55 protein-coding genes are annotated in these 57,671 nt (G+C 54.7%); 14 read left to right on the top strand and 41 right to left on the bottom strand.

Features of this window, described 5'->3' with window-relative positions; all coding sequences use genetic code 11:
- Positions 1-80: 80 nt before the first annotated feature.
- The 8 genes from Q0796_RS15295 to Q0796_RS15260 all read right to left on the bottom strand — a co-directional run bounded on the left by Q0796_RS15295 (position 81) and on the right by Q0796_RS15260 (position 9,092).
- A complete protein-coding gene (locus tag Q0796_RS15295; RefSeq protein WP_298444721.1) occupies positions 81-1,133 on the bottom strand; it encodes a hypothetical protein in 1,053 nt (350 codons plus the stop codon).
- A 155-nt stretch (positions 1,134-1,288) separates the two neighbouring features.
- Positions 1,289-1,807 (bottom strand): AAA family ATPase, encoded by a 519-nt coding sequence (locus Q0796_RS15290; RefSeq protein WP_298444720.1) that lies wholly within the window; start codon positions 1,805-1,807, stop codon positions 1,289-1,291.
- A 435-nt stretch (positions 1,808-2,242) separates the two neighbouring features.
- Positions 2,243-3,922 carry a GIY-YIG nuclease family protein gene (locus Q0796_RS15285; protein ID WP_298444719.1) on the bottom strand — a complete coding sequence of 560 codons (1,680 nt, stop codon included), beginning with the start codon at positions 3,920-3,922 and terminating at the stop codon, positions 2,243-2,245.
- Positions 3,923-4,212: 290 nt separating this feature from the next.
- Positions 4,213-4,347, bottom strand: coding sequence for a hypothetical protein (locus tag Q0796_RS15280; RefSeq protein WP_298444717.1), 135 nt, complete (start codon positions 4,345-4,347; stop codon positions 4,213-4,215).
- 125 nt (positions 4,348-4,472) lie between these two features.
- Complete coding sequence (gene ahpF, locus Q0796_RS15275) at positions 4,473-6,062, bottom strand: alkyl hydroperoxide reductase subunit F (RefSeq protein ID WP_298444715.1); 1,590 nt, start codon at positions 6,060-6,062, stop codon at positions 4,473-4,475.
- Between the two features lie 187 nt (positions 6,063-6,249).
- Positions 6,250-6,807 carry an alkyl hydroperoxide reductase subunit C gene (gene ahpC, locus Q0796_RS15270; protein WP_298444713.1) on the bottom strand — a complete coding sequence of 186 codons (558 nt, stop codon included), beginning with the start codon at positions 6,805-6,807 and terminating at the stop codon, positions 6,250-6,252.
- 300 nt (positions 6,808-7,107) lie between these two features.
- Entirely contained in the window at positions 7,108-7,464 is a 357-nt protein-coding gene (locus Q0796_RS15265; RefSeq protein ID WP_298444712.1) for a VOC family protein, read from the bottom strand.
- Between the two features lie 11 nt (positions 7,465-7,475).
- Positions 7,476-9,092, bottom strand: coding sequence for an amidohydrolase (locus Q0796_RS15260; protein WP_298444711.1), 1,617 nt, complete (start codon positions 9,090-9,092; stop codon positions 7,476-7,478).
- Between the two features lie 360 nt (positions 9,093-9,452).
- Here Q0796_RS15260 and Q0796_RS15255 point away from each other — a divergent pair, with 360 nt between their 5' ends.
- The gene (locus tag Q0796_RS15255) at positions 9,453-9,740 is read left to right on the top strand and encodes a hypothetical protein (protein WP_298444709.1); all 288 of its coding nucleotides are present in this window, start codon (positions 9,453-9,455) and stop codon (positions 9,738-9,740) included.
- A 170-nt stretch (positions 9,741-9,910) separates the two neighbouring features.
- Here Q0796_RS15255 and dinB read toward each other — a convergent pair whose 3' ends face one another.
- The 21 genes from dinB to Q0796_RS15150 form a co-directional block, all read right to left on the bottom strand.
- Positions 9,911-10,945 carry a DNA polymerase IV gene (gene dinB / locus Q0796_RS15250; RefSeq protein ID WP_298444707.1) on the bottom strand — a complete coding sequence of 345 codons (1,035 nt, stop codon included), beginning with the start codon at positions 10,943-10,945 and terminating at the stop codon, positions 9,911-9,913.
- Between the two features lie 152 nt (positions 10,946-11,097).
- Complete coding sequence (locus Q0796_RS15245; protein WP_298444705.1) at positions 11,098-12,222, bottom strand: HD domain-containing phosphohydrolase; 1,125 nt, start codon at positions 12,220-12,222, stop codon at positions 11,098-11,100.
- Between the two features lie 340 nt (positions 12,223-12,562).
- Positions 12,563-14,557 (bottom strand): methyl-accepting chemotaxis protein, encoded by a 1,995-nt coding sequence (locus Q0796_RS15240; RefSeq protein ID WP_298444703.1) that lies wholly within the window; start codon positions 14,555-14,557, stop codon positions 12,563-12,565.
- A 139-nt stretch (positions 14,558-14,696) separates the two neighbouring features.
- The gene (gene nqrM, locus Q0796_RS15235; protein WP_298444701.1) at positions 14,697-14,918 is read right to left on the bottom strand and encodes a (Na+)-NQR maturation NqrM; all 222 of its coding nucleotides are present in this window, start codon (positions 14,916-14,918) and stop codon (positions 14,697-14,699) included.
- A 6-nt stretch (positions 14,919-14,924) separates the two neighbouring features.
- Positions 14,925-15,965, bottom strand: a complete 1,041-nt coding sequence (locus tag Q0796_RS15230) for an FAD:protein FMN transferase (RefSeq protein ID WP_298444700.1) — start codon at positions 15,963-15,965, stop codon at positions 14,925-14,927.
- 23 nt (positions 15,966-15,988) lie between these two features.
- Positions 15,989-17,212: an NADH:ubiquinone reductase (Na(+)-transporting) subunit F gene (gene nqrF, locus Q0796_RS15225; RefSeq protein WP_298444698.1), complete on the bottom strand. Its 1,224-nt coding sequence runs from the start codon at positions 17,210-17,212 to the stop codon at positions 15,989-15,991.
- A gap of 35 nt (positions 17,213-17,247) precedes the next feature.
- A complete protein-coding gene (nqrE, locus tag Q0796_RS15220) occupies positions 17,248-17,856 on the bottom strand; it encodes an NADH:ubiquinone reductase (Na(+)-transporting) subunit E (protein ID WP_298444696.1) in 609 nt (202 codons plus the stop codon).
- Positions 17,857-17,861: 5 nt separating this feature from the next.
- Positions 17,862-18,494, bottom strand: a complete 633-nt coding sequence (locus tag Q0796_RS15215) for an NADH:ubiquinone reductase (Na(+)-transporting) subunit D (RefSeq protein ID WP_298444695.1) — start codon at positions 18,492-18,494, stop codon at positions 17,862-17,864.
- Positions 18,487-19,263, bottom strand: a complete 777-nt coding sequence (locus Q0796_RS15210) for a Na(+)-translocating NADH-quinone reductase subunit C (protein WP_298444693.1) — start codon at positions 19,261-19,263, stop codon at positions 18,487-18,489. Before Q0796_RS15210 ends, Q0796_RS15215 begins: the two co-directional genes overlap by 8 nt.
- Positions 19,256-20,482: an NADH:ubiquinone reductase (Na(+)-transporting) subunit B gene (locus Q0796_RS15205; RefSeq protein ID WP_298444691.1), complete on the bottom strand. Its 1,227-nt coding sequence runs from the start codon at positions 20,480-20,482 to the stop codon at positions 19,256-19,258. Before Q0796_RS15205 ends, Q0796_RS15210 begins: the two co-directional genes overlap by 8 nt.
- The gene (locus Q0796_RS15200) at positions 20,482-21,822 is read right to left on the bottom strand and encodes a Na(+)-translocating NADH-quinone reductase subunit A (protein ID WP_298444690.1); all 1,341 of its coding nucleotides are present in this window, start codon (positions 21,820-21,822) and stop codon (positions 20,482-20,484) included. Before Q0796_RS15200 ends, Q0796_RS15205 begins: the two co-directional genes overlap by 1 nt.
- A gap of 479 nt (positions 21,823-22,301) precedes the next feature.
- Positions 22,302-23,270, bottom strand: a complete 969-nt coding sequence (locus tag Q0796_RS15195; RefSeq protein ID WP_298444688.1) for a sterol desaturase family protein — start codon at positions 23,268-23,270, stop codon at positions 22,302-22,304.
- A 7-nt stretch (positions 23,271-23,277) separates the two neighbouring features.
- The gene (locus Q0796_RS15190) at positions 23,278-25,479 is read right to left on the bottom strand and encodes a TonB-dependent receptor (RefSeq protein WP_298444686.1); all 2,202 of its coding nucleotides are present in this window, start codon (positions 25,477-25,479) and stop codon (positions 23,278-23,280) included.
- Complete coding sequence (locus Q0796_RS15185) at positions 25,479-26,690, bottom strand: imelysin family protein (RefSeq protein WP_298444685.1); 1,212 nt, start codon at positions 26,688-26,690, stop codon at positions 25,479-25,481. Before Q0796_RS15185 ends, Q0796_RS15190 begins: the two co-directional genes overlap by 1 nt.
- Before the next feature lie 67 nt (positions 26,691-26,757).
- A complete protein-coding gene (locus tag Q0796_RS15180) occupies positions 26,758-28,470 on the bottom strand; it encodes a DUF4856 domain-containing protein (protein WP_298444683.1) in 1,713 nt (570 codons plus the stop codon).
- A 218-nt stretch (positions 28,471-28,688) separates the two neighbouring features.
- Positions 28,689-29,198: an S-ribosylhomocysteine lyase gene (gene luxS / locus Q0796_RS15175; protein ID WP_298444681.1), complete on the bottom strand. Its 510-nt coding sequence runs from the start codon at positions 29,196-29,198 to the stop codon at positions 28,689-28,691.
- A 105-nt stretch (positions 29,199-29,303) separates the two neighbouring features.
- Entirely contained in the window at positions 29,304-30,395 is a 1,092-nt protein-coding gene (locus tag Q0796_RS15170) for a TRAP transporter substrate-binding protein (protein ID WP_298444679.1), read from the bottom strand.
- 21 nt (positions 30,396-30,416) lie between these two features.
- Positions 30,417-31,778: a TRAP transporter large permease subunit gene (locus Q0796_RS15165; protein ID WP_298444678.1), complete on the bottom strand. Its 1,362-nt coding sequence runs from the start codon at positions 31,776-31,778 to the stop codon at positions 30,417-30,419.
- Positions 31,778-32,290, bottom strand: coding sequence for a TRAP transporter small permease subunit (locus tag Q0796_RS15160; protein WP_298444676.1), 513 nt, complete (start codon positions 32,288-32,290; stop codon positions 31,778-31,780). Before Q0796_RS15160 ends, Q0796_RS15165 begins: the two co-directional genes overlap by 1 nt.
- A 178-nt stretch (positions 32,291-32,468) precedes the next feature.
- On the bottom strand, positions 32,469-32,765 hold the full coding sequence (locus Q0796_RS15155) for a BolA/IbaG family iron-sulfur metabolism protein (protein WP_298444675.1): 297 nt from the start codon (positions 32,763-32,765) through the stop codon (positions 32,469-32,471).
- Positions 32,766-32,855: 90 nt separating this feature from the next.
- A complete protein-coding gene (locus Q0796_RS15150) occupies positions 32,856-33,452 on the bottom strand; it encodes an alpha-ketoglutarate-dependent dioxygenase AlkB (RefSeq protein WP_298444674.1) in 597 nt (198 codons plus the stop codon).
- A 48-nt stretch (positions 33,453-33,500) separates the two neighbouring features.
- Here Q0796_RS15150 and Q0796_RS15145 point away from each other — a divergent pair, with 48 nt between their 5' ends.
- The 5 genes from Q0796_RS15145 (at position 33,501) to Q0796_RS15125 (ending at position 37,810) form a co-directional block, all read left to right on the top strand.
- Complete coding sequence (locus Q0796_RS15145; RefSeq protein WP_298444671.1) at positions 33,501-34,631, top strand: methyltransferase; 1,131 nt, start codon at positions 33,501-33,503, stop codon at positions 34,629-34,631.
- A 61-nt stretch (positions 34,632-34,692) separates the two neighbouring features.
- Positions 34,693-35,265: a YajG family lipoprotein gene (locus Q0796_RS15140; RefSeq protein ID WP_298444669.1), complete on the top strand. Its 573-nt coding sequence runs from the start codon at positions 34,693-34,695 to the stop codon at positions 35,263-35,265.
- Entirely contained in the window at positions 35,265-35,846 is a 582-nt protein-coding gene (locus Q0796_RS15135) for a peptidylprolyl isomerase (protein ID WP_298444667.1), read from the top strand. The genes Q0796_RS15140 and Q0796_RS15135 overlap by 1 nt, the downstream gene beginning before the upstream one ends.
- Positions 35,847-35,938: 92 nt before the next feature.
- The gene (locus Q0796_RS15130; RefSeq protein WP_298444665.1) at positions 35,939-37,309 is read left to right on the top strand and encodes an MFS transporter; all 1,371 of its coding nucleotides are present in this window, start codon (positions 35,939-35,941) and stop codon (positions 37,307-37,309) included.
- 51 nt (positions 37,310-37,360) lie between these two features.
- Positions 37,361-37,810: a DUF4399 domain-containing protein gene (locus tag Q0796_RS15125; protein WP_298444663.1), complete on the top strand. Its 450-nt coding sequence runs from the start codon at positions 37,361-37,363 to the stop codon at positions 37,808-37,810.
- 141 nt (positions 37,811-37,951) lie between these two features.
- On the opposite strand, the gene Q0796_RS15120 is transcribed toward Q0796_RS15125, so the two are convergent.
- Positions 37,952-38,713: a hypothetical protein gene (locus tag Q0796_RS15120; RefSeq protein WP_298444661.1), complete on the bottom strand. Its 762-nt coding sequence runs from the start codon at positions 38,711-38,713 to the stop codon at positions 37,952-37,954.
- A 448-nt stretch (positions 38,714-39,161) separates the two neighbouring features.
- Positions 39,162-39,647: a YajQ family cyclic di-GMP-binding protein gene (locus Q0796_RS15115; protein WP_298444659.1), complete on the bottom strand. Its 486-nt coding sequence runs from the start codon at positions 39,645-39,647 to the stop codon at positions 39,162-39,164.
- A gap of 104 nt (positions 39,648-39,751) precedes the next feature.
- Between Q0796_RS15115 and Q0796_RS15110 the strand changes: the two genes are divergently transcribed.
- Both Q0796_RS15110 and Q0796_RS15105 read left to right on the top strand, forming a co-directional pair.
- Positions 39,752-40,165, top strand: coding sequence for a VanZ family protein (locus Q0796_RS15110; protein ID WP_298444657.1), 414 nt, complete (start codon positions 39,752-39,754; stop codon positions 40,163-40,165).
- On the top strand, positions 40,144-41,058 hold the full coding sequence (locus tag Q0796_RS15105; RefSeq protein ID WP_298444656.1) for a 2-dehydropantoate 2-reductase: 915 nt from the start codon (positions 40,144-40,146) through the stop codon (positions 41,056-41,058). The genes Q0796_RS15110 and Q0796_RS15105 overlap by 22 nt, the downstream gene beginning before the upstream one ends.
- On the opposite strand, the gene aroG is transcribed toward Q0796_RS15105, so the two are convergent.
- A complete protein-coding gene (gene aroG, locus Q0796_RS15100; RefSeq protein WP_298444654.1) occupies positions 41,055-42,119 on the bottom strand; it encodes a 3-deoxy-7-phosphoheptulonate synthase AroG in 1,065 nt (354 codons plus the stop codon). The two genes, Q0796_RS15105 and aroG, sit on opposite strands and share 4 nt — an antisense overlap.
- Positions 42,120-42,287: 168 nt before the next feature.
- Between aroG and Q0796_RS15095 the strand changes: the two genes are divergently transcribed.
- Positions 42,288-42,833 carry a GNAT family N-acetyltransferase gene (locus Q0796_RS15095; RefSeq protein WP_298444653.1) on the top strand — a complete coding sequence of 182 codons (546 nt, stop codon included), beginning with the start codon at positions 42,288-42,290 and terminating at the stop codon, positions 42,831-42,833.
- A gap of 117 nt (positions 42,834-42,950) precedes the next feature.
- On the opposite strand, the gene thiI is transcribed toward Q0796_RS15095, so the two are convergent.
- The 3 genes from thiI to pomA form a co-directional block, all read right to left on the bottom strand.
- Positions 42,951-44,405 carry a tRNA uracil 4-sulfurtransferase ThiI gene (gene thiI, locus Q0796_RS15090; protein WP_298444651.1) on the bottom strand — a complete coding sequence of 485 codons (1,455 nt, stop codon included), beginning with the start codon at positions 44,403-44,405 and terminating at the stop codon, positions 42,951-42,953.
- Positions 44,406-44,585: 180 nt separating this feature from the next.
- Positions 44,586-45,524, bottom strand: a complete 939-nt coding sequence (locus tag Q0796_RS15085) for a flagellar motor protein MotB (RefSeq protein ID WP_298444649.1) — start codon at positions 45,522-45,524, stop codon at positions 44,586-44,588.
- A gap of 5 nt (positions 45,525-45,529) precedes the next feature.
- Entirely contained in the window at positions 45,530-46,294 is a 765-nt protein-coding gene (gene pomA, locus Q0796_RS15080; RefSeq protein ID WP_298444647.1) for a flagellar motor protein PomA, read from the bottom strand.
- Between the two features lie 200 nt (positions 46,295-46,494).
- On the opposite strand from pomA, the gene xseB reads away from it, so the two are divergent.
- Genes xseB through dxs form a run of 3 tightly spaced genes read left to right on the top strand, consistent with a single transcriptional unit; the run spans position 46,495 to position 49,526 of the window.
- Complete coding sequence (gene xseB, locus Q0796_RS15075; protein WP_298444645.1) at positions 46,495-46,731, top strand: exodeoxyribonuclease VII small subunit; 237 nt, start codon at positions 46,495-46,497, stop codon at positions 46,729-46,731.
- 2 nt (positions 46,732-46,733) lie between these two features.
- The gene (ispA, locus tag Q0796_RS15070; protein WP_298444643.1) at positions 46,734-47,621 is read left to right on the top strand and encodes a (2E,6E)-farnesyl diphosphate synthase; all 888 of its coding nucleotides are present in this window, start codon (positions 46,734-46,736) and stop codon (positions 47,619-47,621) included.
- Between the two features lie 27 nt (positions 47,622-47,648).
- Complete coding sequence (gene dxs, locus Q0796_RS15065; RefSeq protein ID WP_298444641.1) at positions 47,649-49,526, top strand: 1-deoxy-D-xylulose-5-phosphate synthase; 1,878 nt, start codon at positions 47,649-47,651, stop codon at positions 49,524-49,526.
- A gap of 152 nt (positions 49,527-49,678) precedes the next feature.
- Here dxs and Q0796_RS15060 read toward each other — a convergent pair whose 3' ends face one another.
- Positions 49,679-50,296 carry a hypothetical protein gene (locus Q0796_RS15060; RefSeq protein WP_298444640.1) on the bottom strand — a complete coding sequence of 206 codons (618 nt, stop codon included), beginning with the start codon at positions 50,294-50,296 and terminating at the stop codon, positions 49,679-49,681.
- A 351-nt stretch (positions 50,297-50,647) separates the two neighbouring features.
- On the opposite strand from Q0796_RS15060, the gene Q0796_RS15055 reads away from it, so the two are divergent.
- A complete protein-coding gene (locus Q0796_RS15055) occupies positions 50,648-51,265 on the top strand; it encodes a LysE family translocator (RefSeq protein WP_298444638.1) in 618 nt (205 codons plus the stop codon).
- Positions 51,266-51,403: 138 nt separating this feature from the next.
- On the opposite strand, the gene gshA is transcribed toward Q0796_RS15055, so the two are convergent.
- The 5 genes from gshA to Q0796_RS15030 form a co-directional block, all read right to left on the bottom strand.
- Positions 51,404-52,960 (bottom strand): glutamate--cysteine ligase, encoded by a 1,557-nt coding sequence (gene gshA / locus Q0796_RS15050; RefSeq protein ID WP_298444637.1) that lies wholly within the window; start codon positions 52,958-52,960, stop codon positions 51,404-51,406.
- A 72-nt stretch (positions 52,961-53,032) separates the two neighbouring features.
- Positions 53,033-55,864 (bottom strand): pitrilysin family protein, encoded by a 2,832-nt coding sequence (locus Q0796_RS15045; RefSeq protein WP_298444726.1) that lies wholly within the window; start codon positions 55,862-55,864, stop codon positions 53,033-53,035.
- A 31-nt stretch (positions 55,865-55,895) separates the two neighbouring features.
- The gene (locus Q0796_RS15040; protein ID WP_298444635.1) at positions 55,896-56,333 is read right to left on the bottom strand and encodes a YqaA family protein; all 438 of its coding nucleotides are present in this window, start codon (positions 56,331-56,333) and stop codon (positions 55,896-55,898) included.
- Between the two features lie 9 nt (positions 56,334-56,342).
- Positions 56,343-56,774 carry a nitric oxide-sensing transcriptional repressor NsrR gene (gene nsrR / locus Q0796_RS15035; RefSeq protein WP_298444634.1) on the bottom strand — a complete coding sequence of 144 codons (432 nt, stop codon included), beginning with the start codon at positions 56,772-56,774 and terminating at the stop codon, positions 56,343-56,345.
- 49 nt (positions 56,775-56,823) lie between these two features.
- Positions 56,824-57,222 (bottom strand): hypothetical protein, encoded by a 399-nt coding sequence (locus Q0796_RS15030; RefSeq protein WP_298444633.1) that lies wholly within the window; start codon positions 57,220-57,222, stop codon positions 56,824-56,826.
- 140 nt (positions 57,223-57,362) lie between these two features.
- Here Q0796_RS15030 and Q0796_RS15025 point away from each other — a divergent pair, with 140 nt between their 5' ends.
- Entirely contained in the window at positions 57,363-57,530 is a 168-nt protein-coding gene (locus Q0796_RS15025) for a hypothetical protein (RefSeq protein WP_298444631.1), read from the top strand.
- The last annotated feature ends 141 nt before the right edge of the window (positions 57,531-57,671 follow it).

The raw sequence follows: 57,671 nt of genomic DNA, 5'->3' as shown, positions 1-57,671 counted from the left end.
CACACTCTACATCTTGATTTCAATGCGCTGATTTTAGATAAAACTAAGCGACCTGTTATGTTTCTCACTTTAGTGAAGTGCTATCGATAAACTTCTGCTAGCGTTTGATTAATTTCATTTTTTAAGTACTCGCTGGGGTTTCCTTCATCGGTAAGATAATCACTCGTTTGACAGTTAGGTCGATAGCTTAAACTTTGCTTAAATTTAGGGTGAGCGTAACCAATTAATCCCCAAACTGCGTTATCCTTTAAGCTATCAAATTCCTTTTGCAACTCATTAATCAACTCATCATCAATCACTGAAACTTCATAATCAGCACTTGTATCCAACAAGATATTATTTTTGAAATCAAACGTATCAAAGCCATATGAATGAACGCCAATACCTTTTGATAATGGAACAATCTTATGCAAATTAGCCACTGCTTTTATTTTTCCATCTTTTTTATTTATTGATGTAATAATATGCCAAGCGCTACCTTGTCGACTTTCATTACATCCATTTTGGTAGATGAAATGAAAAACACCACCAACTCCTTTTGACTCAAGATCGTACTTATACTCTCCGAGAGATAGTTCATTCAGCCAATGACAAAAAATATAAGGAGAAAAAGTTATAATTTCCTCAGGTGTTCGACCTAGTTTTACAGATGCATATTCAAAAAAACCTTCCAATTTTCTCTTTATGTTTGTCTGGAACTCATGCTGAACAATATCCTTCCCGCCACCAAAAGGAGCTGCAGATATTTCTTCACAAGAAGAATCAAAATGCAATTTACTTGTGGAGGATTCTAAATAGACAAACCGTGGCTTGCCAGTAGAGCGTTCTGATAAAACTAAATCAAATCTAGAATTGGGGTCTGTATCAAACTCATAGCTCAAAACGAATTGCTCAAAAAGAGACCACATCTTAAGTACACTGGCGCCTTTATTTGCATGAACAAATTCTTTTAATGCCCTAATAAAACGTCTGCTTGGCTCTGCGGCACCCGTAATACCGTAAATACAACCAGGAAAAAGAATGCCCGTTTTCAAAGCACTATTTCTCCCTTCTCCGAGATGATTATACGTTACTCTCATATCAGAAATTATACAATTCAGTCCGGGTTGCTTAAACGCAACTAATAATGTCATATCCTACTCTCCCAAAAATCACCTAACTCAAAAACCTAACGCCGCATTAAGTGGTGAACAACGCAGACAACCACACTTAAAGCATTGTGCCGTAAACACTTTACTTGAAGCAAACCGAAAATGCCGAGCGTTGTGAATCCGTCTTAAATGCTTTGTTATATGCTTTTTTGCACACTTAACTTTTCTATTAATTCAGAAAACGATGCTTCAACAGTTTGACCTGTCGTATCAATTTTAACCACATCACTTTCCCACGATTCATAATGACGACTTTTGACTTGTTGCCATGTTGGAAGCTTCAAATTAGCCACTTCGCATTCGCGATTATTAACTCGACTTTCATGCTCAATAACATCCGAGCAAGAAACCTCAATATTCACAAACTTAGCTCCTGCATATTCTGCAACTTCTTGCCATTCACTCCGAGTAAGTTTTATAGGATTACAACTATCAGAGATGCAGCTATGACCAAGTTCCAAATTATCGCGAACGATCCGATAACTTAACCGATAACCTTCACCTTCTACATTAAAGTTACAGAGGTCTCGAAGCCCCTGCTCTACAGTATCGACGCGTATGTACATTGCGCCTGTTTGTTTAGCGAGTAGCTTAGCTAAGGTAGATTTCCCTGAAGCAGGGAGCCCCGAAAAAATGTATAAAACAGGTATATTCAAATTAAATCAACCTCTTGCATATAACAGCTTATTACGATGCCAACGTCTCTCGTATTACATCAACGACGGGCATCTTTATTACAATGTGATTGTTTGGCGACAATTTAATTCGTCAACATAATCAGTAGATTAACTCCGAATATCACTCAATCCAAGCGCTGCTGTGGGGGTAAAAGAAGACAGGGATCGTATTACTGAAGAACAGCAGCCGAACTGGTTATAAAATCAGCTACTGGCTGCATTGGCAATGACATAGAAATAGACATCACAGCGGTAATGGCAGCCCACTTGCCGAGAGCACTCAGAGGCGCACGCCGCTGCCAAAAGAGGCTGACGCCAAGGCCAAGCTTAAGCGCCAAACCTAAGCGCCAAGCCCAAACCTAAGCCCCAAACCTAAGCGCCAAACTCAACCGAGGCCATGCCCAAGCCTTAGGCTTAGACTTCGTTAATCAGCTCTATCACCGTATTTACCGCAGCGTCATCGAGATCGAAGATCTCGGTGTAGCCATCCAGCATGGTGCTGTCGATGCTTTTGTCGTTCTCAGATTCCAGCATCTGGTGCAGCTGCTGCTCCATCAGGTAACAGGCCATCAAGGTATCGGCACGCACGGCCAACTGTTGGAAATTGGGGGATTCGCCAGACAGGCGCTCTCGCACGGTTTTGGTGGTGATGCCGATCTTATATTTCAGTTCGCCGTTGAGGGGGAGCGACACGAAATAGAGCAGCGCTGGGGTGTTGGCTAGCGCGGGATCCCGCTTCAAGATGGTTTCGTTGTAGCGGCCTGGGCCGACGATCCGTTCGTTGCCTAACGCCACTGCTTGGTCGATAGACAAGCCGCTGCGTAAGCGGTTGCTCAAGCGATGCACCGATATGCCGGTCACTTCACTTAACGCCGCAAGCGAACTGTAACTTTGCCCTTGATACATATGAACATGGGGCGCGGGCACTAGGCCAAAGGTTTGCTCGATGCTCCAATCGTTATTCATGCGGGCGCGCACCACTGCCACATCTAAACCGTGGTGCGCGGCGGCGTCTTTGATGGTGCTAAACAGGGTTCCGCCAACCGTGATCGAGCGTGAACGCCCCTCTTCGGTTACCGCTTGTTCTGGCGTCCAGCCGTGGGTGCTGATCCGCTGCTGCACCACGTAATAGGGCAGCTGGTACGCTTCGGCTAGGTCTTTAATGCTGGAGTAAGTCACGCCATCAACGGTGACGCTGCGGCGCTTGATGGCGGTTTTCGCCCGCTGCCGTTCGCCCAAAACGCCGCGTCCAAATCGCTGATTAGAGAGCGCTTGTTCAAGCGTGGCACCACGGCACAGGCGATCTCGCAACGTGGAAGCAGACATCCCTGTTAGCTCGGCAATTTCCTGCACCGAACGACTTGCACCTTGGAAGTCGTAGCGTTGTACCCCAGCGGCGCTGCGGCGACCATCGGCAACTTCAGCTTGCCCAAGCGCTTGCGCCACCGTTAGGCCACGTTTAAGCCGGGCGCGATAGGTTGACCGATTAACCTTAAAGGCATTGCACAAGTCGTTTTCAGAGGCGTATTCCACCCCGTCCACCACCATAAAAGGTGCCGCTTTTGCTGTTGATTCCGCAGGCGCAGAGGCCGCTGCCTCAGCCGCTTTATCTTCCGCTTTTAAGATCACCAAATCATCGCCGCGGCGGCCGCGACGGTAGCGGCCAATCATGGTGTTGTATTTCACCCCATAGGCAACGGCAACGTCTTTAAGGCAGTCGTACTGCTTGCCTTCCACAATCAACGGATCGTGTTCCGTGGCGATGGAGGAGGTGCCGGTTTTCTTCTTGGGTGCCACCATCGCTTCGTCGATGCTCATGCCCGCTTCGACCCGTTCGGTAAACAGCGGCAACGACACCTTGGCATGGGCTTTATTGGCTTTGTAGAGGCCACTGATGCTGGGGTAATCGACCCCATTAAAGTGATAGACCGGTTTGCCCGGCATAAACCCTTTGGGGGTGGATAACGACTTCTCGATCGACCAGCCGCCATCAAGCCGCGCCTTAAACGACGGCGCGCTAACGGCGCATTGATCCTTATAGGCGGAATACAGGGCGTTTAGGGATTTGTAGGATTTACCTTGGTACTGGAACATTGGCGGCCTCACTGCGATGCGGCGGCCATGGTACTGCAGAGCGGCAGAACAGATCTTGCTGCTTTGAATAAAGTTTGAGCCAGCGCGCAACTTAAACAGCAGCGCCAGTGGTTAGCCAGAATCGCCAGCAGGGTAACGATGAATGACCGCGTTCCCGCCCCAACCTGCCTAAGTTGCGCCGCGTACCTCAATATCAAAACACCGGCAAACCCGTATCTTTCACCACCAACAACGCCGCCTTGAGGATCAAGGCGGCGTTTGGGTTTGCCGTTGTGGGGTTAAGCCGCTGTTTAGGCTATGGCGGTTTGCGCTTCTGGCACGGGATTACCAATTAAGTAATCAAAGGCACCTAAGCTGGCTTTGGCCCCTTCGCCCATGGCGATGATGTCGATGTTGGCATTGGCGCGGGCTTTGTCGATAAGCACCTGCTCGGTAGCTAAAAAGTGCCAGTTAAGATGGGTGTCTGGTTAAGTGCTTCTGGTTAAGTGCTGGTTTCCACCAAAAAGCCCACGCGCTGGCGTGGGCTTTGGGGGTAACGCGGGGCTAGGGCTTAGGCCGCTTCGGCTTGGGACTGTGGCACGGGATTACGAATTAAGTAATCAAAGGCACCTAAGCTGGCTTTGGCCCCTTCGCCCATGGCGATGATGATCTGCTTGTAAGGCACGGTGGTTACGTCACCGGCGGCAAATACGCCGGGCAAGCTGGTGGCGCCGTGGGCGTTGATCTCAATCTCGCCCCGTGGCGATAACGCCACCTTGCTGTCCTTTAACCATTCGCTGTTGGGCACCAAACCGATTTGAACGAAGATCCCAGACAGAGACAGCTGCTTCAGTTCGCCGCTGCTGCGATCTTTGTATTCCAATCCGGTGACGCGGTCGCCATCGCCCAGCACTTGGGTGGTTTGCGCTAGGGTGATGATGTCGATGTTGCCGGTGGCGCGGACTTTGTCGATCAGCACCTGATCGGCGCGCAGGGTATCGGCAAATTCCAATACGGTAACGTGTTCAACGATACCGGCCAGATCAATCGCCGCTTCAATGCCGGAGTTGCCGCCGCCAATCACTGCGGTGCGCTTGCCTTTGAACAGGGGCCCATCGCAATGCGGGCAGTAGGCCACGCCTTTGTTGCGGTAGGCTTGTTCGCCGGGCACGTTCATTTCGCGCCAGCGGGCACCGGTGCTGGTAATGACGCTGCGGGCTTTCAATACCGCGCCGCTTTCCAGTTCAACGTGGATGTAGCCGTCGTCGCTGTCTGCAGCGCCAATGATGTTGGCGGCGCGTTGTTCGGTCATCACTTCCACGCCGTACTCTTTTACGTGCTCTTCCAAGCTGGCCACCAGTTTCGGGCCGGTGGTGGCTTTCACTGAGATGAAGTTTTCAATCGCCATGGTGTCTTGCACTTGGCCGCCAAAACGATCCGCCACGACGCCGGTGCGAATGCCTTTACGGGCGGCGTAAATTGCAGCGGAAGAACCGGCTGGGCCGCCGCCTACTACCAACACATCAAACGGCGCTTGTTGGTTAAGTTTGTCCGCTTGTTTGGCGGCCGCACCGCTATCAACCTTGTTTAAGATCTCCGCCAGCGACATCCGCCCTTGGCCAAACAGCTCGCCGTTCACAAACACGCTTGGCACCGCCATGATGTCGCGCTGCTTCACTTCCTGTTGGAACGCCGCGCCGTCGATCATGGTGACGTTAATCAGCGGGTTAATCGCGGCCATCATGTTGAACGCTTGCACCACTTCGGGGCAATTTTGGCACGACAGCGAGATAAAGATCTCCACCTCTAACGGCGTTTCCAAGGCGGCGATCTGCTCGATCACTTCGGGCTCGAGCTTAATCGGGTGGCCGCCGCTGTGCAGCAGTGCCAGCACCAAGGAGGTAAATTCATGGCCCATCGGCAAGCCAGCAAAGCCGATTTTGGTGCCCTTGGCTTCGCTTTCTACCTGCATCAGCGGCTGGCGCTTGGCCGAGTTGTCTTGCACCACGCTGACTTTATCGCTGAGTGAGGCGATGTCGTTGGCCAGTGCGTGCAGCTTGGTGGCGGTGTCGCTGCCATCCAGACTTAAGCGCAGCAGTACCTTGCTGCGCAGGTTGGACAGGTAGGATTGCAGTTGCTGTTTCATTGCTTGATCTAACATGGGTCGCGCCTTTTCTAATTTGGGGATCGTCACACCGATTGCAGCAACGCTTTTGGGGAAAAACCCTGCTGCAATCGGTCTATTAAGTTGTTGGGGGAAATGCGCCCCCCGCCACATGAGCGAGGACGGGGAGCGACTACGGAATCGTTAAGTGGGCTTAGATTTTGCCGACTTAGATCTTGCCAACTTAGATTTTGCCAACTAGGTCCAGAGATGGCGCCAGCGTCTCTTCGCCCTCTTTCCACTTAGCTGGGCACACTTCGCCTGGGTTGTTGGCCACGTATTGGGCGGCTTTGACTTTGCGCATCAGATCTTCGGCGTCGCGGCCGATGCCTTCGGCGGTGATCTCCATCGCTTGGATGGTGCCTTGTGGGTCAACCAAGAAGGTGGCGCGGTCTGCCAAGCCTTGGCCTTCACGCATTACGTTGAAGTTGTTGGTGATGTTGCCGGTTTGGTCGCCCACCATGAAGTAGTTGATCTTGCCGATGGTGTCGGAGCTGTCGTGCCACGCTTTGTGAGTGAAATGGGTGTCGGTAGATACCGAGTACACCTCGACGCCACGGCGCTGCAGCTCTTCGTAGTGGTCGGCCAAGTCACCCAGTTCGGTTGGGCAAACAAAGGTGAAATCCGCTGGGTAGAAGCAGAATACCGCCCACTTACCCAGTACGTCCTGCTCGGTGATCTCTACGAATTCACCATGTTTGAATGCGGTGGCGTTGAATGGCTTAATTTGAGTGTTGATCATGACTTAGCTCGCTTATTTAAAATGGTTTTCAATGACGCTGTGCTGCGTTGTTGAAGCCATAATGCCGCCGACCAAGCTTTTGTTAAAACGATTGAAATCTATCACCACAAACGACAAAACAGATTAAAGTCGATTGTGGTAGGCGCTGTTAAGCGAAAAAATCGATGTTAGAGGCGATCGCAGCTGCCGTGCCGCCAAAAAAAGCGCCAACAACGGTTGGCGCTTTGGGCTTGAATAACGGCTTAGCGCGGTTTCACTCGCGGCTTAGATCGCGGGGTTAACGGCGGTTTTAGTCGGTGCTTAACGGGATTCCGACCAAACCGCGAACTCGTTGCCGCTGGGCTCGGTAAAGTGGAAGCGACAGCCGCCGGGAAAATCAAACAACGGCTTAACGATGCAACCACCGCCCTGCTCTACCTTGGCTAAGGTGGCGTGAATGTCGTTGCTGTAAAACACCAGCAGCGCGGCACCGGTCGCGGTGGTGCTGCATTGATCGGATAGGAAAAAACCACCACTGAGCCCTTCTTCGCCAAAGGCGCTGTACTCGGGGCCATAATCTTCAAACTGCCAGCCAAACACCTGGCTGAAAAACGCCTTAGTGGCCACTAAGTCGCGGCTTGGAAACTCCACGTAATTTAGCTTTTCGTGCTGTGGCATGGGTTGCTCCTTCACGGTTGATGCACCAGTTCACCGGCCACGTAGGTTGCCAGCACTTGGGTTTGCCAGATCGCACTGGTGGCAACGGTAAAGTAATCACGGTCAATCAAGATGAAATCCGCCTGCTTGCCGGGCTCTAAGCTGCCGAGGGTATCCTCTTGGAAACTGGCGTAGGCTGCGCCCAAGGTAAAGCCATGCAGCGCTTCTTCGCGGCTCATCGCTTGATTGGGATACCAGCCACCGGCGGGGTTACCGTGGTGATCTTGGCGCGCCACGGCAGAGTACAGCCCCCAGAATGGGTTGGGGGATTCAATCGGGAAATCCGATCCCGCCGCCAGCGGTATGCCTTTATCCAGAATAGTCCGCCACGCGTAGGCGCCGTGGATGCGCTCGTGCCCTAAACGATCCTCAGCCATGTTCATGTCTGAGGTGGCGTGGGTTGGCTGGATTGAGGCGATGATCCCCGCTTGTTTTATCGCATCAAAATCCGACGGTTCTACCACCTGCAAGTGCTCGATACGGTGGCGTTGCCCCGCTTCGCCGTGGCTGGCCAGCGCCTTTAGCACTTCGCGATTGCCGCGATCGCCAATGGCGTGCACGTTGGCTTGGAAACCCGCATCAATCACCGCTTCTACCCGGCGGTTCAGTTCAACCACGGGGTGGATCAGCAAGCCGAGGTGGCCTTTGCGATCGCTGTACTCCTCAATCAGCGCCGCACCGCGACTGCCCAAGGCGCCATCGGCATACAGCTTAACCGAGCGGGCAGTAAGCCGTTCGCCGTAATGGGGCTGTGTTACCTGTTCTAAGGTTTCCACGTCCGCCAGCATGGCGTACAAGCGCAGCGGCAACTGGCCGTTGGCTTCTAACTGCTTATACAGCTGCAAGGTGCTGGCGCCCACGCCTGCGTCGTGGATACCGGTTAAGCCTAAGCTGGCCAGCTGCTTTAACGCCGCTTGCGCGGCCTGTTGCCGTTCGTCGGCACTGCGCTTGGGCAGGTGTTGTTCCACCAAGCTCATGGCGTTGTCGATAAGTATGCCAGTGGCGCGGCCTTGGTCGTCGCGCATGATCTGACCGCCAGCGGGATCCGGGGTGTTGGCGTTGATCCCTGCCAGTGCTAACGCCTTGCTGTTGGCCCAACCAGCGTGGCCGTCCACTCGGCGCAACCACACCGGTTTGTCAGCAACGATGGCGTCAAGATCTGCCGCCGCAGGAAAGGCTCCGCTTGGCCACAGCTCTTGGTTCCAGCCGCGGCCACGCAGCCAAGGGGCATCCTTGTTGGCGCCCGCGTAGACGTTGATCTGCTGTAACGCATCGGCTTTGCTGCTACTGCCAGAGAGGTTGAGATCGGTATTGAGGTAGCCCAACCCCAACAGGTGGCCGTGGGCATCGGTTAAGCCCGGCAGCATTGTTTTGCCATCGCCATCAATGCGGCGATCGGCGGCGAGCTTAGCAAAGGCGCCGCGGTTGCCGGTGGCCACCACTTTGCCGTCTTGCACATGCAGGGCAGCAAATTGGCTGAGGCCCGCATCGGTCAGGGTGTAGCCATTAACGTTGTCGATAATCAGCGTATCGGCCTGTGCCGCGCTGGCGCACAGGCCAAGCGCAACAACTAAGGGTTTGAAAAACATCACAGATCCTTGTGGTGAATAATAGCGCTACGCTAACAATTGCCCCCGCAGACAGCAACTCCAACTCGCGGGTTTACTCTGGCTTGCGCCACCGTATCGCGGCGATTGGCCCCACTGAAGATCAATCCTGTGCTGCTGCATTCATCATGGTTAGGCGAATCCTTTATTTAACAGGACAGCCGCGCTCGCTTTTTAAATAAAAAATCAAGAAGAATCATTATTGATGCAGCGATTAATCACAAACCAGTTCATTAACCGTTATGGCTGACTGGTCTTTATTCCGGCTAATATTTGCCTAACGGATTGGCGTGTTCTAATTTTAATCCTTAAAAAATAAAATAACTGCCTTATGGAGAGCCTATGCTTCAGCTCGCGACCGCCCTGCTTGTCTCCCTGCTTAGCTTTGCTGCTTTAGCCAATATTTCAACCGTCGCCCAGCACCCTGATGGCACCTCGTATGAAATTATCGGCATTCCTGATCGCATGACCAAACCCGATCCAGCCAATTGTGGCTACAACGATGCCGGCGTGGCGATTCTGGGGGTTTACGATCGTGAACAGCGGCAATACAGCACTTGGGAAAACAACCGCATTGTCAGTTCTTGGGCTGAAGTAAAAGAGATTTTTGTCACGTGCCATACGGCGTAATAACAACAGTTAGAATCTAGTGGTTTGATATAAATAACCCTTTGTTGAATAAAGACAATCACCTGCTAACGTTGTGATGAACGTTAGCAGGTGCAATGCCTCATTCGCCAATTCCCTTGGGGCTGAAAAGCCGCCGCGTTCCCCCCAGCGAAAGGCAACCGCCTTTCGGGTTACAGCAGTGACAGTTGCTCCACCTTGGAGTCATCCAGATTGACGCTGATCCCCACCAGCCGTACCCCACGGCCATGACCACGTTGATAGCCGGTTTGCAGCAACGCCCGTAAGGTGGACTCGTCCAACTGCTGCGCTTGGGTGGATACCGTGGTTTGCTGAAAATCGCTGAATTTCAGCTTTATATTGATGCCTTTAAAACGCTTGGTGCCAAGCCGCTGGCTCAGTTTCGGCAGCAGCTTACGCAGTTGGTGCAGGCATTCGGTTTCGCTGCCCAGATCCTCCGACAAGGTGGTTTCCACCCCCACCGATTTGCGCTCGCGATGGCTTATAACTTCACGCGGATCGATGCCCTGCGCCCGTTGATGCAGCACTGGGCCAAACTTACCCAACCACTGCGCCAGCTGTTCTGGGCTGTGCTTAAGTACATCGGCACCAATGTTTAAGCCACGGGCACTCAACCGTTCGGCGGTTTTGGGCCCCACCCCAGGAATTTTACGCAGTGGCAGCGCGGCGGAAAACGACGCCACGTGCTGGGGCAACACCACGCATTGGCCGTTGGGTTTGTTTTCGTCGGAGGCGATTTTGGCGATGAACTTGCAGTTGGCCACCCCTGCTGACGCCGTTAAGCCGGTGGTAGCAAAAATCTCAGCGCGGATCTGTTCGGCAATCAATGTGGCGCTGCCACGGCACGCTTGGCAATCGCTGACATCCAAGAAGGCTTCATCGAGAGACAGGGGTTCGATCTTGTCGGTGTAGCGTTCGAAGATGGCGCGGATCTGTTGCGATACTTGCTGATACACCGCCATGCGGCCGGGCACGATGATGAGGTTAGGGCAACGGCGCAGGGCTTCGCCGCTGGGCATGGCACTGCGGACGCCAAATTCGCGGGCTTGATAGTTGCAGGTAGACAGCACGCCACGGCCGCCAGCGGGGCCGCCCACCGCAACCGGCTGATTGGCCAATTGCGGATTGTCGCGTACCTCGACCGCTGCATAGAAGCAGTCCATGTCTACATGGATGATTTTTCGCATTGCCCGCCATCACTGCTTGGGGCGCAGCGCCTGTTGGCGCCACGCAACACTGTATAAAAACACAGTTAGTGTAGCACTGGCGCTGGGCTGCTGTCAGCCCAACTTATTGCGCTGGGTGAGCGGCCACAATGGCGGGTGTTCGGCCGCTGAATTTAATCGCAGCGATCAACAAAGCGGGTGCGGATCTTGGCTACTTTATCCAGCTGCGCCAACAGTGCGTCAACGCAATCGGGATCAAACATGGTGCCGCTGTGCTCCCGCATAAATTGGCAGGCGTCGGCCAGGGGCCACGCGGGCTTGTATTTGCGTTCGCTCAGCAGCGCATCAAACACATCGGCCACGGTAATGATGCGCGCTTCGATTGGAATGTCGTTCGCGGCAAGGCCATAAGGGTAGCCTTTGCCATCATAGCGTTCGTGGTGGTGCAGAATGATGTTTTTAAGCCGCTTCAACAGTTTGGGGTTATCCACTCCCATCTGTTGTTCCACATTGCTGATGATGTCGCAGCCAAACTGGCAGTGTTGATTCATCACTTGCCGCTGCTCTGGGGTGAAGCGTTCGCTACTGAACAAGATGTCGTCTTGGATCCGGTATTTGCCGATGTCGTGGTAGCGGGCGTAGCGGCGCACGGTGATCACATCGGAGTTGGTCACTTTATGATCCTCAGCCAAATACTGAGCGATCAGCACGCTGTAGGCGGTCATGCGCTCTAGGTGCTCTTGGGTTTCCGGATCGCGATCGTGGCCCATGTTCAGAGTGAGGCTTAACGCGGTATCGAGGGTGTTTACTCGCCAATTAAAATAAAGCTTAACCTGCGCCAGCAACTGCGCGATCTGGATAAATTCATCCTGAATCGCTGGGCTATCGAAGTAACCCACTTCGCTGCTGTTGAAGAACATGAAGCCCAACAGTTTTTCGTCGGTTTTAATCGCAAAGGTAAAGCTACTGCGGTGACCGCGAGCCCGCATGGTACTGATGCGTTCGTTGCCGCTGTCGATGCGGTGCAGATCCGACAGGTGGGCAAACCCTTGCGCTTTGCTGATCTGCGCCAGCGTTGGCGATAACGCCATCTGGCTCTGATAGACGTCTTCACTGTGGCGGCCTTGGAAGCGATCGCGCACAAAGAAGTTATACACTTCGTCCTTCTCAACCGAGGCAACGCAAAAACGGCTTAGCAACGGATATTGTTGATGTAACCACTGATAAGCGGCGGTCAGTGTTTGTTCTGCGCCCCCTTCGGAGGCGATCAGCTGATACAAGGGCATCAGTTTTTTCATCGGTGAGTCTCGATCTAGTGCTTAGCCCCATCATACGGTGCCCTACCGTTTAACCCTACCGAAGGGATGTGAACCAGTTCAAAGCTGTGACAATTGCCCCACCAGCAAATCCCATTCGTGAAGCCGATCACGCGCACGGGGCTGCCGCCATCGCAATACGCTGACGAAATGACCGATTTTTTTTGGATAGCGGTTGCCGTGGCCACGGGCTTGAGGCTGCATCAACGGCAAGGGCAGCCTAGTCGCCGAGCCCACAGCTAAGCGACTAAGCGACTAAGCGACTAAGCGACTAAGCGACTAAGCGACTAAGCGACTAAGCGACTAAGCGACTAAGCGACTATCACACCTTAAACTGCTGCATCTGCGCCGCAATTTGATCCGCCGAATGGCTCATCTCCTGCACGGCGCTGTCTAAACTGGCGGAGGCTTCGCCGCTGCTTTCGGCCAGTAATCGTACCGTCGCCACCTTTTCATCAATCTCTACCGCAACCGAGGCTTGCTGGCTAATGGCCGCGCCAATCTCTTGGATCTGCGATTGAATGCCATCCACCGCTTGATTGGTCTGGTTGAGTGCCTGTTGCAGCTGTTGGCTGATCGCTTCTGAGGCTTGGGCTTCATCGCAACTTTGCTGCATCGCTTGCTGGGCTGCAAAACTGGACTGCTGCAGCTGCTCAATGATGGTTTGAATGTTGGCGGTGGAATCTTGGGTGCGCGACGCTAAGGTACGCACTTCGTCGGCCACCACCGCAAAGCCGCGGCCTTGCTCGCCAGCTCGGGCGGCCTCAATGGCAGCATTGAGCGCCAGCAAGTTGGTTTGCTCGGCGATGTTGCGGATCACTTCCAGCACCTCGCCAATGCGGTTGGAGTTCTCCTGCAGGTGGGTAACCACGCTGGTGGCCTGCTGCACCTGTGAATTCAAGCGCCCCAAGCTTTGCTCGGCGTTGTCCACCACTGCCACTGCTTGGCGCATCTCCCCTTGGGCGCGCTCGGCGTGCTCGGCCACCCGCGCGGCACTGCTGGCCATCTCGTGGCTGGTTTGCGCCATTTCGGTGGTGGCGGTGCTGACCGAATCGATTTGCAGCTGTTGTTCCACTAACGCCCCGGCTGTGGATTGGCTGACCTGCTTGGCGTTGTCAGAGGCGTCCAACACCGATTGGGTCATGCCGTTGGACTGCTTCACCAGTTGGTGCACTCGCTCGGCAAAGCGGTTAAAGGCACGGGCCAACTGCCCCAGTTCATCAATGCGATTGTTGTCGATCCGCAAGCGCAGATCCGCTTCGCCGTCGCCGATCTCTTCCATCGCCGTTAACAGGCGACGCAATTGCTTACGCAGTGGCAGCAGTAACGCCCACACCGCCAACGACAGCAACAGGGTAATAAACAGGCCGCTCATGGCGCTGGTTAAGCGCACCTCGCTGATCTGCTGATCCAGATACGCTTTGGGCAGCATCAACCCAAGGCGCCAGTTCAGGTAAGGGTAATCACTGGATACCGGCACCCAGTGCACCTCCATCTCGACCCCATCGTAATTTACCTGTGCCTGCCCTTGTTGCTGGTTTTTCAGCGCCGTTTGCAACTCGCTAAAGCCTGGGTGGGCATCGGCTAATGTGGCCAAGCCATCACCGGGCTTAAAGTTATTATCAAACCCGGGAAAGTAAACCGCATTGCCCTGCTCGGTCACCAAAAAAGCCATGCCTTCATCTTGGTATTGCACTTGCGACAGCAGCTGCTGGCCGATGGTGGTAACCAGAATATCCATGCCGCCGATCCCTAAAAAGCGGCCATCGTTATCAAAGATCGCTTGTTTAATAGTGGCAGACACCGAGCCATCGTTGGCATCCACGGCGGGATCCGAGACGTAAAGGCGGTTGTTGCTTTTGGCTTCATCCCACCACGGTCGACGGCTGGTGTAGTAGTTGGGATCGCCTTCATAGCGCCCCTCAATATCAAAATATTCGTGGGTGTTTTCCGAGCCAAAGAACACGCTTTTAATGCTGCTGTCTTGGGCCGAGAAGTAACGAAAGTAATCCACCACCTTGGGGTAATCGTCATTGCCGGCCAAGCTGCCACCGCGGTCGTTGTAGTCGCGGAAAAAACCACGCACTTGTGGATTGGCAAAGACGCTGTGGATGATCTGCCCCCGCGCTTCCCAAAAACCGCTGATCTGGGCACTTTTCAGTGTGATCAGTTGGTGGATCCCTTGATCCAGATTCACCCGAGCCGCAGCGGCGTCGTTGCTGACGGTCATCACACTGCGAATGGCTAAAATAACGAAGACGGTGCCACCGATGGCGGCCACCAGTTGGCGGGTAATGGAGCGACGTAGGATGTGCATATCTTTCCTGCAGGGGGGCGCTAAGCGCTTATAATTTATTGTTAAGTAACCAACTTATCCAAATGTGAAGTTTTTGCAAGATTGCCGCGGACACAAAAAAAGGCCCGTTGGGGCCTTTTTTTCATTTTGTGCAGTTCGCTTAGATGATCCGGTTCTGCTGATAATCTTGTTCACGCTGAGCCTGTGCTTCACGGGCCTTGCGTTTATCGCAGGGCTCGGGGCAATCACACTCTTTGTCGACGCCCACGTTAGCCAAGCCACCGCAGGAGCCGCTCACGGCTTTGCGCTTAACGATGTAGCCGATCGACATCAGCACAAACAAGCTGACAAACACCACAAAGGTGCCAATAAAGGTTTCCATACTGCGCTACTGCTCCTTTTTGTCCTGCAGGTAAGGCTTAAACGCCTCGCTGTAGTGGGTATCAAATTCCCCATCACGACGCTTTTCAATCAACATTATCGCCAAGCCGTGGCTGTTTGCGTAGGCCAAACTGGCTTTGCTGCCAAGCACGCTAAAGGCGGTGGCAAAGCCATCGGCCCGCATGCTGGATGGGCTGATCACCGTAACCGAGGCCACTCGATTGGTGATTGGGCTGCCGCTGCGAGGATCGATCAGGTGGGAAAAACGCACCCCATCTTGCTCGAAGAAGTTGCGATAATCGCCAGAGGTGGCCACCGCGTTGTTGCCCGGTGCGATCACTTCAAACACTTGCCGCCCCTCTGGATCCGGGCGTTCAACCGCAATCCGCCACGGTTGCTGCGCTGGCTTGACCCCGCGCACTCGCAGTTCGCCGCCGATCTCGACCATGTAATTGCCGATGTCGTGCTGCTCCAGCAGATCCGCCACTGCGTCAACCCCAAAGCCCTTGGCGATGGCCGACAGGTTCAGCGTTAACAGCGGCTCCGATTTGCTGAGGCGCAAATTGCTTAAAGTAAGCTTGTCGATGCCGGTCAGCATCTGCGCGGTGGCGATCGCTTTGCTGCTCGGGGCTCGCTCGACGTGGCCATCGGGGCCAAAGCCCCACAGATCAATCACCGGCGCAATGGTCACATCCAAGGCGCCGTTGGTTTGCTCCGCCAACCAGATCGACTCGGCCATCACCGTGGCAAAGTCGGGATCGATGGTCATCGGCTCGGTGCTATCCAAGCGGTTAAATTGGCTGATCAAGGAATCGGGCTGCCAGTGCGACATCGACTGATTCACCGCCACCAAACGGGCATCCACCTTGGCCTTCATGGCCGCGGCATCCTCCGCCTTGCCCACCCAGCTGATGTGGTAACTGGTGCCCATGGTGGCACCCTCGATCTTGACGATTTGTGGCGCCGGAGCACAACCGCTCAGCCCCACAGAAACAACAAGGGCCAGCCCCAGAAGGGCCAGCCACTTAATTACGATATGATTTTGCATCAATACTCGCTTGAAGTTATGGCTTATCCGCCGAAATCATCCAACAGAATGTTTTCGTCTTCAACACCAAGTTCCTTCAACATGTTGATTACCGCTGCGTTCATCATCGGTGGACCACACATGTAGAATTCACAATCTTCTGGGGCGTCGTGATCCTTCAAGTATTGTTCAAACAATACGTTGTGGATGAAGCCGGTGTAGCCGTCCCAGTTATCCTCTGGCTGAGGATCGGACAGGGCTACGTGCCACTGGAAGTTGCTGTTGTCGGCTGCCAAGCCATCGAAATCTTCAACGTAGAACATTTCGCGCTTGGAACGTGCACCGTACCAGAACGAGATCTTACGCTTAGAATTAAGACGCTTAAGCTGATCGAAGATGTGTGAACGCATTGGTGCCATACCAGCACCGCCACCCACAAACACCATTTCGGCTTCGGTTTCTTTGGCAAAGAATTCGCCAAATGGACCAGAGATCATCACTTTGTCGCCCGCTTTTAGGCTCCAAATGTAAGAAGACATCTTGCCCGGTGGCAGCTCCATGTTGCGCGGCGGCGGCGTTGCAATACGCACGTTCAACATGATGATGCCTTCTTCTTCAGGGTAGTTAGCCATGGAGTAGGCGCGCAGCGTTGGCTCGTCTACTTTGGACTCTAACTTGAAGAAGCCGAAGTGCTCCCAGTCGCCACGGTATTCTGCTGGTACATCAAAATCAGCGTACTTAACGTGGTGCGCAGGGGCTTCAATCTGGATGTAACCACCGGCACGGAACGGCACCGATTCGCCATCTGGAATGCCCAGTTTCAGCTCTTTAATGAAAGTGGCTTTGTTATCGTTAGAGATAACCTCGCACTCCCACTGCTTCACACCGAACACCTCTTCAGGCAGTTCAATGTCCATGTCTTGCTTCACCGCAACCTGACAGGCCAAACGACAGCCTTCACGGGCTTCACGCTTGTTCACGTGGCTGGTTTCGGTTGGCAGAATGTCACCGCCACCTTCGTGTACCTTGACGCGACACTGGCCACAAGAGCCACCGCCACCACAGGCAGACGAGATAAAGATGCCATTGCCGGCCAGCGCGCCCAGCAGCTTGTCGCCAGGCTGGGTGGTGATCGCTTTATCCGCGTCACCGTTAATGCTGATGGTTACGTCGCCTTCTGGTACCAACTTGGATTTCGCAAACAAAATTACGAACACCAACAAGATAACAATCGCGGTAAACATGCCAACGCCGAGTATAATTTCCATCGACTATTCCTTTAACTTCTCTACGTTCGCGCCGCTTACAGCGACACCCCGGAAAAGGACATAAAGCCCAGAGCCATCAGACCAGCGGTAACAAAGGTAATCCCTAAGCCACGCAGTCCATCCGGTACGTCGGAGTACTTCATCTTTTCACGGATGGAAGCCAGCAATACCAATGCCAGCGCCCAACCAATGCCTGCGCCCAAGCCAAACACTACCGATTCGCTGAAGCTGTAGTCTTTGTTGGCCATAAACGATACGGCACCGAAGATGGCACAGTTTACGGTGATCAGTGGCAGGAAGATCCCCAGCGCGTTGTACAGCGGCGGGAAGTACTTATCCAAGGTCATTTCCAAGATCTGCACCAAAGCCGCAATTACCCCAATGAAGGTAATGAAGTTAAGGAAGCTCAGATCCGCGTCTGGCAAGCCAGCCCAAGCCAGCGCGCCCGGCGCCAGAATGTTGGAGTAGATAAGCTGGTTAACTGGAACCGCTAGGGTCAGTACCGCAATAACCGCAACACCCAGGCCAATCGCCGTAGACACTTTCTTGGATACGGCCAAGAAGGTACACATGCCCAAGAAGAAGCTCAGGGCCATGTTTTCAATGAAGATCGCCTTAATAAACAGGCTAATGTAATGTTCCATCGCGCTTACTCCTTAGGCTCTACTTGGTCTGGCTTCCAGGTGCGAATTGCCCAGATAAGGAAACCAATCAAGAAGAACGCGCTTGGTGGGAACGACATCAGACCGTTGGGGTAGTACCAACCGCCTTCAGACACCTTGGTAAAGATCTCGATACCAAACAGGGTGCCGTTGCCCAGCAATTCACGGAAGAAGCCAACGCTGAGCAGGATCACCGAGTAACCCAAACCGTTGCCGATGCCATCGACGAAGCTGCGCAGTGGCGGCTCCTTCATGGCGTAGGCTTCGGCACGACCCATTACAATACAGTTGGTAATGATCAAACCAACGAATACCGACAGCTGCTTCGAGATCTCAAAGGCGTAGGCCTTCAGTATCTGATCCACCACAATTACCAGCGAAGCGATGATGGTCATCTGCACGATGATCCGCACGCTCGATGGGATGTGGTTACGCATCATTGAGATAAACAGGTTAGAGAACGCGGTTACCACGGTTAATGCCAACGACATTACCAGAGCGGTCTCCATTCGGGTGGTTACTGCCAAGGCAGAACACACACCCAACACCTGCAACGCAATCGGGTTGTTGGCCCAAATAGGACCAATCAGAACCTCTTTAAGTGACTGCTGATTAGCCATTGTTCAGACCTCCGTTACGAGCCTTAGCAATAAAGTTGCCGTAGCCTTCTGCGCCCAGCCAAAATACCAAGCTGTTGGTCACGCCGTTACTGGTTAGCGTTGCACCAGATAAGCCATCAACCCCGTGGATGTCGTCGGCTTTGGCGCCGCCTTTAACCACTTTAATCGCAACGTTGCCGTCGTTATCAAAAGCCACTTTGTTGGGCCACAGCGCTTTCCAGCGTGGGTTTTCAACCTCGGCACCCAAGCCTGGGGTTTCACCCTGCTCGTAGTACACCATTGCTTGAATGGTGTTGAGATCGCTGCTCAGCGACAAGAAGCCGTACATGGTTGACCACAAGCCGTAGCCATGCACAGGCAAGATCACGGTTTTCACCTGACCCGCTTCGTCTTTCACCAAGTACACCAAGCCGTTATCAGCACGGCGGCTGATCGAGGCAATGTCGTTGTTTGGCTTAGAGGAAGTATCAGGATCTCGTGCTGCTTTACGTTGGTCGTACAGCACCGGATCGATGTCGTTTTGGTAAGCGCCGCTGTCAAAGTTAACCACCCGCGGTTCGATGAACTTCACGTAAGTTCCCGCAACGTCGCCGCCTTCAACGGCGATGCCCGCCGCTTCCAGGATGTACTTTTGCTTATCTTGCAGCTTGTTCTGGATCTGCTGTGGCTTTAACGCCACCGCAGTGCCAGACACCACCAGTGAACACACCAGACATAAGCCCAGTACCACACCAACGGTTTTGCCAAAGGAGTCATTGGATTTAGACATTGCGTGCCAGCCTCCGCTTAATGTTGGACTGTGCCACGAAGTAATCGAACAGTGGCGCCCACAAGTTAGCGAACAGAATCGCCAACATCATCCCTTCTGGATAGGCTGGGTTAACCACGCGGATCAACACCACCATCACCCCAATCAGTGCGCCGTAAGCCCACTTACCTTGGTTGGTGAAAGAGGCGGACACGGGGTCCGTCGCCATGAAGAACATACCGAAGGCGAAGCCACCCATAACCAGGTGCCACGTCCACGGAACGTTGAACATGTAGTTGCTATCAGAACCGATGCTGTTAAACAGTGCCGTTGTGGCAATCATGCCCGCCATTACGCCCAGCACAATGCGCCATGCCGCAATACGGGTGTACATGATAACCAAGCCACCAATGGCCAAGGCCAAGGTGCTGGTTTCACCAACACTGCCACCGATGGTGCCAATGAAGCTGTCCCACCACTGTGGATCAGAGAACGCAGCCATCCAACCGTAGTCGGCGAAGTCTTTCACCCCTGAAGCGGCTTGCGACAACATGGTTGCGCCAGAGAAACCGTCTGCAGCGATCCACACTTCGTCACCGGAGATCTGCGCTGGGTAAGCGAAGAACAGGAAGGCACGACCGGCCAACGCTGGGTTCAAGAAGTTACGGCCGGTGCCACCAAACAGCTCTTTGGCCACAACCACACCGAAGGTGATGCCCAAGGCAACCTGCCACAGTGGGATGGTGGCTGGCAGCGTCAGTGCGAACAACACTGAGGTAACGAAGAAACCTTCGTTGATCTCGTGCTTACGAACTGAGGCAAACACCACTTCCCAGAATCCACCCACGGCGAAGGTCACCGCGTAGATAGGCAGGAAGAAACAGGCGCCGTAGAACATTAAGCCGCCGATACCGAGATCGGCGCTCATCTTGCCGCCGAGTAACTCAAATAGGGCAACCTGCCACACGTCTGGGCTGGCAAAGCCGGCAGCCAGCGCGTCTTGCGCCTGCAAACCAACGTTGTACATGCCGAAGAACATGGCTGGGAAAGTACACAGCCACACGGTGATCATCATTCGTTTCAGATCGATGTTGTCACGCACGTGGGTGCCACCGCGAGTCGTGTGACCCGGGGTGTAAAAGATGGTGGCCGCCGCTTCATACAGGGCGTACCACTTTTCGTATTTACCGCCCTTCTCGAAGTCCGGTTCAATACGTTCAAGGAAGTTTTTCAAGCTCATTAGCCTTCCCTCTCGATGATGTCTAAGCAAGCACGCAGCTGAACGCCGTAATCGTACTTACCTGGGCATACGTAGGTACACAGCGCCAGATCTTCTTCATCCAGTTCCAGTGCGCCTAAACGTTGGGCCGCATCGGTGTCACGGGCGATCAAATCGCGCAGCAACAATGTTGGCAACACATCCAATGGCATTACGCGTTCGTAGTTACCAATTGGCACCATGGCACGCTTAGAGCCGCCGGTGCTGGTGGTCATGTTGAACAACTTGCTTGGGCTCAGATGAGACAAGAAAGCGCGGGTGAAAGAGTGCTTGTTGCCGCCGGGCATAACCCAACCAAACAGTTCTTTCTCGTCGCCCTGCTCCAGCACAGTCAACTGGGTGTGGTAGCGACCCACGAAGCCATGAGCGCCGGCAGCCGTACGACCCGACAACACCGAACCGGACACCACGCGAACGTGATCGTGGCTCAACTGACCTTGGGTCAGCTCGGCCGTATCGGCACCAATGCTGGTACGCAACAGGCGTGGTTGTTTCACGGCGGGGCCCGCCAAGGCGATAACGCGATCGGTATGCAGTTCACCGCTGGTGAACAACTTGCCGATGGCAATAACGTCTTGGTAGTTGATGCTCCACACCATCCGCTCAGCGCTGGCTGGCAGAATGTGGTGAATGTGAGTGCCGACCAAACCTGCTGGGTGCTTGCCACCAAAGGCGTGCGCTTCAACCCCAGCAATCGCTTGCTTGATTGGCGACACAGCAGCATGACACAGGTGCACTTTGCCGTCGCTCAAGCGGGTCAGTACCTGCAAACCGTGGGCAAATGCCTCGGCTTGCTCAGCAATGATCACCGCCGGATCGGCAGCCAGTGGGTTGGTGTCAATGGCGGTCACAAAGATCCCGGCCGGGGCAGAGCCAACCGCTGGAACCTTGCTAAATGGGCGGGTACGCAGGGCGGTCCACAGGCCAGAATTGACCAGGTTGTCCTGCACGACTTGACGACCAAGTTGGCTCAATTGAGCGGCGTCGAAGCTGTCAAATTTAATGGCTTCAGTGCCTTGCACATCGATAACGACCGATTGCAATACACGCTGTGCGCCCCGGTTGATCTCAGCGACGGTCCCATTGGCAGGGGCAGTGAAAATCACCCCAGGGTTTTTCTTGTCTTCGAAGATCGGCTGACCTTTCTTGACGGTATCGCCCACCTTTACTTTCATGGTGGGACGCATGCCAATGTATTCTTCACCTAAGATCGCAACACGGGTGGCGACAGGGCCATCCTGAATTACTTGTTCTGGCTTGCCGGCGATGGGCAAGTCCAATCCTTTACTTATTGTAATCATACTCACTTGCACTGCTTTGCTGTGAAGTCCATGTGCCGGAACGCTGAGGATATAAGGAAGGAAGTGTTAAGATTGAGACCAATCTTTTGGTGACACCAACGTACCCCAAGCGCAAACTTTTTACTCTTTTGCGACCCGCGTCACGGCGACTCGGGCGCATCATACCCCAAGCAGCTATCTTGAGCCATGAAAAATGCGCGTGATAGACACCGAAAGTGACCTTTCGCTTAACAAACGTTACAAGACGTCCGTTTTTTCAGCATTAACGAGGGTTTTTCGCTGAATATTACTCGCCTAAGCATTAAATCCGTTGCCTAGCGGGCGGCAGTTTACCGTGCATTTTGAGCAAGATCCGTTCGACCTAAGTCGCCCCTGCCACAATCGCCAGCAAATGCAAGCACAGTGGCATCTCACCCTCAAATTGCCGTTAACAATTGGCGTACAAATCGCGGCACAGCCGCTTCGAAGTAGGATCGGGTTCAACGCGTGGCGGCTGGCCACTTACGCCGTAAGCGCAGGGCGTTGTCTTTAAGTGGTTGCAGATAAAGGCCACGCACGCTGTCGTGACCAGCGGCGGCTCCGCACCCAAATTGCAGGGTGTCCGGTTGCGCCTGATGGGCCTTAATTAAGCTGCCATAAGCGCGATCCCAAATGGCCAAGGCCGAACCCAGATTGCAATCTCGATGAGCCGGATCGCTGCTGTGGTGCAGTTGATGTTGCGCCGGGCTGATAAACCAGCCTTCCAACCATTGCCCCCAACTGAGCCACAAATGACTGTGGCGCAGGTTAGAACCCAGCAGATTAAACACAAATACCAGCACGTTTGCCCCTAAAATCTCGTGCACTTGCAAGCTGGTGCCAAACAGGAAATAACCCAAACCAACGGCGATCCCCTGTGACAACGCCATGCGGCAAGCGTACAGGTAGCTTTCAAGCGGGTGGCTGCGGTAGATGGTGAGTGGCGTTAGCACCGGCGCGCTGTGGTGCACTTTATGGTAATCCCACAGCAGCGGTATTTTATGCAGTAATAGGTGCAACAAAAATCGACTGAAATCATCCAGCACAAACAGCAGCAGGGTAAATGCGGTCATCACCCACCATGGCGACCAGCCCAGATGCAGCGGCGCACCAAACAGCCCTTCCAGCAGCTCAGTGGTGGCCAACGCAACCGGCACCATGGTCAGCAAGAGCGGCGCAAACAGCGCCGCTTTAAGCAGTTTATTCAACAGCAGCAGCGCCACATCGTGCCGCACCGAACGGTGTCGGTACACCGCAGCAGGAAACAGCAGCTGCCACCAGGATTTGCCCCCTTGGCGTTGGCGTAAATACAGCGGCAGCGTTAACAACAACGCCCCCAGCAAATACGCCCAGAACAGGCGCTTGTTGGCGTCGGTTAGGTAACCCGCCAGCTGCGCCAGATTGGTGCCAAGAAAGTTAACCCACTCCATACCGACCTCAGTAGACTACGCGATAACCCAACACCAACTGCTGAGGCCGATTTGGCCGTGCCCCAAACGGACGACGGCTCACGATCTGCTGTTCATCCAGCAGGTTATCAACCTTACCGTAGATCTTACCGTAGCTGTCGAAATCCCAACTGGCGGCAACATCAAGGGTGAACAACGATTCGGTTTCGACCCCGCTTAACGTCACGCCACTGCCCGAGGCTTCTTTCATTTCACTGACGTAACGCCCCTGCAGATCCAAACTCCATTTATTGCCGGTTACCCCAGCGCCAACGGTCAGCTGATGGGCTGGCAGATACGGCAGTTCGTCCCCCGCTTCCACGTTGCCCCACATAGTGAAGTCCGATTCAAAACTGGTTTGAAACTCGGAATCGGTGTAGCTGTAGACCAGCGACAAGGGAAACTCTAATCCTCCGGCTCGCAGCAACTGTTCACCGCTAAACTCTAAACCGAACACCTCCACCGCGCCGCCATTAAACTCCGCGTCGACGTTGTTGCTGCACGAGGCCGCAGCCGAGAAGGTACAGCTCTCTTTAAGGTTGTCGAAATCGTTAAAAAACAGCACCATTTCCAGCTTGCTGTCTTGGCTGTGGTAACGGCCACCCAACTCGTAGTTCACGCTGCTTTCACTGCTGATGCGCGGATCCTGCTGGGGGCTGGTGGGCACAAAGCCTTCGTGAATGCCGGCAAACACCCCAAAATCATCGTTGACGCGATAAAAGGCGCTAATCCCCGGCAGCCACACGTCGGTGGATTTATCCAAGTAGTCGCCACCCTGCCCCGCTAAGCGGTTTTGGTATTCCATCTCAAGAAATTCACCACGCACACCGGCGGTGACTTCCAGTTGGCCAAAGGCGACGGTGTCTTGCAGATACAGCGACCAAGCGTCGGTCTTTTCACGGTTTAGGGTATTAAGCTGACGCGGGTTATTGTCTGAGACCAGTTGGCCGCTTTGCATCAGGTAGGGATCTTCGTACTGGTTACGCTCTATCTGATCTTGGTGGAAACGGATCCCAGCGTGAACGTTGTGCTCCATCCCCCACAGCGGCAGCGCCCAGCGTAAGTCTGAGGCGATCCCCTGTGCGTAGTAGTCGCGATCATTGGTGCCGATGGCAAGGGTGTCGATCCCCAGCGGCGAGCTGGAATCCGCCGCACCGATAAGCACCTGATAGAACTGTTCGTTAATGCCACTGTTTGGGTTTTGCAACAGCGCAGACAGATCTGGGCCACCGGCAAAGCCGTTGATTTTACGCCACGCCCGCGACAGATCGTTGCGATACAGTTTGGTGCTCATGTCGAAGCCGTTGCCCGCAATGAAGTGAGTCAACTGAAACTGAGTGTGATCCCAGTTCATTTGATCCAAGCTACTGGCGGCATAACGGCGATTGGGGTTGGCATCGAAGTCGCTGTCGGTTAACCCCAAATAGGTTTCGTCCGAGCTCTCATCGGCGTACACCGCTTTGAATTCGATGGTTTGATTCACCTTGTCGCCACCAATGTCGTAGCGCAGCTTGGCCATCAGCTCATTTTTATCAAAGCCACTGTCGCCGCCACCATCAATGGTTTTATAGCCATCGCTTTCAACGTGAACCCCTTCCAGCAACACGCCCACATCACCAAGGCGATCGCCGTAATAGCCGTGGGCTTTCAGGTAGCCATCGCTGCCAAGCGCCACGTCCATCATCGCGGCGGTACTGTCTGGTACGGCGCGGGTAACCAGGTTTAACGCACCGGCTACGGTGTAGGGGCCATACTTGATCGCCGCTGGGCCTTTAAATACCTCCACCGCGGTCATCTTGCTCATCAACGGGAAATAGTAGGCCGCCGAGGCTGAATACGGCGCAGGGGCGATCAACACCCCATCTTCCATCAAGGTGATCTTCTTACTGCGCTCTGGGGTCACCCCCCGAAAGCCGATGTTTGGGCGCAAGCCGTAGCCATCTTCGCTGCGAATATTCACCCCGGGCACCGTTGCTAAGATCCGCTCGATGTCGTCAAAGGCAAACTTCTGCAGCTGTTGCTCGTCGATGATGGTGGTCGACCCCGCCTCGGTACGCAGGCTGTCCTTCTGCCCTAAGATTTGAATGGTTTCAACGTAACCGTTGTCTGGCGCGGCCGCGGCCAACGGCGCGATCAGTGCGGCGCTCACCAGCAGCCCCACGCGGCTTAAAGGGAATAAAGTACGCGCCATCAGTCGTTATCTCCGGCAGAGGTCGGCGGCAGATCCAGCGCCAAACTATTAATGAAATCCACTTTCAGTTGATCCGTTACCGCTTTGGTTTGATCGTGCAGCTGCTGCACCTGAGCGGGGGTTTGTTGCAACTGTTGCACCAGTGACGCGCCCAATTCGGTTTGGCTGGCGATGGCGGTATCAAGGTTTGCCAACATCTGCTGAGCCAGTTCATTGCTGCCGACTTCAATCAAGTAATCATCAAAACCGATGCCGTCGTGCCCGGCAAACAACGCTCGAAACGCGGTGAGGTTGTTGCCCACGTTGGCCAGCGAACTGCCACTGAGCCCCGATTCCAACGCATTGGCGCAGTCGGCGTCGCAGTTGTTGGCGTAGGTTTGCAGTGGGAAGTTCAGTTTGGCGTCTTTGCTGATGCTGTCGAGATAAAACAGGCCATCGCTCAGATCGTTAACCGCATCGTGAATGTCGCCATAGCTGCTGCCGGGCTGACCGGCGTTTTTCAGATCGACACTGAAACTTTGCCATTGGCTGTTAAGGCTGTTGAGGTTGGTCACTAGATCCGCCGCGGCGGCGGCAGCAAACTGGCAACGGGCCAGACGGCGGTCGTCGTCGCTGCGGCTGTTCCAGTTGGCAGGCGCAACGCTGGCTGGACACCGGTGATCCAGCGACGGCGCAAACAGCAGATACTCAAGGGCGTCTAAGCCTTTGCGCGGATCGGTACGACTGCTGATGTCGTAAGGTTGGCCGTTGATCTGGCCCGATTCAAACAGCACCACTTCTTGATCCACCGCGCAGCGATTCACCACGGGCCAGGAGTAGATCTTGTTACGCAGGCCGGTGTCGCGGTGCAGTGGCCCCAGTTGCATCAACTCCGCTTGTTGCCACCACGCCATGGTGGCTAACCACTGGGTTTGCGCCAGTTGCGCCGCCGCGGCCACATCGGTGCCGCTTTGCAGCGCAGCGCAATAGCCGCCAAGGGCGCCATTCAGCTCGGTGGCGGCGGTGGCTGCACTGGCAAACACTGGGCTGATCACGTTATCCGCTAAGTTCGCCACCAGCTGGGCTTGGTTAAATTCGGTGGTGGGCGGTGGGGTGCCGCCGTTGTTGCCGCCACCAAAATCGGGGCCAGCACTGCTGGAGCTGCTCTCACCACAACCGCTTAATAGCGTGGCGCCAAGTACAGCAACCGCAAGAGACGTCTGTGTTTTCATCATATTATCCATATACGACAAAAGCCCGACCCTTTCAGGTCAGGCTTTTTCTTATTAAACCAAGTGATTACCAGTTAGCCACATCGGCAGCGTCAAAACCGTAGACGGTTTCAATCAAATCACGGGCGGTCATCAGATCAGCACGGTATTGCGTCACAGCGGCGGCATCGGTTAACACCGGTGCATCCGCCAGCAGGTTGTGCAACTGCTCAAACTGCGCCGACGTCATCGGGCTGGCTCGGTTGAACTGGATCCCCAGTGCGAAACCTTTCATCTCGGCCCAATGCTTGGCGGTATCGGTGAAGTTGAAATTGTCGCTGTCGAAGTTGGCCAGATCGGCGCTGGTGTCGTTGATGTAGTGCACCACGGTCGCCACAATCGACCGCTCCCACGCATCCAATGCCTTGCTGACGTAGCCTTCAAGCTCGGTCATCTGGGCCTCGGTTAATGCCGCATTCGTGTCGGCAATCAACTGGCGCCCCAGCAGGAAGTTATCCATGGCGGTTTTGCTGTAATCGAGCTCGGTGGTGGCGCCGCGATCGCGCTTAGCCGCGTTAACCGAGTTGCCAAAGTTGTACTCGCTCAGCAGATCAAAGGTGCCGTTGTTATCGGTATCGTGCTTGCCTTGCCAGCCATCGCGGCCGCCTTTGCTGGCCACTTCGTCGTCGCTGTAATCAAGGTAATCACGGGCGGCACCGAAGTAACCGAAGCCCTCGTCGTAGATGTGCTCTAGGGCGGTGTAAGGCTTGCCGGTAACGTTGGCGCTGTTGTCGGCCAGTAAGCCTTTGCCAGCGGTGTTGTTATCCAGGTAATCATCCGCACCTTGAGAATAAGCCACTGACATCAACAGGAACTTTTGGATCAGCTGCTTCAGATCAAGGCCTGTGCTGGTGACGTAAACTGGCAGCGGGTTGCCATCAGCATCAACGCGGCTGGCGCCCCCTAAGATTTCATCGGCGTTGTCGGCCAACAAACCAAAGAAGATGTCCACCAAGCCCTCTGGAGTGGTGCTGCCTTTGGCGCCCCACCCGGCAAAATCACCGTCGTTCCACATGGCGTGCTGACCGCCAGCGTCGTTGCCCGCAACCTTCGCCACCAAATTCTTATGGCTCGAGGAGATGTCTTTCAAAGAGATCTGCTCAGGATCCGCGGTAAAGCCAATCAGCATGCTTTCTGCGGTTAATTCGTAAGTGTCGGCGTCCATCCGGAAATAGCTGTCGAGCTTAGCCAATACCTCGGCACGCGTTGCCAAGGTGCCATCGCCCAAATCGGTTTGCAGCTGGTTGCCAATGTAATTGTTCAGCTCAGCAATCAATACGTGACGAGCGGTTTGCCCCGAGTAGGAAACGCTCGAGCCTTCGCCGTTCTTGTTGTTGAACTGATAGGTGTCGAGCAGATCGTTCACGCTGACGGTTAAGGTTTTGCTGAAGCTGCTGCCGGCCGCATCGGTTACGGTCACTGCCACATCGACGCTGCTGTTGGCTTCAAAGTTCATCGCCACCCCTTCCGCCAGTGTCAGGCTGGTGCCGCTGATGGCAAAGCTGCTGTTGCTGGTGGTAAAGGTAAAGCTGTCGCCGCTGTCTGCGTCGGTGGCGCTTAAGGTACCGATGGTGGCGCCCATTGCATTTTCATCCACCACGGCGCTGCTCAAGCTGATGTCGGTCGGCGCATTATTGGTTACTGGCGGGGTGCTATCACCACCACCGCTGCTGCCACCACAGGCGGTTAAAGTAAGGCAAGATAAGACAAAAATGGCTGACGCTGAACGCTTGAGGGTCATACTGGATTCCTATGTACAATACGATGGGCCCGATAAAGTGGCCACATTATGGCAACACCAATTACACAATTGCAAATGCGAACCCATATCGTTTACATACACAGCAAGGTTGCGTTTCCTAGTTCTATCTTCTACGCAACTCGTTAACAAAAAACAAAAAACGCCCCCGAATCGGCGTCAATTGGGGGCGTTAGGGGATGGATTGGCTGGGGGACGGGTTACAACTGCTGCAACTGTTGTGGTGAAAGTGCCAACTTGTCGTTACGGTTTACCCCGATCCCACGCTGTAAAATATCCGTGGCTATCAATTGCGCTTCAACCAACGAGTGCATGGTGAAGGTGCCGCACTGATATTCGTTCAGCTCTGGGATCTGCTCTTGCCGCTCCACCGCAATCACATCGGTCATGCTGGCACGCCAGGCACTGGCTACGGCCGCCTCAGTTGGGCTACCAATAACGCTCATGTAGAAACCGGTACGACAGCCCATCGGCGATAGATCGATGATCTCGGTCCCCCCCCCATTTAAGTGATCCCGCATAAAACCGGCAAACAGGTGTTCCAGTGTGTGGATCCCACGCTCGGACAAGATCTCGGCATTGGGGAGGCAAAAACGCAGATCAAACACGGTGATCACATCGCCACTGGGGGTTTGCATCGACTTAGCCACCCTTACGGCCGGTGCTGCCATCTTGGTGTGATCCACAGTAAAGCTGTCTAATAAAGGCATCGGTTAGCTCCTTAGCTGCCATTCCATCGGCGCGGTTCGCTGGTTAAAAATTAACCCCGCCAGCAGGCAGGGTCAATCGAGTTCACCGCAACCGTGCGAAGGCGATTAGCGGTACAGCTGGTCGTAGCTGTTTTCGGAAATGGCGTGGTAACCACGTACCCCTTGGGCAAACTGCTGATACGCGTCCAGCGCTTTTTTCATCGCCGGATCCTTCTCAGCTTGCTCGGCCAACACTTCATCGGCCGCCTGTTGCAACGACGCCAGCACTTCCGGTGGCCACGGCTTGATCTGCACGCCGTGATCTTCCACTAAGCTGCGCAGTGCTTCGATGTTGCGGCTGGTGTACTCATCCAACATCTCTTGGTTCACCGCTTGGGCGGCGGTGGTTACGATCGCTTGCAGATCCGCAGGCAGCCCCTTGAACGCTTGTTCGTTGATGATGAACTCAAGCGCGGTGCCAGGCTCATGCCACCCTGGGTAGTAATAGAACTTGGCCGCTTTGTGCAGACCAAACGCTAAATCGTTGTACGGCCCAACCCACTCGGTTGCATCAATGGCGCCGGTTTGCAGCGCGGTAAACAGTTCGCCACCGGGCAGCGTAACCGGCACCCCACCTAAGCGAGACAACACTTCACCGCCTAAGCCCGGCATCCGCATCTTTAAACCGTCCAAATCTTCTAGGGTATTGATCTCTTTATTAAACCAACCGCCCATCTGCACCCCGGTGTTGCCCCCGGGCATCGGGATCAGGCCAAAGGGAGCATACAACTCTTGCCACAGCTCTAAGCCGCCGCCTTGGTTGAGCCAGCCGTTCATCTGCTGGGCATTCATCCCAAACGGAATGGTGGTGAACACTTGCGCCGCTGGCACTTTGCCTTTCCAGTAGTAAGCGGCGCTGTGCCCCATTTGTGCCGTGCCTTGGCTAACGGTATCAAACACTTCAAACGCCGGAACCAGATCCCCCGCGCCGTAAACCTTTACCGTTAAACGCCCCGCCGACATGGTCGCCACTTTCTCGGCAAAGCGTTCTGGTGCCACCCCTAGGCCAGGAAAATTCTTCGGCCACGTGGTCACCATCTTCCATTGGTAGGTTTTGGCTGGCTCTGCCGTGGCGGTTGGTTGCTGCTGTTGCTCTGGCGCACAGCCAAGCAGGGACAGCAGTGCCACTGCTGCGGTCATTCGTTTCCATATACGCATACACATTCTCCTTGAGGGTAATTAACCGTAGATCTGTTGTGGCAACCAAGTGGCCAGCGACGGCCAGAAAGCCAACAGCAACATCATCAGCAGCTGGATAGCAATAAAGGGAGCAACACCGCGGTACAGCATGCCACTGGTTAATTGCGGCGGTGCCACACCGCGCAAGTAAAACAGCGCAAACCCAAAAGGTGGGGTTAAAAACGAAGTTTGTAGATTCAGGCCGATCATGATCCCCAACCAAACGGGATCAAGACCCAGCATCAACAGCGTTGGCGCCACCATGGGCACCACCACAAAGGTGATCTCGATAAAGTCGAGAATGAAGCCCAGCAGGAAGATCACCAGCATCACGATGATGGTGGCCCCGATCACGCCACCGGGCAGATCAGACAGCGCTTGGTGGATCAGTTCTTCACCGCCAAGGCCACGGAACACCAGCGAAAACAGCGCCGCGCCAATCAGGATCATAAACACCATGCAGGTGACTTTAACGGTTTCCTGCAGCACCTCTTGCATCCGTGGCCAGCTAAGCTGACGGCGCAACAGCGCCAAAAGGATCGCCCCTAAGGCACCCACCGCCGCCGCTTCCGTTGGGGTAGCAACGCCCATCAAAATCGACCCCAACACTAACAGGATCAAACCGATGGGGGGCACCAGCGCCGACATTACGGTTTGCAGCAACTGCCGATCCAGCGGCACCGCATTAATCGGTTCAAACTTTTCGGGGTGACGAAACGCCAGCCACAGGGTGTACAGGATATACAGCCCCACCAAACACAGCCCCGGGATGATGGCTCCGGCAAACAGATCCCCCACCGAGACGGTTTTCGGCGAGAACATGCCCATGTTCAATTGCGCTTGCTGATACGCACTTGAGAGCACATCGCCAAGCAGCACCAAGGCAATCGACGGCGGGATGATCTGCCCCAAGGTGCCGGTGGCACAGATCGCCCCCGAGGCAAAGGCGGGATCGTAACCGCGCTTCAACATGGCGGGCAGCGACAGCAACCCCATGGTCACCACGGTCGCTCCAACAATGCCGGTACTGGCCGCCAGCAACATCCCCACCAACAGCACCGAAATAGCTAAGCCCGCCCGCATCCGCCCAAACAGCTGCCCCATCGCTTCCAGCAGTTGCTCTGCCAGTTTCGAGCGTTCAAGCACCAACCCCATCATCACAAACAGCGGTACTGCCAATAGGGTTTGGTTGTTTAAAATGCCAAACAGGCGGTTGGGTAAGGCCCCTAAAAAAGCCGCATCAAAGTGGCCGGTTAAGGCGCCAATTAAGGCAAACCATAAGGCGGTGCCCGCCAGCGCAAACGCCACCGGAAAGCCGGTAAGCAACACCAAACAAACGCACAGGAATAACGCAAAAGCCATCATGATTGTGGCCCTCGCAGGATCAGCACGCAGCGGCCAATTTCCGCCACGGCTTGCAACAACAGTGCGCCAACTAACCCCAGCAGCAATGTTTTTTGTAGGTAGACCAGCGGCAACCCGCCCGATTCAGGGGAGCCTTCCAGCCGTTGCCAACTGACCATCACGTAATCCCAGCTGGCGATGGCAAAAAACAGCAGTACCGGCAGCAGCAACAAAAGATAGCCGGCCAGATCCACGGCGGCTTTGCGGCGTGGCGACCATTGGCGATAGAAGATGTCCACGCGCACGTGGCCTTGATGCAGCAAAGTGAAGCCGGTGCCAAGGGTGAAAACCGCCCCGTGCAGGTACAGCACCGATTCTTGCAAAGCGATAGAGCCGATGCCAAAGCCGTAGCGCAACAGCACCACCAGCCCAGCAAGCAGCACCATTAACAGCAGGCAGTAGCCGCACAAATGACCCAGTATGGTACTGAGCCGATCCAGCTTGGCGAAGGGGGTTGCGGTAGACGTCATCTAATCGAATCAACAAACGGGCGATAACAAATTATTAACAGCATGAAATCCGAAAAGGAACTGATTCGCGCTGCAACTGCTTGTTACTGCAATAACTTTGTTTGATTACTCGTGATGACTGCCGCGACCGCAAGGGGGGCTGACTCGGCGGCAGCGCCGAGCCCAGCCCACTTTGGCGTTAACTCACGCAGCCTGGGGTGCGTGGCGCACCGGACTGGTCTAACCACTCTTGATTGGTGTAGGTGTGCAGCGCCAAAGCGTGCAGCTCGCCCTGTAACTGTTCCATAAGTAAGCCATTAATGCGGCGATGGCGGGCGATCAAACGCTCACCTTCAAACCGATCGCTAACCACAATCAGCTTGTAATGGCTGTCGCCAGCCGGGCCTCGGTGCATGTGACTTTCGTTGATCACTTCAAGATGACTTGGGTTCAGTGCCTGCTGCACTTTATCGGTGATGATCTGCTTCATCGACATGGGGATCTCCTTATGTTGCCCGCGGCAAAAATACGCCGAAGTAATGATAAGTGCGGGCGTAAGCGCCGCAGCGATTGTCGCGGTTATACCCTATGGCTGCGGTTGATGAAAGCCGGGGATCACCGCCCGAAAGGTTAAGCTTATCCGCGCCGCGGTGGCCACACTGGCGCCGATGCTGTGGTACACCCCCGCAGGCAACCACAATAAACTGCCCGCCGCCAAGGTGATGCCCACCGAAGGCCCCGCGGTCCAGCGCAGGCGCATGGTGCGGCTTTGCCCCAACGACACGATCGCCAGATCCGGCTGCGGCCCTAGCTCTGGCTCGTTATCCCGATGCCAACCCATCTTGTCGGCACCGCTGCGATAATGGTTCGCCAGCAGTGAATTAAACTGCCAAGAGCCAAATTGGTTCAGCTGACGTAACAGCGTCACCACCGTGGCGGGCAAGGGCTCCGGTTGCAGCAGTAATCCACTATAGCGATAGTGGCAATCGGCTTGGCCCAAATAGCATTGCTGCCGTGGGATCCGGTGGCGCTGACCAAACACCGTTACTTGCGGTTGCTGCCACGGCAGCGCCAATAACGTCGGCCAAAGCTCTGATTGCTGTTCAAGCGACAGCCAATTAGGCCAATAACACCCCAGTAATCGTCCACTATCATCAAATAGGCGCTGTTCTTGCTTCGTCATGTTTGCGAAAATTACCCTCTTGCCCTTTTCCTTAGCCTTGGCCCTATCATGACCCCTTTTACCGTCAACGACACCGAACTCAGTCTCGAACGCTTTCCTCCGGTTGTTGAGCAACAGCTGCAAGCGTGGGATGCCGCCGATGAACTGCTGGTGGCTCAACACCAACTGGACGCTGGCGAGATCTGGATCTTAAACGATCACTTTGGTGCCATCGCGGTGGGACTGCGCGCCGAGGACGAACAACGGCCACTGCGCTGGGTCAACGATTCTTATGTGGCGCTGCAAGCCCTAGAACAAAACCTCGAGCTGAACGAGATGGCACCGCTGCTCAGCTGCCACCAGCAGGTTGAACAGCTGGCCGAACATGGGCGCCCTGCTGGGGTGATCATTAAACTGCCGCGCAACCTGCGCTTACTCACCAATCAGTTGGATTGGCTTAACCAGCACCTGCCCGCAGGCACCCCCATTGTGATTGGGGCACGCCAAAAAGACATGCCAAGCACCCTGCCGGATCTGACCCGGCAGCTGCTCGAACACGTGCAGCCATCCCGAGCGGTAAAAAAAGCCCGGCTGATCTACGGCCACAGCGGCGAGCAGCAAAGCGGGCTGCCGCTGCTCAACAGCTGGTTCTGCGATGAGATCAACCAAACCGTGCATAACCTGCCAAACACCTACGGCAGCCAACGGTTAGACATTGGCGCCCGCTTACTGCTGGCGAACCTGCCCAACTGCAAAGGCAGCGTGATCGATCTCGGGTGTGGCAACGGCGTACTTACCGCTGCCATGGCCAAGTACAACCCCCAGTGCGACATCATCGCCACCGACGAATCATGGCACGGCTTAGCCGCCTGTAAACTGAATACCGAAGATCACGCCGATCGCATCGATTACCAGTGGAACGATTGCCTCTCTAGCGTTGAAGGCGGCAGCGTTGATCTGGTGCTGTGTAACCCTCCGTTCCACCAGCAACAAGCGGTTACCGATCACATTGCGTGGCAGATGTTCCGCGACGCCAAACGCGTCCTGAAAACCGGCGGGCGCTTACGCATTGTTGGCAACCGTCATCTGGCTTACCACATCAAATTAACTCGCCTGTTTGGCGGTTACGATACCATCGCCTCGAACGCGAAATTTGTGGTCTTAGAGGCGCAAAAACGGCGCCAAGAGTTGGACTATTGAGCCCTTGTCGTAGCGTTAAGCTCTGTTATCCTTCCACTGCCGAATGTTATTGAGTATTTTCATGAAACCACTGCTTTATCTCGCCGCTGCGCTGCTTGCCGGGTGTGCGACTCAGCCAACCAACTTGGTGCTGAAACAGATCGACACCAGCGCCGCCAGCAGCCCCGTTCAGATCGCCCCTGTCTCGGTTAGCATCAGCAGCCAAGATCTGCGAACCGAAACCTACCTTGGCCGAGTGCGCCAACAGGGCGAGCCAGCATTGCTTCTGAGCCCCGGCAACAACCCGCGGCAGTTGATGGAGCAAGCGCTCAGCAACGGCTTAACCCAACTCGGCTATCAGGTTAGCGCGCAGGCCAACACCCAAATGGCACTGCAGCTGGATAAGCTGCAAGTCGACGTTGAACAAAACACCTTGGATCACCAAGGCAACAGCGTGGCTGCGGTTACCGTCACCCTAAGCCAAGCCCAGCGTGAACTGGTGAAACGCTTTGCCGCCAAGGGCAAGTTCACTGGGGTGATGGCCGCGAATGCTGGGCAGATGGAACTGGAGCTCAATAACCGCGTACAACAGCTGATCACCGCGGTGCTCACTGATCCAGAAATTCATCAATTTATTCAGCAAGGAAGCCAATAATGCGAGCCCTCTGTACCCTACTGCTTACCCTGTGCCTGTCGGCATGGACGTGGGCCGATGACATTCAGTCTGACAACTTATTTCCGGTGGTTGAGTTCGACACCAGCAAAGGCAAAATTGTGGTCGAGCTGGATCGCAGCCGCGCCCCGCTTACCGTCGATAACTTTCTGCGTTACGTGGTGGCCGGCAGCTACAACAACACCGTGTTCCATCGGGTGATTGCCGACTTTGTGGTCCAGGGGGGCGGCTACGATCCCAAGCTCAACGAGATTGAAGAACACGCGCCGATCGTGAATGAATCGGGCAGCGGCCTGAGCAACGCCCTAGGCACCATCGCCATGGCACGCAGCAACGATCCCCACAGCGCCACCAGCCAGTTCTATTTCAATGTGGCCGACAACTACGATCTGGATCCGTCATCGCGCCGCTGGGGCTACGCCGTTTTTGGGGAAGTAAGCGAAGGGGAAGCGATCCTGTTGCAATTGTCGCAGGTGACCACCGAATTCAGCGCCGATTTAGGCGCCCCCAATGTGCCCGTTGAACCGCTGCTGCTGCACAAAGTGGTGTTGCGCCCAGAGTAATCGCTGCGGGCTTTTCTGATTCACCTTGTCCAGCCCAGACTGACCGCGTTAGTCTGGGTTTTGTTTATCTTTCTGTTAGCGCAAAGGATCTTGTGACCATACTCCGCCAACGTTTCGCCGCCCTGTCGGTGTACGCCCACAAGCGCGTACTCACCCTCTTCGCCCTTGGCTTCTCCTCGGGCCTGCCATTGGCGCTGGTGTTCGGCACCCTCTCGTTTTGGCTGCGAGAAGCGGGCATCGAACGAGCCACCATCGGTTTTTTAAGCTGGGTGGCCATGACCTACTCCATCAAGTTTCTGTGGGCACCGTTGGTTGATCGGCTCCCTATTCCGCTGCTGACTCGCTGGCTGGGTCGCCGCCGCGCCTGGTTGCTGCTGTCGCAAACCACCTTGGTGCTGGCGTTAGCCATGATGGCGAGCTCGGATCCACAACAGGATCTCCAACAATTGGTGCTGCTGGCCATTGTGGTGGCCTTTGCCTCGGCCACCCAAGACATCGCCGTGGACGCATTTCGGATTGAAGCCGCACCGGAAAAGATGCAAGCAGCGCTGGCTGCGGCCTATCAGATGGGGTATCGCTTAGCGATGATCTTCTCCGGCGCTGGCGCCTTAGCCATTGCCGCGTGGGCCGATCCGGATCCCAGCGTTTATCGGGTTGAAGCGTGGCAAGCCGCGTATCTGGCGATGGCCGCCACCATGGGCATTGGCGTGCTCGCCACCTTATTGTGCCGAGAGCCAGACATCGAACGCGCAGCCAACCAGCAGCAGCTGGTGCAGCAATACGCCCACCTGCCTGCGCCACTGGCGTGGTTGGCGGCGGTGTTTGTTGCCCCCTTTGCCGACTTCTTCCAACGCTATGGTAAGCAAGCGCTGCTGATCCTCGCGCTGATCGCCACCTACCGGATCTCCGACATTGTGATGGGGGTGATGGCCAATGTGTTTTACGTCGACATGGGCTTCAGCAAAGGCGAAGTGGCCGCCATCTCAAAAATCTATGGGGTGCTGATGACCCTCGCTGGTGCCGCCGTTGGTGGGGTGTTGGTGTACCGCTATGGCACCATCAAGGTGCTGTTTTTAGGGGGGCTGCTGGTGGCCAGCACCAATTTACTGTTTGCTTGGCAGGCGCTGGTTGGCCACAACGTGCCGCTGCTCACCTTGGCAATATCGGCAGACAACTTTAGCGCAGGGATCGCCACCAGTGCCTTTATCGCGTACCTATCGAGCCTCACCAACATCGCCTACAGCGCCACTCAGTACGCGCTGCTGTCGTCAATGATGCTGCTGTTTCCTAAATTCATCGCCGGCTTTTCTGGGGTGATGGTGGATGCCCTCGGCTACGTTGGCTTCTTTGTGGCGGTCAGCATTATGGGCTTGCCCGTATTGGTGCTGATCGCCATGGTGCATCGGCAACAGCAACAACAAGCGCCCGCACAGCCCCAGTGCCGCGAGGCAAAACCAAGCTAAGCAAGCGCCAGCGTATATACTCCTTGAAGCCAATCTCAAGGAGAGTCGCCCATGCAACGCTTGATCCTCACCCTCGCCGCCGTTTGTTTGCCCCTTGGCATCGCCACCAGTGCCGATACCAAGGGGATCGACACCAGCAGTCTGCGCAGCAGTGCCCCCGCCGATGCTCAGGTGTACATCATCAGCCCGCAAGATGGCGACACCGTAACTTCGCCATTAACGGTGCAGTTTGGCCTGCGCGGCATGGGCGTATCCCCAGCGGGGTTAGCCAAAGCCAACACCGGCCATCACCACATTTTGATTGATGTCGATACCCTGCCAGACATGACCCAGCCACTGCCTGCCACCGAACAGGTAAAGCATTTTGGCGGCGGCCAAACGGAAACAACCCTCGAACTGACGCCGGGCAAACACACCTTGCAACTGCTGCTGGGCAACCACCTGCACATCCCCCACGAGCAACCGGTGCTGTCGCAGAAGATCACCGTTCTGGTGAAATAAGCCCAAGCCACAGCCACAAAAAAGGCGATGCCCACGGGCATCGCCTTTTGATATTTCGCGCGCTAGAAAATCTAGTCGCGCATAATATCAGATGATGATCACGCTTTACCCACCAATTGTAACAAGTAAAGTCGATATGATTCACTTAAAGTGGTTTGAAATAAGAAGCGAAATGACTGCCACAATGACACCGCAAACTATGGGAGCAACCCAAGTAGCAATCGTGGACTTTGGGGCAGCAGCATGAACCTTCTCTTCATTGATTTTATTTTGAACTATCTCACTACCAGAATTACCCACTGCTACATTTTCACCGTTCACGGGTGCAAGTATTTGGGTTACTGGACCATTAAAGACAGTATTGAAGCCTTTATCAGACGCTTTGACATAATCAGTATCACCAGAATCCCTATCTGGCAGTGACGCAATCCACTCCAATGTTTTAGTTCTTACTGTAGAGGTAACCTTATTCAATGAACAAATGTTAATGGCTACAGCAAAATCATGTGGACACTTCATCAAGGTTTGCATGGTCTGCAACAGAGGTTGCCCAATCTTCTTACGCAGTCTCGGCTGAGGTTGCTGTAACCAAGACTCTATCTGCAAAATATCTTCCGAGAGCGTAAATACCTTCAGCTTATCTTCTTTATCAAAAGCTTCTATAAAACCCTTAACAACCACTTCTAACTGCTGCCGATCTAGGCCAACAAGTTCACCCTTGAGCTTTCTATAGTGAGGAATAGATTCATAAGAAGGATAACCATTTAGCTCCATCTCAAACCACTCCTTAGCTGATGAATCGTTCAACTCAACAGCAATGAAGTAAGCTTGCTGAAGCAACGCTGAAGTAGGTTGATTACCAGCTAATGCCAAAGCTTTCAACTCAGCTATCGAACACCCCATAAATATTCCCTAACTCAAGTACCAAAGCCCTCATCTCATTAATCTACCATAGGTTTCATTAGGTATACCCAAACAGCTATGGTCAACCGCTGATCAGTCAGTACCCTTAAGATTTGCTTTTATAGTGGCGTAGTGAATTTAACCTATTGTTTGGAGGTGATTTAATCGCCGCCACAGAGAAGCAAGTGACAAAGCGACCAAACGTACAAGACCCACATTTGACTATCCCCCTTCGAACGTACTCTGATGTCTAGTGTGCAACCGGCTTATTCAGAACGCTCGAGATACATCAAGCGGCGGATAGCCTTGAATAGCTCCTTTAATTTCTCCCGCTGATGCCAACCAACAAGACGATTGTTTCAAATCAGTTGGATCACTGAGCTGGGAGCTGAAACAAAAAAGGCGATGCCAACTGGCATCGCCTTTTGATATTTCGCGCGCTAAACAATCAGTCGCGCATGTTGTCGAACTGCAACGGCTGATCTTGATCGCCGCTGCGCAGCAGTGCCATCACTTGCTGCAAATCATCGCGCTTCTTACCGGTAACGCGCACCTTGTCGCCTTGAATCGAGGCTTGCACCTTCAACTTGGCTTCTTTGATCTGTTTCACGATCTTCTTGGCGTACTCTTTGTCCACGCCTTGCTTGAAGGTGGCGTTGCGACTGACGGTTTTACCCGTAAATTCACACTTCTTCGCCAGCTCCATCGCGTTGGCATCCACCTTCTGCTTGGCCAAGTTGCCACGCAAAATGGTTTCCATCTGGCTGATCTGAAATTCGGCTTCGGCCTTAAGGGTTACCACCAGATCTTTCAGCACAAATTCCGCTTCTACACCGCGAAAATCAAAACGGGTACTTACTTCACGAGTGGCGTTTTCAACGGCGTTGCGAACGTTCACCGCATCCACTTCAGAAACGATATCAAAGGATGGCATACAGGCCTCTAATGTTGGATTGACAATTTGCCGCCAAGTTTACCCTAAATCCTTCTGTACTGGCGCAATTGTGTTGGTGCTTAATCCAGCAAGCAGAGAAAACAGTGACAGCGATCGGCGCTTTAAGTAACATCGCCGCCATGTTGGATTTTCTTTTTCGCCCCAGCAGTGGGCAACGATTCCTAGGCCGAGCCATGTTGCTGTCGGCGCTATTAGTGGTGTCCTATCTGGTGTTTTCACAACCAGTGAAGGTGGCCCACGGCCTGCCCCACTTCGATAAAATCAGCCACTTTGCCGCCTTCTTTGGCTTGGCAGCCTTGCTGCAACTGGCCAGTGGCATAAAGCGACGCTGGCAACTGCTGTTGCTCAGCTATTACGCCGGTTTGATTGAAGTGATCCAGTACTACCTGCCCTACCGCAGCGCCGAATGGCTGGATCTGGCCGCGGATCTGTCCGGTGCCTGCCTGTTTTACCTGCTGCTTTTGATGGCTCAGCAATGGCCGAAACCGTCGCACTGATCGGCGCCGGAGCCATGGCGCAACTGTATGCGGGATTACTGCAACAGCAAGGGATCACCCCCGTGTTGTTGCGCCGCCCCAGCGCAGCCACGCCAACGTCAAGCCACTGCCAGTCACACCAGCTGCAGTGGCTGGATGGCCACCACAGCCAACACGATGTGGTGCACCAACCCAGTAACTTCCCCTGCCAACCCACAGCAGTGCTGCTGTTGACCAAAGCCCAACATGCCATTGCGGCCGCAACGCCGGTGTTGCAGTGGTTACCCCAGCACATCCCCTTGATTTTGCTGCACAACGGCATGGGGCCACAGCACGCTTTAGCGGCGCGCTACCCCCAACATAATATTTGGGCTGGCAGCGTAACCGATGGGGCAGTGCGTTTAGGCCAGGCGCAAGTCGCGCAGCGAGGGGTTGGGGTGCGAGCCGCAGGGGCGTTAACAGGCCAAACTCAACTGCCTGAATGTTTACGCCGATTGGGGTTTCAGCAAGCGGATAACATCGACTTGCTGTTGTGGCATAAGCTCAGTGTCAATGCGGTCATCAACCTGTTGTGTGCCCGCGATCGGATCAGCAATGGGGTGCTGTTAACGCCGCCCTATCAGGCCGAGATCAACGCCTTATGCACGGAGTTAGCCCAACTGGGGCAGGCCTTGGGCTTCCGTGAAACGGCGCCGCAGTGCCAACAGCGGATCCTAACCGTGGCCAAAGCCACCGCCAGCAACCGCTGCTCTACTTTGCAAGATGTGGAAGCGGCTCGCCCCACCGAGCTGGCGAACATCAGCGGCTATGTACTGCAGCAAGCTCAGCAGCATGGCTTATCGTTGCCACACCACCAGCGCAGCTACCAGCATCATCAAGCGGCGGTTGAACCGCCGCTGTCGCAGTCACATTAACTGAACTCGCGATGGCGGCGAGCGTGCACCGCCTCGGCCAATTGCGCCAACACCAAGCCACTGTCATCCCAACCGATGCACCCATCGGTCACGCTTTGGCCATAGGTTAACGCTTGGCCTGGGATCAGATCCTGCCGCCCCGCCACCAGATGCGATTCAATCATCACCCCAAAGATCCCTTGCTCGCCTTGGGCTAATTGGGCACAGATGTCTTCGGCCACCAGCAGTTGCCGTTGGTACTGTTTGGCGCTGTTGGCGTGGCTTAAATCGATCATAATGTTGGCTGCCAGCCCCGCCTTCACTAAGGCTTCGCTGACCTGCTGTACGTCTTCGCTGCTGTAATTGGGTTGCTTACCACCGCGCAGGATGATGTGGCAGTCTTCGTTCCCACTGGTGGAAACAATGGCGCTGTGGCCGTATTTGGTGACCGACAAGAAGTGGTGCGGTGCACTGGCGGCGCGAATGGCATCCAGCGCGATGTTGGTGGTGCCATCGGTGCCGTTTTTAAAGCCCACCGGACAGGACAAGCCCGATGCCAGTTCGCGGTGCACCTGCGATTCGGTTGTGCGGGCACCAATGGCGCCCCAACACATCAGATCCGCCACATACTGCGGGGTGATCATATCCAGGTATTCGCCCGCGGTGGGCATGCCCATGTCGTTCAGCTGCAACAACAGCTTACGGGCGGCGCGCAGGCCATCGTTAATGCGGAAGCTGTCGTCCATGCCGGGATCGTTGATCATCCCTTTCCAGCCGACGGTGGTGCGCGGCTTTTCAAAATACACCCGCATCACGATTTCAAGCTTATCTTGATGCTGCTGGCGCAACGCCAAGAGGCGCTGACCATATTCCAGCGCGGCTTCGGGATCGTGAATGGAACAGGGGCCAATCACCACCAACAGGCGATCGTCCTTGCCCGCCAGAATATTATGAATGCCGGTACGGGCTTGCAGCACCGTGTTCGCGGCCGCTTCTGTAGCGGGAAAGCGCTCTAAGATAGCAACCGGTGGCAGCAGCTCTTTGATCTCATTAATGCGGACATCATCATTACGGTACGGCATCTCTTGCTCCTGTGCTCACCTTGGCGTAGCCGCCCACAGTATCAAGCCAGCTGCATGCCGTATAGCCTTGTTCTGCCGTTAATTTAGCCATGGTTTGCTGGCTGTAATGATTTGATTTGATCTGGCGATTTCATTAGCTTCAAGGGACAACAATAATGAGGAGCTGTGATGAGCTTTATTATCGAAACCGAGCGCCTTGGTTTGCGTCAATTTACCCTCGATGACGCGCCTGCAGTGTTGGCTTTTTCCAGTAATGAGCAGGTCACTGAATACACCGGCGACGCGGGCATGATTGCCTCTATCGACGACGCCGAACATGTGATCCGCACCATCTGGCTAAAGGAGTACCGACAGCACGGCTACGCCCGTTACGCCTTGGTGCACAAAGCCGACAACAAGGTGATTGGGTTTGCCGGTTGGAAGTTCATCGACGAAGACAACATGCCCGATCTGGGCTACCGGATGTTGCCGCAATATTGGGGCCAGGGGCTTGGCTTTGAAATTGCACTGGCGTGCATGCATTACGGTAAGGAGACGCTGGAGTTCAACCACGTTTTTGCCGATGCGCTGCCCGACAACCTTGGCTCTTGCCGCATCATCGAAAAACTGGGCTTTCGCTATCAGAAGCAATACCACTTTAGCGAAGACGGCTTCGATCTGCTGATTAACCGCTACGTGGCCGATCTGCGCCAGTGGCAGCCACCGCAGTCATAAGCGCAAGTCGCGCCCAGCTCGCAGTCAGCGAAGGGCATTCGCTGCCACGCTGATTGGGCGCCGCAGCAACAAAAACGCCACCGTCATCGGTGGCGTTGTTCGTTGGGTGACAGCCGCTTACGGGCGGTACACCTTAACGTTTTGGTGGCCTTGCTCTTTCAAGTACAGCGCCTGCAGCTTGCTCATTACGCCGCGATCGCAGTACAGCAAGTACGTTTGCTGCTGATCCAGCTTGTTGAACTGGCTGGCCAGTTTGAAGAACGGCAACACCTTAACTTCGGTGCCGTCGATGGCCAACGGTGCCTGCTCTTCCTCTTCTGGAGCGCGGATATCCAACACGATGTCGCCCGCATCCGGAGTGGGTACGGTATCGATCTCAACCGCCGCGGTTTTGCCAATGTTGGCCAAATCGCGGATATCAAAGTACTGGGTTTCTTGAGTCACTCGTTCAACCAAACCTTCAGAGAATTTGTCCTCTTCCGCTTCAATCTTAGCCATTACCGCCTTAACGGTTGGCTTTTGTGAGATCACGCCACAGTACTCTGGCATTACTTCGGCGTATGGCAGGGTGCCAATCTTACGGGACAAATCGATGATGTCTTGTTTGTCCCAGTTGATCAGCGGACGCAGGATCAGCTTTTCGGTGGCGCGATCAATCACGTTGAGGTTGGTCAGCGTTTGAGACGAAACCTGCCCCATCGCTTCGCCGGTCACCAGTGCGGGAATGTCGTAACGATCCGCCAGCTTGGCCGCCACTTTCATCATCATCCGTTTCAGCACTACGCCCATCTGGCCGTTATCGACCTTTTCAAGGATCTCTTCCACCACTTGCTCAAACGGCACCGACAAGAAGCGCACCTTGTGCGAGTTGCCAAACTTAGACCACAGGTAGTACGCCACTTCCTGGACGCCGCGTTCGTGATCCGCACCGCCTAAGTTGAAGAAGCAGTAGTGGGTACGACAGCCGCGCTTAATGGTAAGGAAACTGGATACGCCAGAATCGAACCCGCCGGAGATCAGGCTCAGCACGTCTTCTTGGCTGGCCAGTGGCATGCCACCTAAGCCGTCATGACGGCGCTCAACCAAGTAGGCCAGTTCACCTTCAATCTGAATGTTAACGGTCACATCGGGATCTTTCAGCTTCACGCCAGTGGCATCGGTGTGTTGATTCAAGCCGCCGCCCACGTATTTTTCAACGTCAAGGGAGGAGAATTCGTGCTGACCAGAACGCTTCACACGGACACAGAAGGTTTTACCGGCCAGACGCTCGCCAAAGGCGGCGTGGGCATGCTGGTAGATATCGTCAATGGATTCGTAGCGATGCTGGGTCACTTCAAAGAAGTGGGCGATACCAGGGATCGATTGCAATCGTTCCACCAGTTGATCGCGCATGGATTCATCGGCATTGCGGTTGTTGACCACAATGTGATCCCAGTTAAAGCTGACGGCGGTTTCTTCGTCCACTTTACGCAACACGTTGCGAATGTTGGACACCAACAGCTTGGAAAAACGGATCCGCACCGACTTGGACTTGATCATCACTTCCGGATGCAGCTTAACGATAAATTTCATGATGGACCTGCCACTGCGTAAAAAAGACGCGGGAGTATACACCAGCGTCTGCTCTTGGCTCAATTGCAGCATAGCTTAATCCGCTATTTGGCGAGGTTCTGCCGCGACAAATAGCAACAAGGGAAGCCGTGGCCTCCCTTGTGTGCATAAACGTTGCTGCCCACGGTGGGGGCGGTGCTATTAAGGCAACACAGAAATCGGGGCCGACTCTTTGGCTTTGCCCTGTTCGATGGCAATTTCAACCCGACGATTGCGCTTGCGCCCAGCCCAGGTGTCGTTGTCTGCAATCGGGTAATATTCCGCTAAGCCCTGCACCTTCATCCGCGATTCCTCAAAGCCGTCGACTTCGGTCATCTCGTGCGCCACCGCCACCGCCCGCTGGCTGGACAGATCCCAGTTAGAGCCATACAGCTCGTTGCTGATTTTGCCGCTGTCGGTGTGGCCGGTGACCGTGATGATGCCGGGCACGTCGTTCAACAGCGCCGCGATCTTATGGATCACTGGCCGAAACTTCGGCTGCAAAAAGGCCGAAGCCGCCGGAAAAGCGCCTTGCTCTTGAATGCGGATGATGATCTGCTGACCTAATGATTCAATCTCAATCGCGCCATCAACAATCTGCTGTTGCAGTTCATCGGCCACCCGTTTGGCCAACTCATTTTGCTGCTTGCCCGCTTGCTTGGCGTCGCTTTGCGCACTGGATTGCGCTGCCGCTTGGGCGGCATCGCTGGCATCCGAGCCGCCCATTTGCGCGGCACTGCCATCTTCCATGCCCCCCACCCGCGGCGCATCGCCGGGCTGGTAGTTCAAGCTGTCTTGGGTGAACTCCACCGTTTGCTGCTGGATCACCTCAATCGGGGTGGGATCCGGTCGCCCCGGCCGAAACTCCATGGCAATGACCGAGGTGCCGCGCGGGATGTCGGTAACGTCAATGCGGTTTTGCACCCCAAAGGCGTACTTCATCGAGCCCGCCACCTGCTTGAATTTCAGTACGTCCATCTCTGAAAACGCCAGCAACAATACGAAGAAGCACATCAGCAACGACATCAAGTCGGCAAAGGTGGCCATCCACGCAGGCGAGCCCGCCGGCGCCGCCTTTTTCGGCATCATCTCATCGGACATCGGAATTACTCTTTAAGGGCATCAATGGTGCGCGACTTTTCTTTCAGGTAGTTCTTCAAGAAGCCTTCAATAACCCGCGGGTTTTGCCCATCTTGAATGGCCAAGACCGCATCCATGATCAAGCGTCGGTTCAGCATCTCTTCGTTCATCCGCAGTTCGAGCTTATCGGCAATCGGCATCGCCATCATGTTAGCCATGATCGCCCCATACAGGGTGGTTAACAGCGCCACTGCCATCGCCGGCCCGATCGACTTGGGATCTTCCATGTTGTTCAGCATCGCCACCAAACCAATCAAGGTGCCGATCATCCCCATTGCGGGGGCAACGTCGGCCAGCTTACGAAACAGATCGATGCCGATGTTGTGCCGTTCCATGGTTAAGCCAATGTCTTTACTGAGCGCGCTGCGCACCACGTCGGCGTCGTGACCGTCCACCAACAGATCCACCGCTTTTTTCATGAAGGAGTTGGTTACCTCAACTTCCTCCAGTGCCAAAAAGCCCCCCTTACGGGCGGAGTCGGCCATGGCCACCGACTGATCAATCAGTTCGTCGGGCTTATCGATTTTGAACATGAACGCTTTGGCGGCCACTTTTACTGAACCAAAAAACTGGCCCATGTTGTACTTCATCATCACCACGAACAGCGATCCGCACACTACGATGAACAAACTGGCGACGTTGAAGAAGATCCCCACATCGCCGCCTTGAACCATGGCCATCGCCACAAACGCAAACGAGCCGACCAGGCCGATTAAGGTTGCCAGATCCACAAATGCTCCTAACTGCTGTGTTATTGAACGGGCGCGAGTGCCAGCGTTCAATCCGCTAAATTAAATTGGGTCTATTGTCCTTATCGGTAAGGAACCGCGCAAGCTTGAGGTAAAATTCACACCCTTGAACACAGTTAATTGAATCTGCACCGCCAAAACAGTACCTTTGGCGCGGTTATCGAAGGACGGGAGCGACTATTGTGGCGAAAAAACCAGAGAACTTGAGCTTCGAACAATCGTTGCAGGAGTTGGAACAGATTGTGGCGCAGCTAGAGCAAGGCGAAGTGCCACTGGAGCAAGCACTGAAACAGTTTGAGCGCGGCATCGGGCTGGTGCGCGCCAGCCAAGCGAAGTTGGACAGCGCCGAACAGCAGGTGGCCATCTTGACCGAGCAGCAGGGCCAAGCCCAGTTAGCTCCCTTCCAATCTGAGGAGTAACCATGCTGCAGCAGGCCATCAGCCACTACCAACAGCGGGTTAATCACACCTTAGACACCACCTTAGCGGCGTTGCCTCAAACCGACGCCAAACTGCTTGAAGCGATGCGCTACGGCACCTTATTGGGCGGCAAACGCGTACGCCCGTTTTTGGTGTATGCCACCGGCACCATGTTAGGCGCCGATGAAGCGAGCCTGGATCCCCTCGCCGCCGCCGTTGAATGCATTCACGCTTACTCGTTGATCCACGACGACCTACCGGCCATGGACGACGACGATTTGCGCCGTGGTCAAGCCACCGTTCACATCGCGTTTGACGACGCAACCGCCATCTTAGCCGGTGACGCGCTGCAAACCTTAGCGTTTGAAATTCTCGCCAACTGCCCGTTGCCCGCCCACGCCGAAGCCAACCGCATTGAGATGATCAAAGTGTTGGCCAAAGCTTCTGGCTACCTTGGCATGTGTGGCGGCCAAGCCATCGATCTGGCCAGCACCGGCAAGAACATTGATCTGGCCGCACTCACCCGGCTGCATCAACTGAAAACCGGCGCCCTGATCCGCGCCAGCGTCGAATTGGGTGCCTTGGCGGCACCACAATGCCATCACGACCATCAGCAGTTACTGGTAAGCTATGCCGAAAAGATCGGTTTAGCGTTCCAAGTGCAGGACGATGTGCTCGACATTACCGCCGACACCGAACAACTGGGTAAACCGCAAGGTTCTGATCTGGCTGCTGAAAAAAGCACCTACCCAGCACTGCTCGGTTTGAACGGCGCACGTGATGTGGCGCAGACTCTCTATCATGATGCACTGACAGCGCTCACAAAGTTGCCATACAATAGCCAACAACTGGAAGGTTTCGCCCGATACATCATTGAGCGCAACCAATAATAATATCTATCCAAGCGAATCCTTATAATGAGCAAGGCTCTTTCTGATTACCCACTGCTATCAAAGGCATTAATGCCTGAGCAGATGCGTCAACTGCCGCTGGAACAACTCACGCCATTGGCTGACGAAGTGCGCCAATTTTTGCTGCAGTCAGTGGGGCGCTCCTCTGGCCACTTTGCCTCCGGATTAGGCACGGTCGAATTAACGGTCGCCCTGCACTACGTCTATAACACCCCTTTTGATCGGGTGGTTTGGGATGTGGGCCATCAGGCTTACCCCCACAAGATCCTGACCGGTCGCGCCGAGAGAATGCACACCATTCGTCAAAAAGGCGGGGTACACCCCTTCCCGTGGCGGGAAGAGAGCGAGTACGACACCTTCAGCGTGGGCCACTCGAGCACCTCGATCAGCGCCGCCTTAGGCATGGCCATTGCCGCCGATAAAGAAGCCCTTGGTCGTAAAGTGGTGGCGGTGATTGGCGACGGCGCCATTACCGGCGGCATGGCCTTTGAAGCGATGAACCACGCCGGTGACATCCACAAAGACATGCTGGTGATCATCAACGACAACGAGATGTCGATCTCGGAAAACGTTGGCGCCTTAAACAACCACATGGCGCGGATCATGTCCGGCAACCTCTACACCACCATCCGCGAAGGCGGCAAAAAGGTGTTGGGGCACATGCCCCCCATCAAAGAGCTGGCACGCCGTGCCGAAGAGCATTTGAAAGGCATGGTGGTGCCGGGCACCCTGTTTGAAGAGTTGGGCTTTAACTACATCGGCCCTATTGATGGCCACGATGTGGAAGCGTTGGTCTCAACCTTGGGTAACATGCGTAACCTGAAAGGGCCGCAGATCCTGCACATCATGACCAAAAAAGGCAAAGGCTATCAGCCTGCCGAGCAGGATCCGATCAAATACCACGCGGTGCCTAAGTTCAATCCAGAAGAGTGGAAGCTGCCCAAATCCAAGCCGGGCAAGCCGACCTTTTCCAAGGTGTTTGGCGACTGGCTGTGTGACATGGCCGCACAGGATCCTGACTTAGTGGCGATCACTCCGGCCATGAGCGAAGGCTCTGGCATGGTTGAGTTTTCCCAGCGTTATCCCGACAAGTTCTACGATACCGCCATTGCCGAGCAACACGCGGTCACCTTAGCCGCCGGTTTTGCCAGCCAAGGGTTGCAGCCGGTCGTTGCGATCTACTCGACCTTCTTACAGCGCGCTTACGATCAGGTGATCCACGACGTTGGCATCATGAACTTGCCGGTGTTGTTTGCCATCGATCGCGGCGGCTTGGTTGGGGCTGACGGTCAAACCCACCAAGGGGCCTTTGATCTGTCGTTTATGCGCTGCATTCCTAACCTCACCATCATGGCGCCAGCCGATGAAAACGAGTGTCGGCAGATGCTGTACACCGGTCATAAAATGCAAAGCCCAGCGGCCGTACGCTACCCCCGTGGCAACGGCATGGGCATGCCGCTGCAAGACGAGATGACCGAAATGGCCATCGGCAAAGCGGAGATCCGTCGTCAAGGCAACAGCGATCTGGCCATCTTCAGCTTTGGCACCATGCTCAGCTACGCCTTAGACGCGGCCGAGCAGTTGGATGCCACCGTCGTGAACATGCGCTTTATTAAGCCGCTAGACGAGGCGATGGTGCAACAGATCGCCAGCCAGTATGGCCAGCTGATCACCGTTGAAGAAAACGCCATCATGGGCGGCGCAGGCAGCGCCGTAATTGAATCGATGATGCGCCAAGGCATTGCCAAGCCAGTATTGCAGTTGGGTTTGCCGGATCGCTTTGTTGAGCAAGGCACCCAAGCTGAAATGCACGCCGAGCTTGAGCTCGACGGCGCCGGCATTGTTAAGCAAGCCCAGCGCTTCTTTGGCCTAAACGCCAACTGAAGTTACCCACAGGCTTAGCCAAGCGCGATTCTTGCAAGCAAAACGCCGACTCGATGGAGTCGGCGTTTTTCATGGGGGGTGCGCGAACCGTTGCCGTGGGCAATCACCACAAGGCCGTCAGGAGTTCGCTGGCCGCGTGCGCCCAATCAACCCTAGCCGAAGAACAACCGCCATAACCAGCCGTGAGACAGCTCCTCTTTGCAGCTGCGGAATTGACCCGCGTACCGTTTTGCGCGGGCATCCACCTTCTTCGACACCTTCTTTAACCACGGCTTTTGGTTGTAGCTTTTGCGCTTATAACCGCCCCAGCCTTCGTGGTAATTCAGGTATTGAGCGTAGGCATCCCACTTAGATACACCATTGATTTTGTTGGTTTTATAGATAAACCATCCCATGAAGTCGTGGGCGTCGGCGAAGTTGGTGCGGCTAGACCAGCTGTTGCCGGTTTCCCGCACGTAATCATCCCAGGTCATGGTTTTGGCTTGGGCATACCCCAAGGCGCTAGACGCACGGCCATAGGGAATAAACCCCAAGAAATAGCGCATCGGTGGGCGCGCGTTGTGCTTAAAGGAGCTCTCTTGGTACATCATCGCAATGGGCACATGCACCGGCACCCCCCACTTTTCTTGGGTGTTGATCGACGCCTCATACCAATCGCGGTTTTCGCGGAAGATATTACAGATGTTCTCTGGATCTTGCGGCGGCGAAGTGGCACAGCCAACTAACAGCAGCCCAAGCAACAGCGGGGTTAACTTCTTTAGATAATTCACAGGCTTTTACGACTCAAACGGACAACTGAAAAAATTGTGCCTGCTTACGGAACCAAAGAAAAGCGGCGCAGTCATAGTTAATGAACCGAATCATTCGTTCAGCATCATTATCCTCCTATTAGCGAGAAACAACCGGCAGGGGTTTCTCGTATTTTTTTGCCCGTTTGCCCACCAACATCACAACATCAGCGTTATTGCCAGCCGAATCACAACCGTTCTATCAAGGCCGTGCGTCAGCTCATGGCAATGAAATCTGCCACCACTTAGAGCAAAAACTTGAAGCCGACCCACTTTACAGCGCCCAGTGACGCTGTTTTAATGCGCGCTTCGTTTTTCAGAACATCAAATACCATGTCGTTAGAGCTGTACTTGATCTATCTGGCCACCATTGTGGTGCTGCTGGCCGCCCCCGGGCCTATGACCTTGATGACCCTGTCCACCAGCGTGCGCTATGGCCACGGTAAAGCACTTTATACTGTGTTTGGTTCTAACCTAGCTGGTTTGATTGTGATGGCACTGTCTGCCGCTGGGGTAGGCACCTTGGTCAGCAAGCAACCGATGCTGTTTGAGATGATTAAGATCGGTGGCGCCGCCTACCTGATCTGGTTAGGGATCAACGCATGGCGTGCCAAAACCAATGATCTCTCCTGCGACAGCTTTGCCGAGCAAGAATGTCAGCCGCTGAAGCTGTTCTTGAAAACCCTCACGGTTGGGCTCAGCAACCCCAAAGGCTTGGTGTTCTTTGCGGCACTGTTTCCGCAGTTCTTGCGCCCCGCCGAACCACTGGCGCCACAGCTCACCTTACTGTGCCTGACCTTCACCGCCGTTGATTTCATCATTTTGAATCTGGTGGCGATGGGAGGCTGCCGCTTAGCCAACCGCTTAGCGCACCCCACCTCGCAGCGTCGCTTTAATCGCGTCTGCGCCATTGTGTTCTTGGCGTTAGGTGGCTCGATGGCACTGGCCTAAATCGGCCTCGGTTCCGTTCAGCCTTTGGCTGCAATACAAAAACGCCCCACAGCGAATGCTGCGGGGCGTTTTTTGTTGGCTGGGTGTTAGCAACGACTTAGTGGCGATGCCGCAAGCCACGCGCAGCCGAAATGCCGATTACTGGGCAGATTTAGCAAAGTAATCAGCCAAGAACTGATCAAAGCTGCCGCGATCGGCGGCCTCAATTTGCGCCTGCTTGGCATGGGATTGTTCGGCGGCTTGCGCCAACTGCTCTGCACTTAAACGCTGGTAATCGCGATTGAGCAAGGTTTGTCGATGCTGACTCGCCAGATCACAGGCCCAGCGGCCGTGGCCTTGCTGCAACGAGGTCGCCAAGACTTTGGCCGACAAGGTTTGCTCAGGATCGGTGATGCACGGCTGCCACTGGGCCAGAGCCTCGCGGTAACGGTTATCGCCATTGGCTTCATCTAAGATTGGCGCCAGCTGCTGCCAGCGGCCAAACAGCTCTGCCAACCAATCGCTTAACGCCCGTGGCTGACCTTGATATTGCAGCTGCTTATCGGGGCGACGCCCATCCAGCACAACGTCATCAAAGTTACGGGTGTTTTCAGCGGTGCAACGCTCCGTTAATGGTGCCGTTGGCAGCATCAAGCCATCCAACAGGAACAGATCCAGTAACAGCACTTGCGAGCGGTCGATGCCCAGCTCAGCAAAGGGGTTGATGTCGAGCGCCCGCACTTCTACGTACTCGATCCCTGCCCGCGCTAATGCATCCGATGGGGTTTCCCCACTGGCGGCGGTGCGCTTGGGGCGCATCGGCGCGTACAGTTCGTTTTCGATCTGCAGCACGTTGCTGTTGAGCTGACGGTACTCTCCCGCCTCTTTCACGCCGATGTTGGCGTAATCGGCAGAGGGCACGTTGATGGCGTGCTTAAGATCGCGCACGTACTCATCCAAACCATTGAGGCTCACCGACAACGCATCTTGGGCGGCGTTGGTGTAACCCAGATCGCTCATCCGCAACGAGGTGGCGTAGGGCAGATACACGGTGCCACGGTTTTCAATAAACGGCAGGCTGGATGGGGCATCGCCTAAGAACGATTTACACAGCGAAGGCGAGGCACCAAACAGGTACGCCAGTACCCATGCATGACGACGGAAATGGCGCAGCAGCGAGAAGTAACGATCGGTGATCGCCGCTTGGTCGTCCTGCGCGATGCCCAACGCTGGCCACAGCTGCGGTGGCAACGAAAAGTTAAAGTGCAGGCCGGAGATCGCCTGCATCTGCGAACCATAACGATGGTGTAAGCCGATGCGGTAGGTGGTTTTCATCCGCCCGACGTGCGACTTGCCGTATTGGGCAATCGGGATCGGTGTGTTCGGATCTAAGAAACAAGGCATCGACAGTGGCCACAGGCGTTGATCGCCGATGTTTTTCAACACGTAGGTGTGGGCATCAGCCAGATGCTGCAGCAACTGATCCGGATCTTGGTACACCGGAGTGATCAGCTCGAGCAACGATTCGCTAAAATCGGTGGTGATCCACGGGTGTGTTAACGCCGCGCCTAAAGCGGGGTTATGCGGATCTTGGGCCAGATGGCAGTTGCTTTCAATCCGCAACGTTTCACGCTCAATGCCTCGAGTAAGCTGGGTTAAAGGACCCTGCCACTGAGGCTGCCGGAGAGTGTTCACGGCCTGAGTAAAATCGCTCAATCCAGTTCTCTTTATTTAGAATAAAAACGGGTGACTTACCGCCACCCGTTTAATGCCACAACTCCCGCTAGTTTACAGCGTTAGCTCTACTACTTCATAGCCTAACTGTTGCAGAGGTACCAAATTTGTTGCTTTGTCGCCAACCACTAGAATCGACATCTGCTGCAGATCTAACTCTTGCGTTGCTAATTGATTCAGCTGCTCTGCGGTGACGCTGTTGATGATCCGCGCCTGCTGCTGCACGTAATCGTCTGCCAGATCATAGCGTAGGATCTGGCCAAGGAAGCGCGCTTTTTGGCCGGGAGTTTCAAACTTCAACGCATCTCGCTGGCTGATAGAGGATTTCATGAACGCCAGCTCGTCAGGACGAATGCCGCTGTCGTGGTACTGCTTAATTTCTGTAATGAACTCTTGCACCGACGCGGCGGTGGCATCGGCACGAACGTCAGCCCGGGCGATAAACTGCCCCAGCTCTGGGCCGCCGTTAAAGCCGGTACGAGCCCCATAGGTGTAGCCTTTGTCTTCCCGCAAGTTGAGGTTAATGCGGCTGTTGAACGCACCGCCTAATGGGTAATTCATCAACCCCGCTAAGAAATGCTGGCCGGTGGCATCAAACTTATTGCTGCGCTTGCCGATGCGGATCACCGATTGAGCCGCACCGGGTTTATCCAACAAGAAGATTTTCGGTTGCAGCGTTGGCAACGGCTGCAGTGGCTTCGGTTTGCTCGCTTGCCCCTGCCATTGGCCTAAAAACGCCAACGCTTGCTGCAGCTGCGATTGGCTCAGATCAGACACGGTGACGACCGACGCATTACCCGCTTTAAACTGCTCTTGGTAATACCCTTTGACGTCCGCTAACGTCAGCGCCTGCACGCTTTGTAAGGTGCCTTGTGCTGGCCAGCCCTGCGGGTTGTCTTGGCCATACAACAGTTTCGACCACGCAACATCAGCCAACCACTGCGGGCGATTAACGCTTTGCTTGATCCCCTGTAACTGCTGCTGTTTTACCCGCGCAAAATCCGCTTCGGTAAAGCCGTTGTGCCACAACCGCTGCTGCAACAGTGCCATGGTGGCATCAAGGTTACGGCTTAAGCTGCTTACGCTCACATAGGTGCGATAGCCACTGCTGGTTACGGCAATGGTCGAGCCCAGCTTTTCCAGCTCTTGAGCAAACTCTGACGTCGACAGCGTGCTGGTGGACTCACCCAACATGGCGGCCGTTAAACTGGCCAGCCCAGCCTGTTCCGGAGCCAACAAGCGGTTCCCACCGTCCAGTGCAATTAAGATCTCAGTGGTTGGGGTTTCCGTGGATTGAGTGCCGATCATCTTGATGCCATTGGCCAAGGTGTGTCGCCACAGGCTTGGCAGTTCAATCACTGGGTTCGCCCCCGCGGCGGGCACCTTGCTGCGATCAAAATCATCGGCTGCTACCGCCGTACTCTCGGCCATACCAAGGCTGGTAAGATCCGGCGTTACCGCTGGGGCCACCCAGTTATCGGCGGCGGCGATCAGCTCGGTTTGCCCTTCCGGTACGATGCTCATGATCACCGCAGGCTTATCTTTAACGTACTGATTAAAAACTCGTAATACGTCAGCTGCGGTCACTTTATTGTAGCGAGCCAGATCCTCGGCCGTCAGATCCGGCTGACCGAAGAAGGTTTGGTTGTAGGCCAAGCTGCTGACCTTACCGCGCACGCTTTGCAGCCCAAACAGGGTCTCGGTTTCATTCGCGACCTTGGCTTTTTGCAGATCCTCAGCCGTGACGCCGCGCTGTTCAAACTCAGCCACGGAGTCGCGAATGATCTGCTCCAGTTGCGCTAAGTTGGCGCCTTTGGCGGGGTTTGCTACCGCAAACAGGCTCATTTCACAGGCTAATTCACGACAAGGGTGGCTCACTTGCGCCTGCACCGCGTAGCCGTTTTCCACCAAATTTTTATAGAAAATCGAGGTTTTCCCCCCGCCCAAGATCTGCGCCAACAGATCCAGTGCCGCTTCATCATCGTGGCGAGCATAAACCGTTGGCATGCTGACGTAGAGCAGCGGCAGGTGCACCTTATCTTCCATCGAGATATAGCGATCGGCGTCTAGGCTTGCGGGCTGCTTGGGCGCATCCACCACCTCTGGGCCGCGAGGAATGGTGCCGAAGTACTGATTAACCCACGCGAGGGTTTGCGCCACATCGATGTCGCCACCAATGGTTAAGGTGGCGTTATTGGGGCCGTACCAACGCTGGAAGAACTGACGCAGATCGGCAACGGTGCCCCGATCCAAGTCGTCCATCCAGCCAATCACTGGCCAGGAATATGGGTGATCCGCAGGGTACATCGCCTGCCCAACTCGCTCCCATAAGCGCCCATAAGGGCGATTATCAACCCGTTGACCGCGTTCGTTTTTCACGGTTGAACGCTGGGTTTCGAATGCTTGCTCGGTAACCGCTGGCAGCAAGAAGCCCATCCGATCCGCTTCAAGCCACAGCATTTTTTCCAGCTGGTTATTGGGTACGGTTTGGTAGTAGTTGGTGCGATCGGTATTGGTGGTGCCGTTAAGGGTACCACCGGATTCGGTCACCAACTTGAAATGCTGCTCGTCAGCGACGTTGGTGGAACCTTGGAACATCATGTGTTCGAAGAAGTGGGCAAATCCCGATTTCCCTAGCTGCTCACGGGCAGAGCCAACATGGTAGGTCACATCAACGTGCACCAGAGGATCCGAACTGTCCGGGCTCAGCAGTACCGTTAAGCCATTATCCAGCTGGTACTTCTGGTAAGGGATATGAATGCTGTCGCTCGCCGCTTGATTGTTCTCGATGAAGGAGACGCCACGAGGCAGTTCGGCCTGGGGTTGATTGGCGCAGCCGCCAAGGAATAAAGCCGACGCAACGGCTACCGCAAGAAACGAACGCATTGGGCGCATAAAACCTCCATGTAGATAAGGGTTACAGTTGCTGCAGCACCCCGAGGGTGACGGCACTTAAGGCCGCATAACGCAACAACTTGCCAAGAAAAATAAGCAGAGTGCTAAGCAGTAAATTAAAGCGAAACCAGCCGGCGAGCAACGGCAATGCATCGCCAATCAACGGCAACCACGCCAGCAGTAATGACCATTGACCATAACGCTCAATTAATTCTATTGCTTTGTTTTCTTTGCCCTTTAAAAGTTCCGTTGGGCTTTTAGCTTGATGCAGCCAGCGCCCTAGCGCATAACTGGTGAGCGACCCTAAAGTGTTACCAACGGTTGCAATCGCAACCAGCAGATACAGATCGGCGGGGGTGTGTTGCAGCAGATACACAAGCGCCGCCTCGGATCCCCCAGGCGCAAGACTGGCAGAAACAAAGGCGGCGACAAATAAGCCGGTTAGGCTAAGGCTCAGCACAGTGGCTGCTTACGATGGCGGTTGCAGCAACACCAACAACTCATCCCGATCGGAACCCAGCATATCGGCTAAGGTGTAGTTATCCAGCGTGGCCAAGAAGGCATTACCGGCCTCGACCAACACGTTTTTCAACTTACAAGCCGGTACGATGTGGCAAAACGGATTGGAGCAGTCCACCAATTTCAACGGTTCAAGAGCGCGAACCACTTCCCCAAGCACGATCGCTTCGGGTTTCATCGCCAGCTTGATGCCACCGTTTTTCCCACGAATGGTGGTAACAAACCCGGCATGGCCTAGCTTATTCACCACTTTAACCATGTGGTTACGAGATACGCCATAGACGTCAGTAACTTTGCTGATGCTCGTAAGCTCACCTTCAGGCAAGGTGCCGAGGTACAACAAGGCACGAAAAGCAAAATCACTAAAACTGGTTAACTGCACGTAGTTTCCTCTGGGAGTAACGTTGAACGCCGTCGTTACTCGACCGCGTTCAATAAAATAAGCTGGCGCAACGCTCAGCGGTGATCTGCATCGGCTCTGGCGCGTGTGGGCCTTGATAGATATGCCGATAGCTCAGGCCGGCCTCTAAGCGCTGCCGGTAGTAGTCGCTGTTGCAATATTGGCGCAAGACCTGCTCTTGATGGTCTTCAACCACGGCACCAAATGCGGTGGCGGGATCATGAATCAACGAGCGGTAGTAGAAGGTCATTTCACCGTAGCGGTATTCCGCTTTGATGAATTCGGGGTTTTGGCTTTGCCCTACCCCGCTGTTGAGCTCCTGCACTAACTGCTGCGACTCTTGTTCTAACCATTGAGGAATGGTGATCCCCCATAGCGCCGTAGCGTAGCACGGGAACAACAGACTCAAGCGGATAACGGCCCGCAACATAAACGCTCGTATAAAAAATAACCAAACGCTAGTGTACCTATTTTACCCTGCGGTGTTTGTGATCAAACCGAAATAATTTCCCCCTGTGGAAGGCAGCGGGTTTTCACGCTAGAGTTAACACAAACGTGAGGAAAAATAGCATGATAGCAAGGCTGTTTCTGATCCCGTTGGTGCTTTGCCTGCTGTGGACGGTGTATCTACGCAGCAAGGGCTACCGCATCAAGCAGGGGCAACAAGGGTATATCTACATACTGTCGTTTAGCGGGGCGATCTTAGGCTTTATGACGTTAATGTTGTGGCTGACTTAAGCACTGATTTTTGCCGCCCCGTAAACGCAAAAAACCCAGCCAAAGGCTGGGTTTTTCACTTTAGATGGCGCGCTCAGGAGGATTCGAACCTCCGACCGCCTGGTTCGTAGCCAGGTACTCTATCCAGCTGAGCTATGAGCG

Source organism: uncultured Ferrimonas sp., assembly GCF_947489035.1.
Taxonomy (GTDB): Bacteria; Pseudomonadota; Gammaproteobacteria; order Enterobacterales; family Shewanellaceae; genus Ferrimonas.
Note: the sequence above shows the minus strand (reverse complement) of the source record. Positions and strands in the feature narration are given on the sequence as shown.

Bases quoted from the DNA above. Each gene is read 5' to 3' on its own strand.
- Q0796_RS15295 (WP_298444721.1), bottom strand. From the start codon at position 1,133: ATGACATTATTAGTTGCGTTTAAGCAACCCGGACTGAATTGTATAATT.
- Q0796_RS15285 (WP_298444719.1), bottom strand. From the start codon at position 3,922: ATGTTCCAGTACCAAGGTAAATCCTACAAATCCCTAAACGCCCTGTAT.
- ahpF (WP_298444715.1), bottom strand. From the start codon at position 6,062: ATGTTAGATCAAGCAATGAAACAGCAACTGCAATCCTACCTGTCCAAC.
- ahpC (WP_298444713.1), bottom strand. From the start codon at position 6,807: ATGATCAACACTCAAATTAAGCCATTCAACGCCACCGCATTCAAACAT.
- Q0796_RS15265 (WP_298444712.1), bottom strand. From the start codon at position 7,464: ATGCCACAGCACGAAAAGCTAAATTACGTGGAGTTTCCAAGCCGCGAC.
- Q0796_RS15260 (WP_298444711.1), bottom strand. From the start codon at position 9,092: ATGTTTTTCAAACCCTTAGTTGTTGCGCTTGGCCTGTGCGCCAGCGCG.
- Q0796_RS15255 (WP_298444709.1), top strand. From the start codon at position 9,453: ATGCTTCAGCTCGCGACCGCCCTGCTTGTCTCCCTGCTTAGCTTTGCT.
- dinB (WP_298444707.1), bottom strand. From the start codon at position 10,945: ATGCGAAAAATCATCCATGTAGACATGGACTGCTTCTATGCAGCGGTC.
- Q0796_RS15245 (WP_298444705.1), bottom strand. From the start codon at position 12,222: ATGAAAAAACTGATGCCCTTGTATCAGCTGATCGCCTCCGAAGGGGGC.
- Q0796_RS15240 (WP_298444703.1), bottom strand. From the start codon at position 14,557: ATGCACATCCTACGTCGCTCCATTACCCGCCAACTGGTGGCCGCCATC.
- nqrM (WP_298444701.1), bottom strand. From the start codon at position 14,918: ATGGAAACCTTTATTGGCACCTTTGTGGTGTTTGTCAGCTTGTTTGTG.
- Q0796_RS15230 (WP_298444700.1), bottom strand. From the start codon at position 15,965: ATGCAAAATCATATCGTAATTAAGTGGCTGGCCCTTCTGGGGCTGGCC.
- nqrF (WP_298444698.1), bottom strand. From the start codon at position 17,212: ATGGAAATTATACTCGGCGTTGGCATGTTTACCGCGATTGTTATCTTG.
- nqrE (WP_298444696.1), bottom strand. From the start codon at position 17,856: ATGGAACATTACATTAGCCTGTTTATTAAGGCGATCTTCATTGAAAAC.
- Q0796_RS15215 (WP_298444695.1), bottom strand. From the start codon at position 18,494: ATGGCTAATCAGCAGTCACTTAAAGAGGTTCTGATTGGTCCTATTTGG.
- Q0796_RS15210 (WP_298444693.1), bottom strand. From the start codon at position 19,263: ATGTCTAAATCCAATGACTCCTTTGGCAAAACCGTTGGTGTGGTACTG.
- Q0796_RS15205 (WP_298444691.1), bottom strand. From the start codon at position 20,482: ATGAGCTTGAAAAACTTCCTTGAACGTATTGAACCGGACTTCGAGAAG.
- Q0796_RS15200 (WP_298444690.1), bottom strand. From the start codon at position 21,822: ATGATTACAATAAGTAAAGGATTGGACTTGCCCATCGCCGGCAAGCCA.
- Q0796_RS15195 (WP_298444688.1), bottom strand. From the start codon at position 23,270: ATGGAGTGGGTTAACTTTCTTGGCACCAATCTGGCGCAGCTGGCGGGT.
- Q0796_RS15190 (WP_298444686.1), bottom strand. From the start codon at position 25,479: ATGGCGCGTACTTTATTCCCTTTAAGCCGCGTGGGGCTGCTGGTGAGC.
- Q0796_RS15185 (WP_298444685.1), bottom strand. From the start codon at position 26,690: ATGAAAACACAGACGTCTCTTGCGGTTGCTGTACTTGGCGCCACGCTA.
- Q0796_RS15180 (WP_298444683.1), bottom strand. From the start codon at position 28,470: ATGACCCTCAAGCGTTCAGCGTCAGCCATTTTTGTCTTATCTTGCCTT.
- luxS (WP_298444681.1), bottom strand. From the start codon at position 29,198: ATGCCTTTATTAGACAGCTTTACTGTGGATCACACCAAGATGGCAGCA.
- Q0796_RS15170 (WP_298444679.1), bottom strand. From the start codon at position 30,395: ATGCGTATATGGAAACGAATGACCGCAGCAGTGGCACTGCTGTCCCTG.
- Q0796_RS15165 (WP_298444678.1), bottom strand. From the start codon at position 31,778: ATGGCTTTTGCGTTATTCCTGTGCGTTTGTTTGGTGTTGCTTACCGGC.
- Q0796_RS15160 (WP_298444676.1), bottom strand. From the start codon at position 32,290: ATGACGTCTACCGCAACCCCCTTCGCCAAGCTGGATCGGCTCAGTACC.
- Q0796_RS15155 (WP_298444675.1), bottom strand. From the start codon at position 32,765: ATGTCGATGAAGCAGATCATCACCGATAAAGTGCAGCAGGCACTGAAC.
- Q0796_RS15150 (WP_298444674.1), bottom strand. From the start codon at position 33,452: ATGACGAAGCAAGAACAGCGCCTATTTGATGATAGTGGACGATTACTG.
- Q0796_RS15145 (WP_298444671.1), top strand. From the start codon at position 33,501: ATGACCCCTTTTACCGTCAACGACACCGAACTCAGTCTCGAACGCTTT.
- Q0796_RS15140 (WP_298444669.1), top strand. From the start codon at position 34,693: ATGAAACCACTGCTTTATCTCGCCGCTGCGCTGCTTGCCGGGTGTGCG.
- Q0796_RS15135 (WP_298444667.1), top strand. From the start codon at position 35,265: ATGCGAGCCCTCTGTACCCTACTGCTTACCCTGTGCCTGTCGGCATGG.
- Q0796_RS15125 (WP_298444663.1), top strand. From the start codon at position 37,361: ATGCAACGCTTGATCCTCACCCTCGCCGCCGTTTGTTTGCCCCTTGGC.
- Q0796_RS15120 (WP_298444661.1), bottom strand. From the start codon at position 38,713: ATGGGGTGTTCGATAGCTGAGTTGAAAGCTTTGGCATTAGCTGGTAAT.
- Q0796_RS15115 (WP_298444659.1), bottom strand. From the start codon at position 39,647: ATGCCATCCTTTGATATCGTTTCTGAAGTGGATGCGGTGAACGTTCGC.
- Q0796_RS15105 (WP_298444656.1), top strand. From the start codon at position 40,144: ATGGCCGAAACCGTCGCACTGATCGGCGCCGGAGCCATGGCGCAACTG.
- aroG (WP_298444654.1), bottom strand. From the start codon at position 42,119: ATGCCGTACCGTAATGATGATGTCCGCATTAATGAGATCAAAGAGCTG.
- Q0796_RS15095 (WP_298444653.1), top strand. From the start codon at position 42,288: ATGAGCTTTATTATCGAAACCGAGCGCCTTGGTTTGCGTCAATTTACC.
- thiI (WP_298444651.1), bottom strand. From the start codon at position 44,405: ATGAAATTTATCGTTAAGCTGCATCCGGAAGTGATGATCAAGTCCAAG.
- Q0796_RS15085 (WP_298444649.1), bottom strand. From the start codon at position 45,524: ATGTCCGATGAGATGATGCCGAAAAAGGCGGCGCCGGCGGGCTCGCCT.
- ispA (WP_298444643.1), top strand. From the start codon at position 46,734: ATGCTGCAGCAGGCCATCAGCCACTACCAACAGCGGGTTAATCACACC.
- dxs (WP_298444641.1), top strand. From the start codon at position 47,649: ATGAGCAAGGCTCTTTCTGATTACCCACTGCTATCAAAGGCATTAATG.
- Q0796_RS15055 (WP_298444638.1), top strand. From the start codon at position 50,648: ATGTCGTTAGAGCTGTACTTGATCTATCTGGCCACCATTGTGGTGCTG.
- Q0796_RS15045 (WP_298444726.1), bottom strand. From the start codon at position 55,864: ATGCGTTCGTTTCTTGCGGTAGCCGTTGCGTCGGCTTTATTCCTTGGC.
- Q0796_RS15030 (WP_298444633.1), bottom strand. From the start codon at position 57,222: ATGTTGCGGGCCGTTATCCGCTTGAGTCTGTTGTTCCCGTGCTACGCT.
- Q0796_RS15025 (WP_298444631.1), top strand. From the start codon at position 57,363: ATGATAGCAAGGCTGTTTCTGATCCCGTTGGTGCTTTGCCTGCTGTGG.